The following is a 42,295-nucleotide window of genomic DNA, read 5'->3' as shown; positions in this document are numbered from 1 at the left end:
GCGGGGCAAGCCTTTTTGGTTCCTTTTGTGGCGTTTGACAAAAGGGACTCGCCCGAGGGGGCGAAACAAGAGACATCCGAACACTCGGAGCGGCGCGCTACACCCAAATCCAACGTCTTTTTGGGGTTCCGGCGTTCGCGGGAATGACGATGGGGAGATAGGAGCACAGGACCAAGGTTCGCGAGCAAGAACTAGGCGTCCCCCTCGATCCTACGAAGGACCTTCCAGCGCAGTCGGCAAGCGAATCGCATCGGCACAAAAGCTGGCTCTTGGCTATCGTAAGGGGAGGGCGGCGTTTCCGGCCGTGCTCCGGGGGCGAAGGCGTTAGAAACAATCCGATGTCTGCAAATCGAATCTGGAACTATATACTGCGCAGCGGTTCGAGGCCGCGGCGGCGGCCTCATGAGACTTTCAAAGGAGAAACCCGATGCGCCCACACGGCGTCAAATGGATGCAGCGCACCGCTCGCCTGCTGGCCGGAGCCGGCCTGGTCATGCTTCCCTTCCTGGCCCAGGCCGCGAGCGAAGACGACCCCTGGGAGAGCGTCAACCGCCCGATCTTCGTGTTCAACGACACCCTCGACACCTATGCGCTGAAACCGCTGGCGCAGGGCTACCAGAAGGTGACGCCGAACTTCGTGCAGGACGGCGTCCACAACTTCTTCAGCAACATCGGCGACGTGCGCAACCTGGTCAACGACCTGCTGCAGGGCAAGCTCGAGCACGCCGGGGTCGACACCAGCCGACTGCTGTTCAACACCACCTTCGGCCTGGCCGGCTTCATCGACGTGGCCACCCGCATGGGCCTGCAGCGCAACGACGAGGACTTCGGCCAGACCCTCGGCTACTGGGGCCTGGGCAGCGGCCCGTACGTGATGCTGCCGCTGCTGGGCCCGAGCACCCTGCGCGATGCGCCGTCGAAGATCCCGGACGCCTACACCGGCATGTACCCGTACATTGACGACGTGTCGGTGCGCAACAGCCTCCGCGCCGTGGACGTGGTGGACACCCGCGCCAACCTGCTGAAGTCCGAGAAGCTGATTTCCGGCGACAAGTACACCTTCATCCGCAACGCCTACCTGCAGAACCGCGAGTTCAAGGTCAAGGACGGCCAGGTCGAAGACGACTTCTGACACACTCGCCACCCATCCGCCCCGGGGCTGCTGCAAGCGTGCCGAGCCGCCGTCTTGAACCCTCGGGCGGATGGGAGTAGTGTCTGCGCCTTGTCGCACCCGACCCGCGCCGTTTTCATAGCCATGCGCGCCCACATCCACCACCTCCGGCGCCGTTTGCCTGGATAACCCATGCACAAACCCAGTGCCACGCTGCTGATCATCGACGACGACGAGGCCGTTCGCGAAAGCCTCGCCGCCTACCTGGAAGACAGCGGTTTCAAAGTCCTGCAGGCGACCAACGGCCAGCAGGGCCTGCAGGTCTTCCAGCACGAACTGCCCGACCTGGTCATCTGTGACCTGCGCATGCCGCAGATGGACGGCCTGGAGCTGATCCGCCGGGTCAGCGAGATGGCGGTGGAAACGCCGGTCATCGTGCTCTCCGGGGCCGGGGTGATGAGCGACGTGGTCGAGGCCCTGCGCCTGGGCGCCGCGGACTACCTGATCAAGCCCCTGGAAGACCTGGCGGTGCTGGAGCACTCGGTGCGCCGCGCCCTGGACCGCGCCTACCTGCGTTCGGAGAACCGCCGCTACCGGGAGAAGCTGGAAACCGCCAACCGCGAGCTGCAGGCCAGCCTGAACCTGCTGCAGGAAGACCAGAACGCCGGGCGCCAGGTGCAGATGAACATGCTGCCGGTGACGCCCTGGGAAGCCGAGGGCCTGAAGTTCGCCCACCAGATCATCCCGTCGCTGTACCTGTCCGGCGACTTCGTCGACTACTTCCGCGTCGACGAGCGGCGCATCGGCTTCTACCTCGCCGACGTCTCCGGCCATGGCGCGTCCTCGGCCTTCGTCACGGTGCTGCTGAAGTTCATGACCACCCGCCTGCTCTACGAGTCGCGGCGGGCGGGCACGCTGCCCGAGTTCAAGCCTTCGGAGGTGCTCGGGCACATCAATCGCGGGCTGATCAACACCAGGCTGGGCAAGCACGTGACCATGCTCGGCGGGGTGATCGACCTGGAAACCGATCGCCTGACCTACAGCATCGGCGGCCACCTGCCGCTGCCGGTACTCTATGTCGACGGCGAAGCACGCTACCTCGAGGGCCGCGGCCTGCCCGTGGGCCTGTTCGAGGACGCCACCTACGACGACCGGACCATGGACCTGCCCAGGTCCTTCAGCCTGTCGTTGTTCTCCGACGGCATACTGGACGTGCTGCCCGGGGCTACATTGAAAGAAAAGGAGACGGCCCTGCCCGAGCAGGTCGTCGCCGCCGGCGGGACGCTGGACGGCCTGCGCCAGGTCTTCGGGCTGGCCAAGTTGTCCGAGATGCCGGATGATATCGCCTTGCTGGTGTTGAGCAGGAACCTTGCATGAGTACCGGTAAAATCCAGTTCGCCGAGCAGGATGGCTCATTCGTCCTGAAGTTCGTGGGCGAAGTCCGACTGACCCTGTGTTCGGCGCTGGATGCCACCATTGAAAAAATCTTCGCCGCGTTGAATTTCACGGCGATCATCATCGATCTCACGGAAACCCAGAGCATCGACAGCACCACCCTGGGCCTGCTGGCCAAGCTGTCCATCCTCTCGCGGCAGAAGGTGGGGCTGTTGCCGACCCTGGTGACCACCAACCCGGACATCACCCGGTTGCTGCAGTCCATGGGCTTCGACCAGGTGTTCAACATCGTCGACCGGCCCATCCCCTGCACGGACTGCCTCACCGACCTGCCGCCCCAGGACCAGTCCGAGGAAGTGGTGCGCAGCAAGGTGCTGGAGGCCCACCGCATCCTCATGGGCCTGAACGAGTCCAACCGTGAAGCCTTCCACGACCTGGTGAGTGCCCTCGAGCACCACTGATCCGCCGGAGCCCGTCGATACAACGCAAACCGGCGCCCTGGGGCGCCGGTTGGTCTTGCTGCGCGCCGTTTCTAGCGGCCGCCCAGCAGGGCTTCCAGCTTTTCCTGGTCGCGGGCGAACAGGCGGATGCCTTCGGCCAGCTTCTCGGTGGCCATGGCGTCCTCGTTCAGCTGCCAGCGGAAGGCGCTCTCGTCGAGCACCTGGCGCGCCTCGCCCTCGCCGGGCTGCAGCGCGCGGGGCAGCTCGCCCTGGGCGTCGGCCAGCTGCTGCAGCAGTTCCGGGCTGATGGTCAGGCGGTCGCAGCCGGCCAGTTGCTCGATCTGCCCCAGGTTGCGGAAGCTCGCGCCCATCACCACGGTGCGGTAGCCGTTGGCCTTGTAGTAGCGGTAGATGCGCGACACCGACTGCACGCCCGGATCCTCGGCGCCGACGTAGTCGCGGGCGTTGGCCTTCTTGTACCAGTCGTAGATGCGGCCGACGAAGGGCGAGATGAGGAATACCCCGGCGTCGGCGCAGGCGGCGGCCTGGGCGAAGGAGAACAGCAGCGTCAGGTTGGTCTGGATGCCGTCGCGTTCCAGCTGCTCGGCGGCGCGGATGCCTTCCCAGGTGGCGGCGATCTTGATCAGCACGCGGTCCTTGCCGATGCCCTGTTCGTCGTACAGGTCGATCAGCCGGCGGGCGCGGGCCAGGGTGTCCTCGGTGGCGAAGGACAGGCGGGCGTCGACCTCGGTGGAGATCCGCCCGGGGATCACCCCGAGGATGTCCTTGCCCACCGCCACGGCGAAGCGGTCGCAGGCCAGGCCGGCGTCACCGCCGCTGGCCGCGGTGGCGCGGGCCAGGTGCTCGGCGTAGCGGGGCAGGGCGGCGGCCTTGAGCAGCAGGGAAGGATTGGTGGTGGCATCCACCGGCTTCAGGCGGGCAATGGCGTCGAAATCGCCAGTATCGGCGACGACAGTGGTGTACTGCTTCAGTTGTTCCAGCTTGGAGGTCATGGCAACTCTTCCGGTGGCGATGCCATGACCTTACCCGAGGCCCGGACGGCGCTCAACGGGACCTAGCGGCCATCCAGAAGTTCGATGGTCTGGTCGAGCACCCGAAGCGGATCGGCAGCCTTGTGCACGTCCACCGAAAGCAGCTGGCGGAAGCGCCGCGCGCCGGGGAAGCCCTGGCCGAGGCCGAGCACGTGGCGCGTCACATGGTGCATGGCGCCGCCCTCGGCGATGTGCCGCTCGATGTACGGGCGCATCCGCGACAGCGCCTCGGCGCGGCTGATGGCCGGAGCCGCGGCGCCGTACAGCGCGGCATCCACCTGGGCCAGCAGGTAGGGGTTGTGGTAGGCCTCGCGGCCGAGCATCACGCCGTCGAAGGTGCGCAGGTGCGCCTGGCATTCCTCCAGGGTCTTGATGCCGCCGTTGAGGACGATCTCCAGGTCCGGGAAATCCCGCTTGAGCTGCGCCGCCACCTCGTAGCGCAGCGGCGGGACCTCGCGGTTCTCCTTGGGCGACAGGCCTTCGAGAATGGCGATGCGCGCATGCACGGTGAAGCTGTGGCAGCCGGCCTCGCGCACCTGGCCGACGAAGTCGCACAGCTCGGCGTAGCTGTCGCGGCCGTTGATGCCGATGCGGTGCTTGACCGTGACCGGGATCGAAACGGCCTCGCGCATGGCCCGGACGCACTCGGCAACCAGCGCCGGGTGGGCCATCAGGCAGGCGCCGATCATGTTGTGCTGCACCCGGTCGCTGGGGCAGCCGACGTTCAGGTTCACCTCGTCGTAGCCGGCCGCCTCGGCCAGCCGCGCGGCCGCCGCCAGCTCCGCCGGCACGCTGCCGCCCAGTTGCAGGGCCAGCGGGTGCTCGCATTGGTCGTGGCGCAGGAAGCGCGCGGCATCGCCGTGCAGCAGGGCCCCGGTGGTGACCATTTCGGTATAGAGCAGGGCATGGCTCGACAGTTGGCGCAGGAAGAATCTGCAATGACGGTCAGTCCAGTCCATCATCGGCGCCACGGAGAAGCGGCGGGAGGGCTCGGGGCGTTGCGGGCGGGCGTCTTGCGGCATGCTGGGTACGGGCTTCGGCCACGGCGGCGGGGGCCGGCACGGCGCGGGATCGGTGAAGGGGCGGGTATTCTAGCAGAAAGGGCGAAGATGCCGGGATGTGGGTTGTTCCTGGCGATACGGTTAGGATTTCGTGTATCGGTCCTGGAACTTTTGCCGGGGCGGCGGTCTGAGGTGTCAATCTGCCACTGATCAGCCAGGGAGGCTGTATGAAGGGTGTTCTCGTTGCGGTTCCGCTGTTGTTCTGCGCCGCCTGGGCGCAGGCGGATACGATCTACAAGTGCGTCGATGCGCAGGGCAAGGTGACTTTCACCAAGCAGGCCTGCCCCAACGGCGGCAACGCCGGTGTCGAGTTGAACGTGGAGAACCGCCGGCCCAGCGGCAGCGGCGAGGGGGCGGTGATGGCGCAGCCGGCGCTTCAGGCGCCACCTGCGGACTATGCCCCGGCGGGGGCTTATCCGGCGCAGCCACCGGCCAACCCGGCGCCGGTCGGCGGCACACGGGTGACCGTGGTGGGTGGCTCCGAGGAGCGGCCGGGTTGCTCCACCGGGCTTTCCGAGCGCGACCTGCGGACCGCCATGGTGCGCAAGGAAATCGTCCCGGGCATGAGCCGCAAGGAAATCGAGGACATGTTCGGCACCCCGAGCGACCAGGCCAGCGCCCACGGCGCCGGCAGCAGCACCTACTGGAACGACAAGTACCTGAACTTCTTCAGCATCAACTACGACGCCAATGGCTGCGTGGTGAACACCTACCAGTCCGGTTCGAGCAACTGAGCGCCACCTCGCGCGACCCACGGGCCGCGCGTTCTCAGTCCGCGGCGGCTTCGGCCGGCACCCGCACCTTCAGCCACAGGCCGAACTCCGTCCTCGTTCGGGCGCTATTCCACCTTGCGGGTAGACCGTGCCTGCTTCTGAATCAGATGACACCTACTGTGCCATGAGCCGAATCGCAGCAGTGCGCCAACCCGGAATGACGGCCACACTACCGACTAAGGGACGATAGCCGCGGCTGACAAATGGTCGCCTAATGGCCCTGACAACAATAATTCAGGGCCTGCGCCAACCCGGGTGTTCCACGGGGCGGGCGGTGGCTGGAGAGGTGCCCTCATGGACCCGACACGTTCGCGTATCTTCCTCGTTCTTTCCCTGCAGACTGCCGGTCTTCTCGCGCTGTTCATCGCCCAGTCGCTGGGCGGCTGGCCGCTGTCGCTGTGCCTGCTGCTCGGTTTCGGGCTGCTCTGGCTGCCCTGGTTCGTCGGCCAGCGCCGCAGCTTGCCCGGCGTATCGTCCGCGGCGCCGGAGCTGGCCGCGCTGACCCGCGACCTGTCCCACAGCACCAGCCACAATGCGTTGTCCGCCGCTGGCGTGTCCTATTCCGTGCAGCGCCTGGTGGAGCGCCTGGCGTCGCAGCTGGCGGCGGCCGAGCAGATCGTCGGCAGCGCCGAGGTGATGATCCACACCGAGCGCGCCACCTCCAGCCTGGCGCGCCAGGCCATGGAGGCCGCCACCCAGGCCCGCGCCGGCAGTGACGCCGGGCGTGCCGAGCTGCAGCAGGCGATCGCCCGCATGCACCAGCTCAGCGGCCGCGCCGGCGAGAGCCGGGCGCTGATCGAGGCGCTGAGCCAGCGCAGCGAGGACATCCAGCGCGTCACCCAGGTGATCCAGTCCATCGCCAGCCAGACCAACCTGCTGGCGCTCAACGCCGCCATCGAGGCGGCCCGCGCCGGCGAGCACGGCCGCGGCTTCGCGGTGGTCGCCGACGAGGTGCGCGGGCTGGCCGCGCGCACCGCCGAGGCCACCGAGGAAGTCGGGCAGATGGTCGAGGACATCCAGCAGCGCACCGCCCAGGTCGCCGAGCAGATCCTCCAGCTGGCCGCCGACCTCGACGAGGGCCTGGCCCAGGTGGAAAGCACCGGTGGGCAGCTGGAAGGCATCGCCGGGCTGGCCGCCGGCGTCGAGCGGCAGATCACCGAGATCGCCGAGGGCGCCGAGATCAACCGCCACCAGTTGGACAACCTGTTCGCCGCGGTGGAGAGCATGCGCGGCGACATCCGCGTCAGCGACGAGCAGACCCACCGCCTGGCCGACGCCGCCGTGCACCTGGAGGCGCAGGCCGAGGCCATCAGCGAGCGCCTGGCCGAGGTCGGCCTGGACGACTACCACCAGCGCGTCTACGACCTGGCCCGCGAAGGGGCGTCGAGCATAGGGGCGCGCTTCGCCGCCGACCTCGACGACGGCCGGATCACCGTCGAGGACCTGTTCGACCGCCACTATCAGCCGATTCCCGGCACCGAGCCGCAGAAGTACGGCACGCGCTTCGACCGCTATACCGACGAGGTGCTGCCGAAGATCCAGGAAGACCTGCTGCAGCGCCACGAAGGCCTGGTGTTCGCCATCGCCTGCACCGCCGAGGGCTACGTGCCGACGCACAACCGCGCCTTCGCCCAGCCGCCCACTGGCAACCCCGAGGTGGACCGCCTGAAGAGCCGCAGCAAGCGCCTGTTCGACGACCGCACCGGGATCCGCTGCGGCAGCCACCAGCAGGCGCTGTTGCTGCAGACCTACTGCCGCGATACCGGCGAGCTGATGCACGACCTGTCGGTGCCGATCTTCGTCAACGGCCGCCACTGGGGCGGCCTGCGCCTGGGCTACCGGCCCGAGAGCATGCCGCTGAGCGAGACGTCGGCGCTGCGCAGTCCCATGCGGCGGGAGGCTGCAGCGGCCCGGTGAAAGCCGGGTGAAGGAAGGTGAGGCCGTGCATCGCAGGATGCGCGGCCTTTTCGTTTGCGGCCGGCCGTTTGGCGTAGGGCGAATAACCGTTCGCGGTTATCCGCCGTTGGCCGTGCCACCGGGGCGTCCGGCGTGGCCGGTGAGTCCAATCGCGGACGGAGTCCGCTCCTACGACCGTGCCATGCCATTCCCCTGTAGGAGCGCGCCCTGCGCGCGAATCGCGGGCAGGGCCCGCTCCTACGCCCGTGCTTCCTGGAACCGTAGGAGCAACTGTCTTGCGGCCCGTGCCGAAATGCTCTTCGTAGGAGCGAGCTTGCTCGCGAATAAACCCCGCTGCGGAGTCCGTTCGCGAGCAAGCTCGCTCCTACAAGTTGCCGGAAGGCGTGGCATTTCCCTGTAGGAGACTCTGTCCGCGATCATGGCTACGAACCGTGCCTGCGGATGGTTTCGTGCGGCGGGGAATGAAAAAAGCCGCGCAGGAGTGAGGCGCGGCTGGAAGCGGCAGGCGTCGGGAGGGGCCCGCCGAAAGCGTCGGCTTCAGTGGTGCCCGCAGAGGGCGTCGCGGCCACGTTCGCCGAGGATGTTGAACAGCAGGTTGAGCAGCACGGCCCAGATCGCGGTCATGGCGATGCCGCTGTGGGTGATCGGCTCCATCCAGGCGGGCAGGGCGGCGAAGAAGTCCGGGCGCACCACCGGGACCATGCCCATGCCGATGCTCACCGCCACCAGCAGCTGGTTGCGCCGGTCGACGATGTCCACCTCGTGGAGGATGCGGATGCCGCTGGCGGCGACCATGCCGAACATGGCGATGCCGGCCCCGCCCAGCACCGCCGGCGGGATCGAGGCGACCACGTAGGCGGCCTTGGGCATCAGGCTCAGGAGGATCAGGAAGCCGCCGGCAGCGACGGTGACGAAGCGACTGCGCACCCCGGTCATCTGCACCAGGCCGATGTTCTGGGCGAAGGAGGAGTGGGTGAAGGTGTTCATGAAGCCGGCGAAGAAGGACGCCGTGGCGTCGCACAGCAGGCCGCGGCGCAGGCGGCGCGGGCAGATTTCGTCGCCGGTGATCTTGCCCAGGGCGAGGAACATGCCGGTGGACTCGACGAAGATGATCAGCACCACCAGGCACATGGACAGCACCGGCGCCAGGTGGAAGCTGGGCGCGCCGAAGTGCAGCGGGGTGACCACCTCGAAGGCCGGGCGGGCGTCGATGCCGGACAGGTCGACCATGCCCATGCCGCTGGCGACGACGTAGCCCAGCAGCATGCCGATGAGCACCGAGACGTTGGTCCAGAAGCCCTTGAGGAAGCGGTTGACCAGCAGGATGGCGGCCAGCACCAGGCTGGACAGGAACAGGTACTCCAGGGCGCCGAAGTTGGCCGCGCCCTTGCCGCCGCCAGCCCAGTTGATGGCCACGGGGAACAGGCACATGCCGATGGAGGTGATCACGGTGCCGGTCACCAGCGGCGGGAAGAAGCGCACGATGCGGCTCATGAAGGGCGCCACGAGCATGCCGAACAGGCCGGCGGCGATGGTGGCGCCGAAGATGCCGTTGATGCCCACGCCGGGCATCCCGGCCATGGCCACCATGCTGCCGACGGCGGCGAAGCTGGCGCCCATCATCACCGGCATGCGGATGCCGACGGGGCCGATGCCCAGCGACTGCACCACGGTGGCGATGCCGGCGACCAGCAGGTCGGCGTTGATCAGGAAGGCGATTTCCTCGCGGGACAGGCCGGCGGCCTGGCCGACGATCAGCGGGACGGCCACGGCGCCGCCGTACATCAGGAGCACGTGCTGGAATCCCACCAGCAGCAGTTGCAGCAACGGCAGACGCTGGTCGGCGGACGAGCCGGCAGCGTGGCGCTCAGTTACCTCGGACATGCAACACCTCGATTTTTATTGTTGTGTCACTGGTGGGCGCCGATCAGGCTCGGCGACCGGGTAGTACTGGCTCGCCACACCCCCGGGGCCGTGCGGGTGAAGCGGTGCGGGACTTTATAACGTTGATGTGTATTCGCTTCAATATGTTTTTGTATACAACTCGTCGGTCGGCTTGTGAATGATGGGTTTCGGATCGCTCTAGGTCGCGTGTTTCGTGGCTTCGGCGGGATGTAGCCGTAGGTCGGGTGGGACTACATTTTTATTTCGTGGAGTCGGTGTTCCTGTAGGAGCGGACTCTGTCCGCGATTCGCGCGCAGGGCGCGCTCCTACATGGCTTGGGCGGTGCAGGCGAAACATCGGGCGCCGGCCTTGCCGGAGGAATCGCGGACGGAGTCCGCTCCTACGAAAAGCCTGCGGGCATAAAAAAACCGCACCCGAAGGTGCGGTTTTCCTGGTTCCGGCGAACCGCGGTGGCTCAGTTGGTCTGGGCGCCCCTGGCGATCCAGGAGCCGATCAGGTTGCGCTCTTCCTGGGTCATCTGGGTGATGTTGCCCAGCGGCATGACCTGGGAGGCCACGGCCAGCGCCTGGATCTTCGCGGTCTGCGCCTGGATCTGCTGCGGCGTGTCGAACATCACGCCGGCCGGGGCGGCGCTGAACAGCGGGCTGGTCGGCTTGGCCGAGTGGCACACGGTGCAGCGTTCCTGGATGACGTGATGAACCTTCTCGAAGTCGCCATTGCCGCCGGCGCTGCTGGCCTGCGCCTGGGCCGGGGCTTGCGCCGGGGCGGCGGCCTTCTCGCTGTCTTCCTTGGCGCGTTCGGCGGCGGTCTTGCCGCCGATGGCGGTTTCCGGCAGCGGCTGGTACTCGACCTTCGCCGGGGCGCTGGCACTGGTCGGTGCGGCGCTCTGCAGCGTCGGGCCGGTGACGAAGGCGAGGGCGATCATGCCCACGGCGCCGGCGGGCAGGGCCCAGGCCATGCCGTTGCCGTTGTGGCGGGTGTTGAAGTAGTGCCGCACTATCACCGCCAGCGCCGCGATGCACGCCAGGATCAGCCAGTTGTAGTGGCTGCCGTAGGTGCTCGGGAAGTGGTTGCTGATCATGATGAACAGCACCGGCAGGGTGAAGTAGTTGTTGTGCCGTGAACGCAGCAGGCCCTTGGCCGGCAGCACCGGGTCGGGCTCGCGGCCTTCCTCGATGGCCTTCACCAGCGCGCGCTGGGCCGGCATGATCACCCGGAACACGTTGCCGACCATGATGGTGCCGATGATCGCGCCGACGTGCAGGTAGGCGCCGCGGCCGCTGAACACCTGGCTCAGCAGGTAGGCGGCGAGCACCAGCAGGGCGAACAGGATGGCGCCGAGCAGGGCGGGGGCCTTGCCCAGCGGCGAGTCGCACAGGGTGGAGTAGATGAACCAGCCGGCGATCAGCGAGCCGATGCCGATGGCCACGGCCGCGGCGGGCGCCAGGTCGCTGCCCGGGGCCACCAGGTACAGGCTGGGGTTCAGGTAGAACACGATGGTCAGCAGGCACACGCCCGAGAGCCAGGTGGAGTAGGCCTCCCATTTGAACCAGTGGAGGTTGTCCGGCATCTTCGGCGGTGCCAGCTTGTATTTCTCCAGGTGGTAGATGCCGCCGCCGTGGATCGCCCAGAGGTCTCCGGAGAGCCCTTCGCGCGGGTTGGCGCGGTTGAGGTTGTTTTCCAGCCAGACGAAGTAGAACGAGGCACCGATCCAGGCGATGCCGACGATCATGTGAATCCAGCGAACCAGCAGGTTCGCCCATTCGATGAGATGTGCTTCCACAGTCATTACCTCTTGCCCGGCCACCGGCGTCGCGGCGGACGGGCCTCTCTTATTAGTTTAGTTGGGGGTCGAGGAGCAGTTGCTCGTCCTCGGTGAAGAAATGCTCGTCGCAGTTGTTGCCGGAACCGCTGCGATCGACCACCAGGAAGTCATCCCGCTTTTCGATCGTCAGCACCGGGTGGTGCCAGACGCCGCGGTGGTAATTGATGCCCTGCCTTCCGTTGCTCAGGAAGGCGCGGACAAGGCCCGGTACAGGTACGTCGCCAAGTGGCGCGACCACGACCAGAAAGGGGTTGCCGAGCAGCGGGATGAAAGCCTGGCTGCCCAGCGGATGACGCTCCAGCATGCGGATGCGCAGGGGCATCTCCAGTGCTTCGGCGCTGAAGATGCTGATGATCGCCTTATCCTCGGCCTGCGCGGTCTCCACCGTGGCGAGCTTGTGGTAACGGCGGGTAGAACCGTTGTTGATCATGAAGTAGTCGCTGCCTTCGGTTTCGATGACATCACCGAACGGGGCGAAGGCTTCCTTGGTCAACGGTTCGATCTTCAGGGTACGCATGGCTGGTCACTTGTGTTCGTTGTTCTGTGCCCGGGCGAGCCCGGGGACCGCTTTCCCTTGCGTCACTCCCGCGAACGCGGGAGCCCGGTGTCTCTGGATCCCCGCGTTCGCGGGGATGACGGGGGAGGTGTTGCGCTTACCTGGCCACCTTGCCGAACAGGCGCAGACGGCTGACGCCACCGTCCGGGAAGATGTTCAGGCGCACGTGGGTGATCGGGCCCAGTTCCCTGATCTGCTCGATGAAGGTGTGCTCGTTGTGCATCTGCAGCTTCTGGCTCGGCAGCAGTTCGCGCCAGTACAGGCTCTGGGTGGCGATCTGGCTGTCGGTGCCGCCCTTCACGAAGGCCGCCTGGATGTTGCAGCTTTCCGGGTAGTTGCCCTTGAAGTGCAGGGTGTCGACGACGATCTTCTCGACGATGCCGGCGTGGCCCAGCGCGACTATCACCCAGTCGTTGCCGGGGGTGCGGCGGCGCCCGGTTTCCCAGCCGTCGCCCATGTTCACGCCGCGGCCGGGGTTCAGGATGTTGCTCATGCGGCCGAAGTGTTCGTCGGAGCAGGCCAGGGCGCGGCCGCCGTTCAGCGCGGCGACGAGGTCGACCTGCTCGTTCGGGTTCTGGTTGGCCCAGTCGCGGAACGGAATGCCGTACACGCGCAGGCGCGCCACGCCGCCGTCCGGGTAGATGTTCAGGCGCAGGTGGGTGTAGGGGCGTTCGTCGCTGATCTCGTGGTAGTGGTGGCTGTTGCCCTGCAGCTCGACGGAGGGCAGCACCTCGGTCCACTGGGTGTCGTCGCTGGGGTCGCCCTCGGCCACGAAGCAGCCTTCCAGGGACGCCGACGGCGGGAAGTTGCCGGTGAAGAAGCTGGTGTCGATGTCCACGCCCTTGATCGAGCCCGGCACGCCCAGGCGGATCACCGCGTGGTCGTAGCCCTCGAAGCGCTTGCGGCGGGATTCCCAGCCGTCCATCCACTTGCCGTTGTCGTCGAAGACGCCTTCCTTCCACACCGCGGGGGTGGGCTGCAGCATGCGGCTGGCGGCGGCGAACCATTCGTCGGTGACGCTGATCACCTTGCTCCCCAGGCGCTCGTCGGCCAGGTTGACGAATTTCTCGAAGGGAGCGTTGTAGGTTCTCATCTTGTTCTCCTTGGTGACGTGAATTTCCAGCCGCGGGCTCAGAGCTGCTGCAGGCGGAACATCGCGATCTTGTTGATTTCGGCCAGGGCGGTCTGGAACTCCTGCTCCGGCGTGTTGTGGATGCGTTCCTCGAAGGCCGCGAGGATCTGGTGGCGGTCGCTGCCCTTCACCGCCTTGATGAAGGGGAAGCCGAACTTCGCCTTGTAGGCGTCGTTGAGTTCGTTGAAGCGGGCGAACTCCTCGGCGGTGCATTCGTGGATGCCGGCGCCGGCCTGCTCGGAGGTGCTGGAGGCGGTCAGCTCGCCGCGCACGGCGGCCTTGCCGGCCAGGTCCGGGTGGGCGTTGATCAGCGCCAACTGGGCGTCGTGGCTAGCCGACAGGAGGATGTCGGCCATGCGCTGCTGCAGGCTCTCGATGTCGTTGAGGCTCTCGTCCACGCCCAGGTCGTAGGCCTTCTCGGCCACCCAGGGGGAGTGTTCGTAGATGTCGGCGAAGGCGGCGACGAAGGCGGCGCGGTCGAGGCTGGCCGGGGTCAGGGTCTGGAAGCGGCTCATGCCTGTTTCTCCTGGGCCTGGAACGGGTGCTTCTCGTACCAGTGGCGGGCGATGTCGACGCGGCGGGCGACCCACACCTTCTCATGGCCCTTCACGTACTGGATGAAGCGTTCCAGCGCGGCCAGGCGCGCCGGGCGGCCCAGCAGGCGGCAGTGCATGCCGATGGAAAGCATCTTCGGCGCGCCCTCGGCGCCTTCGGCGTAGAGCACGTCGAAGGCGTCCTTGAGGTACTCGAAGAAGTCGTCGCCCTTGTTGAAGCCCTGCACCTGGGTGAAGCGCATGTCGTTGGTGTCCAGGGTGTAGGGGATCACCAGGTGCGGCTTGGCGGCGGTGCTGGCCGGGTCCCAGTAGGGCAGGTCGTCGTCGTAGGTGTCGGAGTCGTAGAGGAAGCCGCCTTCCTCGCGCACCAGACGCCGGGTGTTCGGGCCGGTGCGGCCGGTGTACCAGCCCTGCGGGCGCTCGCCGGTCAGCTCGGTGAGGATGCGGATGGCTTCCAGCAGGTGCTCGCGCTCCTGGGCCTCGTCCATGTACTGGTAGTCGATCCAGCGGTAGCCGTGGCTGCAGATCTCGTGGCCGGCGGCGACCATCGCCCTGATCACGTCCGGGTGGCGCTGGGCGGCCATGGCCACGGCGAAGATGGTCAGCGGCAGGTCGTACTTGCGGAACAGCTTGAGCAGGCGCCAGACGCCGGCGCGGCTGCCGTATTCGTAGAGGGACTCCATGCTCATGTTGCGCGCGCCCTGCAGCGGCTGGGCGGCGACCATCTCGGAGAGGAAGGCCTCGGATTCCTTGTCGCCATGAAGGATGCAGCGCTCGCCGCCTTCCTCGTAGTTGAGCACGAAGGACAGCGCGATGCGCGCGTCGCCCGGCCAGTGCGGGTGGGGAGGGTTGTCGGCGTAACCGATCAGGTCGCGTGGGTAGTCAGCGCTCACTGCAGTGTTCCTTCTTGTTGGGGGCGGCGCGGGGCGGTAGGGCGTGCGCCACCGTGTTGCGAGATATTGTATACAAGTTGTGTGGCCGAATGTAAATACAATCCCGCACCCCAGTTTCGCCATCCGTCGTCATCCGCATCCGTAGGCAGAGCAAGCAAATTACCTGCCCAACTGGTCAGCTCGGCGGCCTCCGGCCTCAAGCGTGCCGGCAGCGGATCGGAATGCCGCATGCTGGGGCGGTGGCGCCGTTTCGGGGCGTGGAAGCAAGTTTTTTGTATACAATATTTATGTGATGGCGTATTTTCGTCCCATCCAACCCACCCGGCCGGCCGCCGCCTGCGGGGTGCAACCCACACCACACCGAGAAGGAGGACGGCGTCCGCCGGCCGCGCCGGGGATGCCCAGAGCCCATGGGACGTTTGACGACGCACGTACTGGATTCCGCCCACGGCTGCCCCGGCCATGGCATCAAGGTCGAGCTCTACCGCGTGGAAGGCCAGCAGCTGGAACTGGTCGCCACCCGCGTGACCAACGACGACGGCCGCTGCGACGAGCCGCTGCTGCAGGGCGAGGACTTCCGCCCCGGCGTCTACCAGCTGCTGTTCAACGCCGGCGACTACTACCGCGCCCGTGGCCTGCAACTGCCGCAACCGGCCTTCCTCGACCAGGTGGTGCTGCGCTTCGGCATCGCCTCGGAAAGCGACCACTACCACGTGCCGCTGCTGATCTCGCCGTACAGCTATTCGACCTACCGCGGCAGCTAGCCCGCCACCCGGCTTCCCACCCCGACTCTTCGTGGAGTCCCATCGGCCCGCCCTCGGCGGGTCTTTTTTTGCCTGTACCATGGGGCCGGTTGCCTTGCGCCGAGGTGCTTTTCGTAGGATGGGTTGAGCTTCGTTCCACCCATCCTACGCCGCCTCACCTACACCGCGTTCCCATGTAGGAGCGCGCCCTGCGCGCGAAATCGCGGGCAGGGCCCGCTCCTACAGGTTGATGCCGAACCTCTCGTTCGCGCCGGACAGCCCCCTCTCCCAAGGAGAGGGGGCGGAGTTAACCCTAAACATCATTGCTGCCGGTAAATACCGTTCGCGAGCAAGCTCGCTCCTACAGGTGCCAGTGCTTTTCGTAGGCGCGGGCTTGCTCGCGAACGGTTCTATGGGCCTCAGCGGCTGAGCAACGAAGCCCCGCCAGCGGTGGCGAAGAGGGCGGCGCTGCCGCGGTTGAACCAGGCCTGGCCCTTGCCCGAGCGCAGGAAGCGCGCGGCGCCGCGGGCGCTGAGGCCGTAGAACAGCTTGCAGGCGAAGTCGAGCACCGCCCAGGTGAGGATCATCACCAGCAACTGCTGCCACAGCGGGTGGTCGGCCCTGAGGAACTGCGGCAGGAAGGCGGCGAAGAACAGGATGTCCTTCGGGTTGCTGGCGCCCAGGCCGAAGGCCTTCCAGTACAGGCTGCGGAAGCCCGGGTTGACCGGCAGTTCCTCGGCGGCGCGCGGCTGGCCGGCGATGCGGGATTCCTGCCAGCTCTGCCAGGCCAGGTAGAACAGGTAGAGCGCGCCCAGCACCTTGAGCACGCTGAACAGCTTCTCCGAGGCCAGCAGCAGCGCGCCCAGGCCCAGGGCCGAGGCGCTGAGCAGGCAGATGGAGGCGCTGACCCCGCCGAGGAAGGCCGGCAGCGAACGGCGCAGCCCGTAGTTGAGGCTGTTGCTGACCATCAGCAGCGACAGCGGGCCGGGAATCAGGATCACGATCAGGGCGGCGCTGCTGTAGAGCAGCCAGGTTTCCAGGTTCATCGCGGACTCTCGAATGCAAAGGCCCCGGCGTATGTGCGCCGGGGCCGTGGCGGGGCTCGTCCAGATTACAGGAAGATGAATTTGGCTACAAATATAAGGCAGAGTGCATACAGGCTGACGGTCACGTCCTTGTGGCGGCCGGTGAAGACCTTCATCGCCACGTAGGTCACGAAGCCCAGGGCAATGCCGTCCGCCACCGAGAAGGTCAGCGGCATCATGATCACGGTGACGATGGCCGGGATGGTCTCGGTGTGCTCCTGCCAGTCGATGTGGGCCAGGCCGCCCATCATCAGCATGGCCACGTAGATCAGCGCGCCGGCGGTGGCGTAGGCGGGGATCATGCCGGCCAGCGGGGCGAAGAACATGGCGGCGACGAAGAGCGCGCCGACGGTCACCGCGGTCAGCCCGGTGCGGCCGCCGGCGGCCACGCCCGCGGCGCTTTCCACGTAGCTGGTCACCGGCGGCACGCCGAGCACGGCGCCGACCACGCTGGAGGCGCTGTCGGCCTTCATCGCCTTGGACAGGTTCTCGATGCGGCCGTCCTCGCGCACCAGGTGGGCGCGCTGGGCCACGCCCATCAGGGTGCCGGCGGTGTCGAACATGTGCACGAAGAGGAAGGCCAGGATCACGCTGATCATGGTCACGTTGAAGGCACCGGCGATGTCCATGGCCAGGAAGGTCGGCGCCAGGCTCGGCGGCATGGAGAACACCCCGCCGAACTGCACCAGGCCCAGGGCGATACCGGCCACGGTGACGGTGAGGATGCTGATGAGGATGCCGCCGAACACCCGGCGGTACTCCAGCACGGCGATCATCAGGAAGCAGATCGCCGCCAGCAGCGGGCCGGGCTTGGTCAGGTCGCCCAGGTGCACCAGGGTGGCGGGGCTGGCGACCACGATGCCGGCGGTCTTCAGGCCGATCAGCCCGAGGAACAGCCCGACCCCCGCGCCCATGGCGAAGCGCAGGCTCGGCGGGATGCTGTTGAGCAGCCATTCGCGGATGCGCGAGAAGGTCAGCACCATGAACAGCACGCCGGAGATGAACACCGCGCCCAGGGCGATTTCCCAGCTGTAGCCCATGGTCTTGACCACGGTGTAGGTGAAGAAGGCGTTGAGGCCCATGCCCGGCGCCAGGCCCACCGGCCAGTTGGCGTACAGCCCCATGAGGAAGCAGCCCAGCGCGGCGGCCAGGCAGGTGGCGACGAAGGCCGCGCCGTGGTCGACGCCGGCGTCGGCCATGATGTTGGGGTTGACGAAGATGATGTAGGCCATGGTGATGAAGGTGGTCAGGCCGGCGGCCAGTTCCGTCTTCACCGTGGTGCCGTGCTGGCTGAGCTTGAACAGGCGTTCGAGCAGGCCGGTGGCGGGTGGGCTGGAGGCGACAGCGGTTTGTTGTTCTTGTTTGGTGCTTTCCACAGCGGGTACTCCTCAACGCTCTTGTTGTTGGTCCTTGCCGTCGGCTGGTTCACCTGCGTCCCTGGCTCGGCGGAAGGCTGTGAGGGCGTGTTCTTGACTTGCGAGTCAGGAAGTCACGCCGGCGATTATGAGGTTGTATACAAAAAAATCAAATAATGTTTCGTACCTATCGCTCGGCTTCTTCCAAACAATTCATCGGAAAATTCGTCCCGACATTGCGCAGAATTTGTACAGCGGGGACGGCCGAATGCCGCAGGGCAAGGGGGATGCGCCGGGTGCGCGGCGCTGGGCATTTTGTGTACACTGGTGGCCATCATTTCGTCGCGCCCGCGTACCTGGCAGCGGATTGCCCAGGCCGCCGGTCCGCCCAACAAGGTTGAGGATCCATGACCGACCCGCTGCAACAGATCAAGAAGCCGGCGCGCAACGGCAAGAGCCGTACCGGCACGCAGGACGAGATCGTCTACGCGCACATCTTCGACGCCATTCTCGAACAGCGCCTGGCGCCCGGCACCAAGCTGAGCGAGGAGGCGCTGGGCGAAATCTTCGGCGTCAGCCGCACCATCATCCGCCGCGCCCTGTCGCGCCTGGCCCACGAGCAGGTGGTGCTGCTGCGCCCCAACCGCGGCGCGGTGGTGGCCAGCCCGAGCATCGACGAGGCCCGGCAGATCCTCTTCGCCCGGCGCACCGTCGAGCGCGCCATCACCGAGCTGGCGGTGGACAACGCCAACGCCGAGCTGCTCGCCGAGCTGCGCGAGATGGTGGTGCAGGAGCAGGCCAGCTTCGCCCGTGGCGACCGTGGCGCGGGTATCCGCCTGTCCGGCGAGTTCCACCTCAAGCTGGCGGAGATGGCCAGGAACGCCCCGCTGGTCAGCTTCCAGCGCAGCCTGGTGTCGCAGACCTCGCTGATCATCGCCCAGTACGAGGCGGGCGGCCGCTCGCACTGCTCGTTCGACGAGCACAACGAAATCCTCGACGCCATCGAGAAAGGCGAGAAGGAAAAGGCCGTGACCCTGATGATGCACCACATGGCGCACATCGACGACAAGCTGAACCTGGAAGGCGACAGCGCCTCGGGCGACCTGCACGCGGTGTTCTCGCACCTGCTCGGCGGCAAGAAGAAGGGCGGCCGCACCGCGGCGCGCTGAGGCTTGCCCCATGAAAGAAAGCCCCGCCTGAGTCAGGCTGTGTGAAAACCTCAGGATCGGTCCCGCTGGTTAAAAAACAACCTGGATTTCGCGTTTCTACGCGGATTCTGGATTGGCTGAATAGCCAAGCCTCTTCAGATTTCACGTAGGAACGCTCTCTTCGAAGAGCCGCTCGGGTTTTCACACAGCCTGCTGAGTGCGGGGCTTTTTCGTGGACGTGCACGTAGGGCGAATAACCGTTCGCGGTTATCCGCCGCCATCCGTGCCACAGGGATGTCCGGCGCGGCTGGTGAGTCCAATCGCGGACGGAGTCCGCTCCTACGCCCGTGCTACCTGGAACCGTAGGAGCGGACTCTGTCCGCGATTTGGCGCGCCCTACGTGGGAACCCGGGAGCTTCGCGGTTTCGCATCACGCCGAACGGTCCCCTCTCCCGCTTGCGGGGGAGGGTTAGGGAGGGGGAGCGGAGTCAGGGTTTGGCAGAGGTGCCAGAGCGAAGTCCGTCCCCTCTCCCCAGCCCTCTCCCTGAAGGGAGAGGGGGCTGTCCCGAGCAAGCGGATAACGTAGCGTCAGCCGGCAAACTCGTAGGGCGAATAACCGTTCGCGGTTATCCGCCGTTGGCCCAAACACCGATGCCCGACGACGATGGCGGATAACGCCGTAGGCGTTATGCGCCCTACGGGTTTCCAGAGAAATATCCGAGCGCACCGGAACGCCCCTTCAGAAGGCCGAGCGAAACCGGCGCTCAGGAGGTCATGCGACATGGATGTCGCTAGAGCCCCGATCAGCACAGGGACGTGCTGTCGGGGGGGGCCTCCGTGGCGGGGGAATTCGGGAGGGTAGCCCGGCTCCATCGGGCCCGTATGTCGGGGCAAGCCTTCTTGGTTACTTCTTTGGCGTTTGAAAGAAGTGACTCGCCCGAGGGGGCGAAACGAGAGATCTCAGCGCACTCGGAGCGGCGCGCTACACCAAGCCCCCAAGCCACTGGGTTACCGCGTTCGCGGGAATGACAAGGTTAAGGGAGGTGCGGGGGGCCAAGGTTCTCGAGCAAGCTCGCTCCTACAGCGCGTCGCGCGACCTCAGTCCCCGCGATACTCACACCCACTGGTGCAGGTCTCATGCACCCGCACCCGCGACAGCTCCGGCAACAGCGGCTTGACCTGCTGCCAGATCCAGCGCGAGAGATTCTCGCTGGTGGGGTTCTCCAGGCCGGGGATGTCGTTCAGGTAGTTGTGGTCGAGCTGCTCGTAGATCGGCTTGAAGATCTGCTTGATCTCGGAGAAGTCGCGGATCCAGCCGGTATACGGGTCGACCTCGCCCTCGATGTACAGCGCCACGCGGAACGAATGGCCGTGCAGGCGGCCGCACTTGTGGCCCTCCGGGACATGGGGCAGGCGGTGGGCGGACTCGAAAGTGAATTCCTTGAACAGTTCCAAGAGGTGGCCTTCAGATCATCAGTGGGCAATTGCAACCGCCTATTGTACCCACTTTGCCGAGCGGCCGGGCATACCCCCGTCGGCAGGTCAGCGCGTCAGCTCGACCTGGACTTCCTCGCCCTCGCGCAGGGTCAGCGGCGCCATGACGGTCGCGCCCACCGTGGTTGGGCCATTGGCGCCGCTGGTTTCCCAGGTCACCTCGCAGCTCAGGTAATAGCGCCCCGCCGGCACCTGGCCGAAGCTGAAGCGGCCCTCGGCATCGGCGCGCACCGTGCGGGTGTAAATTTTTGCCCGGGCATCGGGCTCGCCTAGCGGCCGCCGCTCCTGGTAGGCCTTGTACAGCGGCGCCATGTAGCGCGTCGCCGGGATCAGCGCCACGTCCTTGCCGGCCGCCGGCTTCAGGGTGCCAGCGCGGGTGCGGAGGAAGGCGCGGCCATCGATCCTGCCATTGCCGTGGACCGGCAGCGCCTGGTACTCGGCACTGGGGAACTCGTCGAAATGCAGCGGCCGGCCCTGGTTGGGCGAGATGCAGCCGGCCAGGACGAGGCCGAGCAGGGCGACGAGCAGGTGGCGCATGGCGGGGCTCCTCGAAGCGGGACTATGCGCCTGGAAAGATAGTTCAGGCGCGGCTCACTTGAGATCCAGCCGCCGCGCCAGGCGGTTCAGGTTGGCCCGGTCCACCCCCAGTTCGCGGGCCACCGCCGCCCAGTTGCCGGCGTGGCGCTGCAGGCTGGCGGCGACCAGCTGGCGCTGGAAGTCGTCCAGGGCGGTGCGCAGTTCGACGCCGGGTTTCGGCAGTTCGCGGGTGGGCGTGGCCTTGTCGGCTCCGGGGAGCGGCAGGCCCTGGTCGAGGCCGAGGTCGTCGAGCTCCAGGGTGAGGATGCGCGGGCGCTCGGGGCTTGCGGCCAGGGCCTTGAGCGAGGCGCGGCCGATCAGGTGTTCCAGTTCGCGCACGTTGCCCGGCCAGGGGTAGCCGAGCAGGGCGGCCTGGGCCTCGGCGCTCAGGCGCAGGCTGCGCAGGCCCAGGCGCGGGCGGTTCTGCTCGAGGAAGTAGCCGGCCAGCAGCAGGATGTCGTTGCCGCGCTCGCGTAGCGGCGGAACGTGCAGTGGGTAGACGCTCATTCGGTGGTAGAGGTCGGCGCGGAAGCGCCCGGCGCGCACTTCCGCGGCCAGGTCGCGGTTGGTGGCGGCGATCAGGCGCACGTCCACCCGGTGCTCGCGGTCCGAGCCCAGGCGCTGCAGCTGGCCGCTCTGCAGCACGCGCAGCAGCTTGGCCTGGATCGCCAGGGGCAGCTCGCCCACTTCGTCGAGGAACAGGGTGCCGCCGTCGGCCAGCTCGAATTTGCCGCGGCGCTCGCCCACGGCGCCGGAGAAGGCCCCGCGCACGTGGCCGAAGAGTTCGCTCTCCACCAGGGTTTCCGGCAGCGCCGCGCAGTTCAGGCTGACCAGCGGCTGGGTGTGGCGCAGCGAGCGCTGGTGGATGGCCTGGGCCACCAGTTCCTTGCCCACGCCGGTCTCGCCGGTGACCAGCACGCTGAGGTCGCTGCCGGCCACCAGCTTGATTTCGTCCACCAGCTGGCGGTGCGCCGGGCTCTGCCCGACCAGCTCGCGCGGGGCCTCGCCGGCGGCGCGCTGGTAGGCGTCGGCGCGCTGCTGCTCGTGCTCGGCGCGCAGGGCCAGGTCGAGCATGCGCTGGCTGGCCTTCACCGTGGCGGCCGCCAGGCTGGCGAAGGCCTGCAGGTTGTCCAGGTCGCCGCTGGAGAAGCGCCCGGGCTCGAGGGCGTCGAGGGTCAGCAGGCCCCAGGGCTGCTCGTCCAGGTACAGCGGACAGCCCATGCAGTCGTGCACTTCCAGGTGCACGCCTTCCACCAGGCCGTCGTAGGGGTCGGGCAGGCCGCAGTTGGCGTCGAACAGGGTGGGCCCCGGGCGTTCCAGCAGGGCCCGCAGGCGCGGGTGTTCGGCGATCTTGAAGCGGCGGCCGAGGGTGTCCGGGCTCAGGCCGTCCACCGCCAGCGGCACCAGTTGCTCGCCTTCCAGGCGCAGCAGGGCGCTGGCATCGCAGGGCAGCAGTTCGCGCAGGGCTTCCAGCAGGCGGCGGTAACGTTCCTCGTCGGGCAACTCGCGGGACAGGTCGTCGACCAGGGGGAGCAGGGTGGCAAGCAAGGGGTTTCTGGTCATTTTGACCTCTAGGCAGTCCATATGACTCGAATGAATGCTGGTCATTATGACTTCTGTTGCGGCGAAAGTCCCGGGAATACTGGGCTGCGACCTTGGCATGCTTCCTGAAATATCCCAGGCAGATCCCACCCTGTCTTGCGTTCCAAGGAGATCCGCATGCTGTCCAACGAACACCGCACCCTGATCAAGGCGACCGTCCCGCTGCTGGAAACCGGTGGCGAAGCCCTGACCCGGCACTTCTACCAGCTGATGCTGACCGAGTACCCGCAGGTGCGCCCGCTCTTCAACCAGGCCCACCAGGCGTCCGGCGACCAGCAACGGGCCCTGGCCAACGGCGTGCTGATGTACGCCCGCCACATCGACGAGCTCGAGCGCCTCGGCCCGCTGGTGGGGCAGATCGTCAACAAGCACGTGTCGCTGCAGATTCTCCCGGAACATTATCCCATCGTCGGCTCCTGCCTGCTGCGGGCCATCCGCGAGGTGCTCGGCGAGGAAATCGCCACCGACGAGGTGATCGCCGCCTGGGCCGCGGCCTACCAGCAACTGGCCGACATCCTGATCGGCGCCGAGGAGTCGGTGTACGCCCGCAATGCCGCCGAAGAGGGCGGCTGGCGCGGTGCGCGGCGCTTCCGCGTGGCGCGCAAGGTGGCCGAGAGCGAGGAGATCGTCTCCTTCTACCTGCAACCGGTGGACGGCGGCGCGCTGCTGGACTTCGAGCCGGGCCAGTACATCGGCCTGCGCCTGGAGCTGGATGGCGAGGAAGTGCGCCGCAACTATTCGCTGTCGGCCCCGGCCAACGGCCGCGAGTACCGCATCAGCGTCAAGCGCGAGCCCGAAGGCAGGGTTTCCAGCTACCTGCATGACCAGGTCCAGGAGGGCGACGAGATCGACCTGTTCCCGCCGGCCGGGGACTTCGTCCTGGGCGACAGCGACAAGCCGCTGGCGCTGATCACCGCGGGCGTCGGCATCACCCCGTCGCTGGCCATGCTGCAGCGGGCGCTGGACGCCGGCCGCGTGGTGCACTTCATCCACTGTGCGCGCCACGGCGGCGTGCACGCCTTCCGCGAGTTCATCGAGAACCAGGCGCGCAAGCACCCGACGCTGCTGCACTTCTTCTGCTACAGCGAGCCGCGCGAGCAGGACCAGGCCGATGCCGAGGGCTTCATCAGCCAGCAGCTGCTGAGCAACTGGCTGCCGGCGCAGCGCGACCTGGACGCCTACTTCCTCGGGCCCAAGCCGTTCATGGCCCAGGTGAAGCGCCACCTGCGCGAGCTGGGCGTGCCCGAAAAGCAGTGCCACTACGAGTTCTTCGGCCCCGCCAGCGCGCTGGAGGCCTGACGCAAGACCGGCCGGCCCCCGCGGGCCGGCCACCCTGTACTACCGGAGGTGTGTGATGAAAGGTTTCTTCTCCTGTCCGCAACGCAATCTCGGCCATTCCAACGCCCTGCTCAGCGCAGGTGCCGCTATGCTGCTGGGAGGCATCTTCGGCGCCTATTTCATCGACGCCTTCCTCAACCTGCCGCAACTGGTGGCCGCCCACGCCCTGACCGTCCTCGGGCCGACCGCCATCAAGCTGGGCTACGTGCTGCGCCTGATCGCCCAGCGGCAGATGCGCCAACCGGGCTGGGAGGTCTGTTGTGCTGTTGGTTGATCGCAAGGTTCTTTTGGCGATCCCGCCGCTGTGGCGGCTGGGTTTCCGTCCGTTCTTCCTCGGCGGGGCGCTGTTCGCGGCGCTCGCCATCTTCCTCTGGCTCGCCGCGCTGGCCGGCTGGCTGCCCGGGTGGCAGCCGCTGGGCGGCTGGCTGGGCTGGCACCGCCACGAGATGGTGTTCGGCTTCGCCCTGGCGATCATCGCCGGCTTCCTGCTCACCGCGGTGCAGACCTGGACCGGCCGCCCGGGCCTCAGCGGCGCGCCGCTGCGCAACCTGGCGTTGCTCTGGCTGGCGGCGCGGCTGGCCTGGCTGCTGGGCGCGCCCTGGTGGCTGGCGGCCGTGCTGGAGCTGGCCTTCCCGCCGGCGCTGGCCTGGTTCGTCGGCCGCAGCCTCTACCAGGTGCGGCAGACGCGCAATTACCCGGTGCTGATGGTGCTGGTCCTGCTGACCCTGGCCGATGCCCAGGTCATGGCCGGTCAGGCGCTGGGCAACGAGGCCTGGCAGCGTGGCGGCGTCCTGGCCGCGCTGTGGCTGGTGGTGGCGCTGATGAGCCTGATCGGCGGGCGGGTGATTCCCTTCTTCACCCAGCGCGGCCTGGGGCGTACCGCCCAGGTGCCGGCCTGGCCGTGGCTGGACTGGGCGCTGCTGCTGGGCGGCGCGCTGCTGGCGGTGCTCAGCGCCACTGGCCCGGCCCTGCAACCGGGGCCGCTGCTGGCGGTGCTGTTCGGCCTGCTCGGCCTGGGCCACCTGGTGCGCCTGTGGCGCTGGTACGACCGCGACCTGTGGAGCGTGCCGCTGCTGTGGTCGCTGCACCTGGCGTATGCCTGGATGACCCTGGCGCTGTTCGGCCTGGCGGCGTCCGCGGCCGGCGCGGCGCTGCCGTCCAGCCTGCCGCTGCACGCGCTGACCGTGGGCGGCGTCGGCGGGCTGATCCTGGCGATGATCGCCCGCGTCAGCCTGGGCCACACCGGCCGCGCGCTGCAGCCGCCGAAGGCGATGGCCTGGGGCTTCGCCCTGCTCAACCTGGGCGTGCTGGCGCGGGTGGTGGTGGTGTGGTGGCTGCCGCTGGGCGGCCTGCAGCTGGCAGCGCTGTGCTGGTCGCTGGCGTTCCTGATCTTCGCCGGGTACTACGGGCCGATGCTGTGGAAGGCTCGGATCGACGGGCAGCCGGGGTAGGGGAGTCATCCTGTGGGGTGTGGGCGCGGTCCATCGCGGACGGAGTCCGCTCCTACGCTGCCCGAGCCATGCCATTCCCCTGTAGGAGCGCGCCCTGCGCGCGAATCGCGGGCAGGGCCCGCTCCTACAATGGGGCGACATGGGAGACGCGAATTTTGATCCAGTCACCCCCGTGAACGAGGGAGCCCAGAAGATAGTTGCTCCTACGTACGTGCTTCCCTGTTGAGCCTGGCGCGGCTTGGACAGCGGCTCCGTGCTCGGCAGCGAGCGGGATGGGGCCGCGGTCAAACGGCGGATAACGCTTCGCGTTATTCGCCCTACGCCAAGCCCACCATGGACGTAGGGCGAATAACCGTTCGCGGTTATCCGCCGCTACACCTCCTTGCCAGCCACTCCATGGTTGAACCTGACGGCGGCTCCTTGCCCGGCGTATGGCCAAGGCCGAACGGCGGATAACGCCGTAGGCGTTATGCGCCCTACAGGGGGACCAGCCTTTCTCCCAGGCGGCCGCCGTCGGCCAGTTCGAGGAATTCGTCGCCCAGCCGGCGGCTCTCGTCCATGGCCTTGTTCCAGTAACGCTCGCGGCCGGCGTCGTCGCCCAGGTAGCGCTTGAAGTCCTTGCGGTCCGGCAGCTTGTCGTGGGGCAGGCGGGCCAGGTACTCGCGGGACGGGGCGAGCAGCAGCACGTCCTGCAGGCGGGTGGCGTCGCCGCGGCGCCAGGGCAGGCCCTTGTCGAACCAGCCGGGGATGACCTTGTCGGTGAAGTGTGGGTAGAGCACCACGCCGTCGGTCTCGTAGGGCAGGTCCAGGTGGTAGTCGAGCAGGCCGCCGTCGCGGTAGGTGCCTGGGCCCGCGCCGGGGATGTCGCGCACGCCCTGCATGACCATGGGGATGGAGCCGGAGGCGAGCAGGGCATGGCGCAGGTTACCCTGGTCCAGCGGCAGGCAGCGCGAGGGGAAGTCCTGCAGCGGCGCCAGCGGCGGGGCCAGGCGCGCGTCGTGGAGGATCACCCGTTCGAAGTGGCGGTGCAGGTGGCGGCGGCCGAGCAGGTTGTCGCGGATCACCGCGCCCAGGCCCAGGCCGAGGGTGCGCTTGCCGTCGTCGGCCAGGCGCCCGTGGCTCTTCACCACCACCACGTTGAGGCGGTAGTGCGGGTTGGCCAGCACGCTGGCGTCCTGCCCGGCGAGCAGGTCGTCGAGCATCCGCGTGCAGCTGGCCGAGACTTCGGCGATGTCGGCGTTGCGCGAGAAGCGCTGCTGCGTGTACAGCTCGCCCAGGCGGCGGATGCCGGCGGCGGCGTCCGGCAGGCAGGCGCTGGCGAAGCGCCAGGAGCCGATCGAGGCGCCGATCAGCGAGCGCTCGCGCGGCGCGCGCGGCAGCCATTCGCCGAACAGCGCCAGGTCCAGCCCCTGGATGCCCAGCGCCTTCGGCCCGCCGGCGGCGCCGGGGAGGATGCCGACGTCGGCGGGCGCCAGGCCGCGTTCGCGGATGCGCCGCAGGGCGCGGGCACCGGCCTTGAGGACGAGGGCAGGGGACTTGATGTGGATGGCGGTCATGGGGCTCTCTCCGGCGAGGCGGCGATTATAAGCGCTGTATTTTCCTAGGCAGCATCCTTCATCCGGTGAATGATCCATCCCGCACCCATTCAGCTTGGATTAATGGCTATTCGATAGCCTGCGGACATTGGCAATTCGCAGGAGTCTTCCCCATGCACACCCTTACCCGCCTGATCGCCGCCGCCGGCCTGCTCGGCGTCTCCAGCCTGGCGCTGGCCCACGACATCGGCCCCGACGAGGCCCTGCGCCTGCGCGACGCCGGCACCATCCAGGACTTCCAGCGCCTCAACCAGGCCGCGCTGGGCAAGCACCCCGGCGGAACCGTGTACGATAGCGAGCTTGAACTGGAGCACGGCCGCTACCTGTACAAGGTCGACGTCAAGGACGCCCAGGGGGTGAAATGGGACGTCGAGCTGGACGCGGTGAGCGGCGAAGTGCTCAAGGACCGCCAGGACCACTGATGACCTATCCTCTGCGTTACGCCCTGCTCGCCGCACTGTGCGTCGCCGGGCCGGCGCTGGCCCACGACCTCAGCCAGGACGAGGCCCTGCGCCTGACCCGCGAAGGGGTGATCCGCCCCTTCGAGTCGATACTGCCGGCGGCGCTGCAGCGCTACCCCGGCTCGCGCCTGCTCGAGGCGGAGCTTGAGAAGGAGCACGACACCTACATCTACGAGATAGAGCTGCTCACCCCCGGTGGCGTGGTCCGCGAACTGGAACTGGATGCCCGTGACGGGCGCATCCTCAAGGATAAGGAAGACGACTGATGCGTCTGCTGCTGGTGGAGGACCACGTCCCCCTCGCCGACGAACTGCTGGCCGGCCTGGCCCGCCAGGGCTACGCCGTGGACTGGCTGGCCGACGGCCGCGATGCCGCGGTGCAGGGGGCCAGCGAGCCCTACGACCTGATCATCCTCGACCTCGGCCTGCCGGGCCGCCCCGGCCTGGACGTGCTGCGCGAATGGCGCGGCCTGGGCCTGGCCACCCCGGTGCTGATCCTCACCGCGCGCGGTTCCTGGGCCGAGCGCATCGACGGGCTGAAGGCCGGCGCCGACGACTACCTGACCAAGCCCTTCCACCCTGAGGAGCTCTTCCTGCGCATCCAGGCCCTGCTGCGCCGCGCCCACGGCGTGGCCAACCAGGCCCAGCTGGAGGCCGGCGGCCTGCGCCTGGACGAGGCGCGCCAGTGCGTGCTGCAGGGCGACAGGGAGGTCGACCTGACTTCCGCCGAGTTCCGCCTGCTGCGCTACTTCATGCTGCACCCGGGCCAGCTGCTGTCCAAGTCGCACCTGGCCGAGCACCTCTACGACGGCGAGACCGAGCGCGACTCCAACGTCATCGAGGTGCACATCAACCACCTGCGCCGCAAGCTCGGCCGCGAGATCATCGAAACCCGCCGCGGCCAGGGCTACCGCTTCGCCGGCAGCGCCGGGGGCGCGGCTTGATCTCGATCCAGCGGCGCCTGGGCTTCGGCCTCGCTGCTGTGCTGCTGGTGATCGGCCTGGCGCTGGCCCAGGCCGGGCTCTGGCTGTTCGACCAGGGCCTGCGCCGCTACCTCGCCAGCGGCCTGCAGGACGAGGCGGAAAGCCTGCTGGTGGCGATCATCCGCGGCCCGGCCGGGCTGCAGCTGGACCCGCAGCGCGTCGACGGCGCCTACGAGCGGCTGTTCTCCGGACGCTACTTCCAGATCCACTTCGAGCAGACCGACTGGCGCTCCCGCTCGCTGTGGGACCACGAGCTGAAGGTGCCGGACCACCCGGGCCTGCGCGAAGGCCTGGCCAAGGGCCCGGAAGGCCAGCGCCTGCTGGTCTTCCGCGGCGACTACAAGCGCTACGGCCGCACCCTGCGGATCAGCGTGGCGCAGGACTACACGCCGATCCTCAAGAGCTTCAACCGCCTGCGCAACATCGGCCTGGGCGCCGGGGTGCTGGCGCTGCTGCTGATCCTGTTCTTCCAGCGCCTGACGGTGCGCCGCGCGCTGCGCCCGCTGGAGCGGGTGCGCCAGCAGATCGCCCAGCTGCAGGACGGCCAGCGCAGCCAACTGGACACCCAGGTGCCGCAGGAGCTGGAGCCGCTGGTGGAGCAGGTCAACCACCTGCTGCAGCACACCGAGGAAACCCTGCGCCGCTCGCGCAACGCCCTGGGCAACCTCGGCCATGCGCTGAAGACGCCGCTGGCGGTGCTGATCAGCCTGGCCGAGCGCGAGGAACTGCAGCAGCACCCGGAGCTGAAGCGGGTGCTGCAGGAGCAGCTGGAGCAGATCGACCAGCGCCTGGCCCGCGAGCTGGGCCGCGCGCGCCTGGTGGGCGAGGCGCTGCCCGGCGCGCACTTCGACTGCGACGCCGAGCTGCCCAGCCTGCGCGAGATGCTCCAGCTGATCCACGGCCAGCACCTGCGCATCACCTGCGCGGCGGAGCCCGGCCTGCGCCTGCCGTTCGACCGCGAGGACCTGCTGGAACTGCTCGGCAACCTGCTGGACAACGCCTGCAAGTGGGCGGCCGGCGAGGTGCGCCTGCAGGTGGAGAAGGGCGAGGACGGCTACCGCCTGCTGGTGGACGACGACGGCCCGGGCATCGCCGAGGAACTGCGCGACAGCGTGCTCGAACGCGGCACCCGCCTGGACGAGCAGGTGGCCGGCCACGGCCTGGGCCTGGGCATCGCCCGCGACATCGCCGAGGCCTGCGGCGGCAGCCTGGCGCTGGAGGGCAGCGAGCTGGGCGGGCTGCGGGTGCGGGTGGCCTTGCCGAGGCGGGCCGCGGCCTAGGGCACGCCGCCCGGCGCTCAGTCGCCGAGGCGCTCCAGGGTGCGCAGCAGCACGTCCACCTTGGTCAGCGACTCGGCGTACTCTGCCTCCCAGTCCGAATCGGCGACGATGCCGCCGCCGCCCCAGCAGCTGACCTGGCCGTCCTTCACCAGCAGGGTGCGGATGGTGATGGAGCTGTCCAGCTCGCCGCGCACGTCCAGGTAGAACAGGCTGCCGCAGTAGATGCCGCGGCGGCTCGGCTCCAGCTCGTCGATGATCTGCATGGCGCGGACCTTGGGCGCGCCGGTGATGGAGCCGCCGGGGAAGCTGCCCAGCAGCAGGTCGAGGGCGTCCTTGCCGGCGGCCAGCTCGCCGGTCACGCTGCTGACCAGGTGGTGCACGTTGGGGTAGCTCTCCAGCGCGAACAGCTCCGGCACCCGCACCGTGCCGGGCGTGCAGCTGCGCCCCAGGTCGTTGCGCAGCAGGTCGACGATCATCAGGTTCTCGGCGCGGTCCTTGGGGCTGGCCAGCAGCTCCTCGGCGTTGGCCGCGTCCTCCGCGGGCGTGCGGCCGCGCGGGCGGGTGCCCTTGATCGGGCGCGTCTCCACCTGGCGCCGGTGCATGCGGATGAAGCGCTCGGGCGACAGGCTGAGGATGGCGCCCTCGCCCAGGCCCAGGTAGCCGGCGAAGGGCGTCGGGCAGGCCGCGCGCAGGGCCAGGTAGGCCTGCCAGGGCGCGCCGCTGCAGGGCGCGCGGAAGCGCTGGGTGTAGTTCACCTGGTAGCAGTCGCCGGCGAGGATGTAGCTTTGCACCCGCTCCAGGGCCTGGCGGTACTGCTCGCGGCTCAGGTCCGGGCGGAAGCCGGCGTGCAGGCGGAAGGGCGGCAGCGGCGCCGGCGCCTCGTCGGCCTCGAACAGCGCCAGCAGGCGCTGGCGCTCGGCGGCTTCCAGGTGCGGGTGGAACACCAGCTGGCTGCTGCCGAGCTGGTGGTCGGTGACCAGCGCCCAGGCGTACAGGCCGACCCGCGCGTCGGGCAGGCCGATGTCGTCCCGGCTGTGCTGCGGCAGGCGTTCGATGCGCCGCCCCAGGTCGTAGCCCAGGTAGCCGATCAGCCCGCCGACGAATGGCAGGTCCGGCACTTCCGCCGCTTCGGCCTGTCCGAGGCTCTGCAGCGCCGTTCGCAGGCGGGCGAAGAACGCCTTGGCCGATTCGTCGGCGGCCGGTGCCAGTTCTGCCAATGGCCAGGCGCTCATAAGGTCATAGCGTCCACGGCTGGCGCCAGGCCTGCCGGCGTCCAGGAGCACGGCGCCGGGCGCGCCGGCGATACGGGCGAAGCGCGCCGTCGGGTCTTCCCGGTAGGGGAGCGGGTGTACGAAGTAGCGGGACATAGGTAGGAACAGGAACCCTGGGCTAGGCTGAGAGCCATTCTTGCGCACGCCCGAAGAGTCGATGCTAGAGCCCTTCTCTTCGGTTTACGCAAGGTAAGCATTCTGATAAGAATTGGATTATCCCGCGGAAGCCATGCTCCGTACCACAACGATAATGAAACAGGGATAGAGGCCGTGGACGTAGTGCTAAAAACCGCAGCCGGCAGCCTTCTGCGTACCAGATCGACATCCTCCGGGGTGCCTGCCGAATACCAGTACCGCCCCCAGCTCCAGGCTGCCCTGGAGCGTTCCACCCAGCATCGCGTCCTGCTCTTCAGCGCCCCCGCCGGGTTCGGCAAGAGCGCCGCGCTGGCCCTGCTCGCCGAGCGCCGCGAAGCGCAGGGGCAGAAGGTGGTATGGCTTTCCCTTGAGGGCTCCGACGACGACCCCGGGCGCTTCTGCGGCAAGCTCACCGAGGCGCTGGCCGCCAGCCTGCCGGACGTCGGCGCAGATGCCGCCGCCTACCTGCACAATACGCTGCGGGTGCCGGCCGTGGCGGTCATGGAAAGCCTGCTCTGCGACCTGCTGCGGGTCGACGTGCCGCTGCTGCTGGTGCTCGACGACCTGGACCGGATCACCCACCCGGACATCTTCGCCGGCCTCAACCGCCTGGTGCAGTACGCCCCGCCGGGCCTGACCCTGGCCATCGGCAGCCGCTCGCAGCCGCCGCTGAACCTCGCCACCTGGCGGGCCAAGGGCCTGCTGCTGGAAGTGGGGGTGGAAGAGCTGCGGCTTTCCGAGGCGCAGACCCGCGAATACCTGAGCGGTGGCGGCGTGGAGCTCGACGAGGCCTGCCTGAAGGCCGTGTACGCCCGGACCGAGGGCTGGGTGATGGGCGTGCAACTGTTCGGCCTGTGGCTGCGCCAGCCACCCGCCGGCGCCCAGCGCGACCTGGCCGGGCTCGGCGGCGGCCCCGCCGAGGTCGGCGACTACCTGCTGCGCAGCGTCTTCGAACGCCTGCCCCAGGACATCCGCGACAGCCTGCTGACGCTCAGCGTGGCGAGCCGCTTCAATGGCGAGCTGGCCAACGCCCTGACCGGACGCCAGGACGGCCAGGCCCTGCTGGAGCGCCTGGACAGCCTGCAGCTGTTCCTCATGCCGCTGGACCGCGAGCGCCACTGGTACCGCTTCCACCAGTTGTTCGCCGACTTCCTCCGCGCGCACCTGCGCGAACGCGAGCCGGAGCGCTTCAAGCAACTGCACTTCAACGCCAGCCTGTGGTTCACCAACCACCACATGCCGACCCTGGCCATCGAGCACGCCTGCCTGGCCGAGGACCCGGAGATGCTCGCCGCGCTGGTGGACGGCTACGGCCTGGAGCTGATCAACCGTGGCCAGCTGTACCTGATCTCGCGCTGGCGTCGGCAGGTGCCCGACGAGATCGCCGCGCGCTACCCCATCCTGGTGCTCAGCGACGTCTGGACCCGCGCCAGCGAGCTGAGCCTGCCCGAGGCCAACCGCATGCTCGACGAGCTGCTGGCGCGCTGGAGCGACGGCAAGCCGCAGACGCCGATGGGCGACCAGTACCTCTCGGCGCTGGCGGTCAAGGCCGTGCTGGCGCTGCAGAAGGACGACCTCGAGCAGTGCATCGCCCTGGCCCGCCGGGTGGAGAGCCAGCTGGGGCAGAACTCGGCCTTCCTCGAATGCGCCGTGCTGCTGGTCGCCGCCTTCGCCCAGGTCATGCACGGCCAGCCCGAGCAGGCGCGCCGCCTGATGGGCCTGGCGCAGCAGCGCAACCACTTCCTCGACGGCCGCTACCTGCACATGCAGCTGTCCACCATCGAGGTGATGCTGGCCCTGGAGCAGGGCCAGGTGAAGCAGGCGCAGCTGCTGGTGGAGCGCGTCAAGCAGCAGGCCGTGCCGCTGTTCGACCGGCGTTCCCAGGCGCTGGCCCTGCCGGCCATCACCGAGGGCCTGACCGCCTACTACCGCATGGACGTCGACGGCCTGGAAGAACGCCTGCGCTGGGCGCTGGGGCGCGTCGACGTGATCAACCCCATCGACCTCTATGCCCAGGGCATGCAGTGCCTGGCGCGGGTGCAGCGCCTGCAGGGGCGCGGCAAGGAGGCCCAGGCGACTCTCGGGCTGATGCAGAGCCTGGCCTCGCGCAACCATTCCTGGCGCATCTTCGCCATGGCAGTGGGCGAAGAGATCAACCTGATCCTCCAGGAGCCGGCGGCGGACCGTTGCAAGCGCGCCGAACAGCGCCTGAACGGCATCGACTGGCAGAAGCTCGCCGCCTCCTACCGCCAGGGGCCGTTCAACCCGGTGCTCTGGGTGCGCGGCCTGAGCCGCGTGCGCCTGCTGCAGGCGCGCGGCCACTTCAGCGAGGCGCTGCACGAGATCACCCAGCTGCGCGGCCTGCTGCAGCCCAACTGGCACGGCCTGCAGCGCCTGCGCCTGGACCTGCTGGCGGCGCTCAGCTACCAGCGCCTGGGCTACCAGGAACGCGCCAACAGCCTGCTCGGGCAGTGCCTGGTGGGCGCCGAGCGCGAAGGCGTGCGCAGCCTGTTCATCGAAGAGGGCGAGGGCATCCGCCTGATGCTCCAGCAACTGGAGGCCACCGAGCGCCAGCCGGCGCTGCAGGTGTTCATCCGCAGCCTGCTGGGGCTCTGGCCCGGCCAGGAAACGCGCAAGGCACAGGACGTGCTCGAGGAAGGGCTGACCGACCGCGAGCGGGAAGTGGTGTGCCTGGCGGCCCAGGGCCTCTCCAACGAGGAGATCGGCCAGCAGCTGTCGCTGGCCCTGGGCACCGTCAAATGGCACCTGCACAACATCTACGAGAAACTCAAGGTGCGCAATCGGACCCAAGCGATTCGCCGTGCCCGCGAACTGAGCCTGCTCTGACATGACCACACTCAATTCCCAGCAGCCGCCCCTGCCGCTGTTGCGCACCAAGCTGTTCCCGCCGCGCACCGAGGGTACGCTGCTGTTGCCGCGGCGCGCGCTCATCGACCGCCTGTTCGCGGCGCGCAAGCAGCGCGCGCTGATCCTCAGCGCGCCGGCCGGCTTCGGCAAGAGCACCGTGCTCAGCCTGTTCCGCGAGCGCCTGCTGGCCAGCGGCGCGCTGGTCGCCTGGCTGTCGTGCGACGAGGGCGACAGCGAGCCGCAGCGCCTGCTGCAGTACCTGGTGGAGAGCATCCGCAGCGTCGCCCCCGGCTTCGGCGCCAACACCTCGAACCTGCTGCAGTCGGACATGACCCTGCCGCTGGAAGGGCTGCTGGATGCCTTCCTCGCCGACCTCAAGCGTATCGACGGGGCGATCTACCTGTTCCTCGACGACTTCCACCAGATCCGCCACCCGGCCCTGCAGCCGGGGGCGCGCTACCTGATCGAGCACCTGCCGGACAATGTCCGCCTGGTCACCAGCACCCGCTATCGCCCGCGCTTCCTGGTGGACGAGCCGGCGCTGGCGCCCTGGGCCTTCTGCCTCAACGGCGCCGACCTGCGCCTGACCCGCGAGGAAGCCGACACCTACCTGCTGGAACTCAAGGGCCTGCAGCTGGACGACGCCGAGCTGGGCCTGCTGTACAAGCGCACCGAGGGCTGGATCACCGCGCTGCACCTGGCCGCCCTGGCGCTGGCCCGGCACAGCGACCGCGAAGGCTTCCTGCGCAGCCTGTCGGGCACCGAGCGGGACATCGCCGACTACCTCGCCGAGGACGTGCTGGCCAGCCTGCCGCCGGCGCTGCAGCAGTTCCTCGACCAGACCTCGGTGCTCGACGAGTTCTGCGCCGAGCTGTGCAACGCCCTGACCGGGCGCCGCGACGGCCTGGACATGCTCATGCGCCTGCAGAACGAGCAGCTGTTCATCATCCCCCTGGACGATGCGCGCGAGTGGTTCCGCTACCACCACCTGTTCGCCGACTTCCTCCAGGGCCGCCTGACCCGCAGCGCCGACCCCACGCCGCTGCTCAACGCCGCCGCGCGCTGGTGCGAAAGCCGCGACATGGCCGACCGCGCCGTGCGCTACGCCCTGCGCGCCCGCGACTACGCCTTCGCCGCCGACCTGCTGGAGCGCCAGGGCGCCCGGCTGATCGCCGGCAACCGGGTGTACAGCATCCTCGGCATGCTCGGCGGCATTCCCGCCGAGGTGATCCGCGAGCACCCGGTGTTCCAGATCTTCTACGCCTGGCAGCTGGCCTTCGAGCAGAAGTTCGCCGAGGCCGAGGCGCTCATCGAGGAACTCAGCGCCCGCCTGCTGATGGGGCAGGGCAAGGCGCGCAACTTCGGCCTGGCCGAGCTGCTGGCCGTGGCCCAGGTGCTCAAGGCCCTGGTGCTGCTGTACCAGGACAAGCTGGAGGCCAGCCTCAAGGTGTCGCGCCAGTGGCTGGCGCTGGTGCCGGCCAACCAGCCGGTGTTCCGCGCCAGCCTGGCCTGCATCCTCGCCGCCGCCCACGCGTTGCTGGGCGACTACGCCGAGGCCGCCGGCGCCATCGGCGTGGCCCGCGAGTGCCTGCGCATGGCCGACAGCGAGTACCTGCAGGTGGTGGCAAGCATGATCGAGGCGCTGATCTGCAAGGAGAGCGGCGAGCTGGAGCGCGGCCGGACCATCGCCGAGGGCGCGCGCAGCCGCGTCGAGCGCGTCTTCGGCCGGCGCAGCCGGGTGGGCGGGCCGCTGGCCCTGGCCTATGCCGACATCCTCTACGAGCAGGACCGCCATGCCGCCATCCTCGCTGAACTGCCGCTGGCCACCACCTGGCGCGACGTCGCCACGCCCATGGAGCTGATCAGCCGCGGCCAGTTGGTGATGGCCAAGGCGCGGTTCTTCGCCGGCGAGGCCGAACAGGGCCTGGCGCAGCTCGACGAATGGCTGGCCGGCCTGCAGTCGCCGGGCTACGAACGCGTCTATGCGCTGGCCATGGGCTGCAAGGTGCAGCTGCTGCTGTGGCTGCGCCGGCCGAACGAGGCCGAGCGCGTCTGCCTGCAGTTGGCGCGGCACCTGTCGGGCCTCTCCACCGAACGCTATGCCGACGCCCAGGCCGCGCTGGCCCTGGCCGAGGCGCGGGTGGCGCTGTCGGAACGGCGCGCCGAGCGCGCCCAGCAGCGTCTGGAATCGGCGCTGGCGGCGAACGCCTCGCCCTACCAGCGCGACCGGCGGTTGCGCCTGGCCTTGTTACTTTCTGTGGCGTATTGGCAGAAAGGTAACAGCGAAAAGGCCTTCGCCCTGTTCGCCCCCACCCTCGAGGAAGCCTGGAACCTGGGCTACCGCCGGCTGTTCCAGGACGACGCCGTCTGGCTGCTGCCGTTCTGGGATGCCTGGCGCGAGGCCGAGCCCAAGCGCGCGGCGGCCTGGCAGGGGGTGGCCGAACTGCTCCGCGAACAGTGCCGCAGGCTGTCCGTGGACCCTGCAGGTTTCGAGGAAAATCAGGATGTTAGCCATCGCGAGCGGGAAATCCTGCGGCTGGTGGCGGCAGGGCTTTCGAACCGCGATATCGCCCAGGCGGTGCACCTGTCGGAGGCCACCATCAAGTGGCACCTGCACAACCTGTTCGCCAAGCTGGGGGTGCGCAGCCGCACCCAGGCGGTACTCAAGGGCAAGAGCCTGGGATTGCTCAGCGAAGCCTGATGCGCGGGGATCGTCCGGCTCCATCCCTTGGATGGGCTGGCAGGTGGGGGGTTGGCCAGTAGCTTGGAAAACAGGACGCGAAGCCTGGTGCTTCACGAATCCATGCCCGCGGCACCTAGGGAAGACGGCGCGGGTCTGGAGGGTCGGCTTGGCCGGCCAACCTGCAGCGGGGCAGGACGCCTCCTGCAGTGCCCTGGGGCAATCCCACCTGAACACTGGAGAGAAACAAGAATGAAAAAAATCAAACAACTGGTTCTTGCAAGCGCTGTTCTGGCCGCTCCCTTCCTGGCCCATGCCGATCTCAAATCCATGGACGACTCCGCACTCGCCGGCGTGACCGGCCAGGACGGCATCAGCATCGCCGGTGACTTCAAGGCGAGCATCGGGGCGGTGGTCTACACCGACAAGATCGACGACACCAAGTCCGGTTCCCTGCGCCTGGAGAACATCACCCTGACCGGCCCGGGCGGCACCGCCCTGAAGATCGACGACGCCAACCCGCTGACCGTCGACGTGGTCACCACCAAGATCGGTACCGCCGACACCCAGCAGCTGGCCCTGGGCCTGCCGGGCATGACCGGCGACGTCTCGGTGGGCGCCATCAAGGTGGGCGACACCAGCGCCGCCAGCATCGGTTCGCTGACCGTTTCCAACCTGAACATGGCCGGTTCCCAGGTCCGCATCTGGGGCCACTGATCCATCGGTCGTGTGACGCGTATCCCCTTGCCGGCCCGTGCCGGCAAGGGTTTTTCCAGGAGAGAGGAGAGGGGATGTTCGAGATACTGCTGGGAAGCCTGCTCGGCCTGTTCGGTTTCACCCAGACGGTGGACACCAAACCGCAATCCCAGGGCACGGTGAACATCACCCAGCAGCTCACGCCCAACGGCCCCTTCCGCGAGTCCGTGCAGCTCGAACCCATGAGCCAGGTGCAGTTCCGCAATGTCATCCGCCAGGCCTACGACTACAGCTGCGGATCGGCGGCGCTGACCACCCTGCTGGACTACTACCTGGGCCGCAACCTGCAGGAACGCCAGGTGATGGAAGGCCTGCTGAAGTACGGCGAGGCCGACAAGATCGTCCAGCGCCGCGGCTTCTCGCTGCTGGACATGAAGCGCTACGCGGCCGCGCTGGGCTACAAGAGCGGCGGCTTCCGCGCCGAGTTCGCCGACCTGGACTCGCTGGAGCACCCGGCGCTGGTGCCCATCCACTACGGCGGCTTCAAGCATTTCGTGGTGGTGCGCGACGTCTACAACGACCACGTCTTCGTCGCCGATCCCGCCCTGGGCAACATCAGCTTCACCCGCAGCCGCTTCGAGGCCATCTGGGACCAGAACGTGCTCTTCGTCATCTACCCCGGCGGCCAGGAACCGCACAACGCCCTGGCCCTGAAGGAGCAGGACCTGCGCCTGGTGGACGACCGCACCGTGAGCCTGCTGGCCTTCCGCGAGTTCCCGGAGATGAGCAAGTTCACCAGCAACCAGATGATCGAGGCCGCGTCCAAGGGCGACGTGCAATTCATACGCAGCAAGTGAGCGGCGTTTCCATCCTTCCATAAGAACAAGACCAGGGGATTGCATCATGAGATTCAGGGGGTATGCGTGCGCCGCCATACTGGCCTTGCTGGCTTCGGGCCCGGCGCCTGCCGAGGAAGGCTCGGTCGACCAGGCGCGTGACGCGCTGGCCAAGAAGGCCGACGATGCCGACAGCGCCAAGGCCCTGGAAGAGGTGTTCCAGGCGGCGGAGAAGAGCTACACCCTGCTGAAGAAGGGCGAGCGGACCCTCACCTACGGCCTGGACTATTCGATGATGCGCGACACCCGCATCCAGCAGGTGCGCACCGGCGAGAGCGTCTACAGCGTGCTGGCGACCAGCGAGGCGCAGCACACCTTCACCAACTCCTTCACCTTCGACTACGGCGTCTGGGACAACCTGACCTTCAGCCTGCGCCTGCCCTTCGTGGCCAAGTACGACACCGAGCGCGACATCCACGCCTACAGCCTCGGCGACATCTCCGCCACCCTGCGCTGGCAGCCCTGGGCGGCGATGCGCGGGCGCCCGGTCACCACCTTCTACGCCACCCTCGGCCTGCCCACCGGCGACAGCCCGTTCGACATGAACCCGGACAACGACGTCTCCACCGGCAACGGCTACTACAGCCTGGGCGTGGGCGCCAACATGTCCTACGTGATCGACCCCGTCGTGCTCTATGGCTCGCTCGGCTACACCTACAACCTGAAGGTGGACAACATCCACCAGAACCAGTATGGCGAGGAGCTGAACAAGGTCACCCCGGGCGACACCCTGAACTTCGCCATGGGCATGGCCTACGCGCTGTCCTACGACGTGTCCCTGGCCACCTCCTACCAGATGGCCTACCAGATGAAGAGCCGCTACCACTTCGACACCCGCACGGTAGAGGCTCCCGAGCAGACCAGCGCGGTCATGAACTTCTCGCTCGGCCTGCGAACCTCGCCTGACTACATCGTCAACGTGAACGCCGGCTTCGGCTTGACCGAAGACTCACCGGATATCTTGCTGGGGGTTTCCCTGCCCCTGGATATCAAGGGCCTGAAGCCCGACTAAACGGCGAGCGGAGTTCCCATGACGAAGCGCATTTCGCCACTGTTGCTGGCGATGGCAGGGGCGGGGCTTGGCTGGATTCTGCCGGCCCAGGCCCAACTGGCCAACGACATCACCATCGGCAACCCCAAGGCGATGGCCCTGGGCAACGCGGTCACCGCCGATTCCACCGGCATCGACGCGGTGCACTACAACCCCGCCGCCCTGACCAAGCTCAAGGGCCGGCAGACCACGGTGAAGCTGGTCAGCGGGGTGATGGACATCCGCGCCGGCTTCCACGCGCCGCCGAACTACGGCGAGAGCACCTTCGGCGTCAGCGACGACCCGGTGGCCAACTCCCACAGCCGCACCATGACGCCGACCATGTACCTGCCCGGCCTGGGCGGCATGACCGACGTGCCCATGCTGGTGGCGCCCCTGGCGGGCCTGTCGATCAACCCGCCGGGCTCCAAGTTCACCTTCGCCACCAACGTCTACACGCCGCAGGCGCTGGGCTACTCGCGTGACTCGGACAGCGACCCGGGACGCTACGACGGCCGCCGTGTGTCGCTGCAGCGGCTGACCTACTTCTCGCCCTCGGTGGGCTACCAGATGAACGACAGCCTGTCGTTCGGCCTGTCCATCGGCTTCTCGCACCAGGCCATGGCCCTGGACACCGACTTCCGCAACCCGGGCCTGCTCACCGGCCTGCTGCAGACCCTCCACGACACCACCTGCGTGCCCGGCGCGCAGGAGATCGTCGAGCTGGTGTTCAACGTCTGCGGCGGCCGCATCGGCCCCTACGACACCCTGGCCAACCTCAAGCTGGACATGCAGCAGACCCTCTCGCCCAGCTACAACCTCGGCGTGCTCTGGGAGCCCAACGACTGGTTCGCCTGGGGCGCGGTGTACCAGAGCGAGTCGCGCATGAAGCTCAAGGGCAAGTACCGGGTGGACTACACCAAGGACTGGCAGGGCTTCTGGTCCGGCCTGCAGAACTCGGTGTTCGGCGCTTTCCTCAGCCCCCTGTTCCCCTACGGCAACGCCGACGAGGAGCACGGCGTGGCCACGCTGAAGATGACCAACCCGGACAACTTCTCCACCGGCATCAAGCTGCGCCCGTTCGACGACTGGCAGTTCAACTTCGATCTGAAGTGGAGCGGCTACAGCGACTGGAACAACCTGGAGATCGAGTTCGACAAGGAACTGGACCTGCTGCGCATCGCCAAGAACTTCGCGCCCAACGGCGCCACCGACCACAGCATCATCCTCGACCGTGGCTACCGCGACACCTGGAGCTACGCCATGGGCGTGCAGTACGACGTCAACGACCGCCTGCAGCTGCGCGCCGGCTACGAGTACCGGCCCTCGGCGATCCCCAAGAGCAAGGCCGACGCCCTGGTGCCCATCGGCGACGCCGACCTGTACGGCCTGGGCCTGGGCTACCGCTGGGACAAGGACACCAACATCGACCTGGGCTTCAACTACTTCGTCTCCAAGCAGAGCATCAAGAACGGGCAGAGCTGCAACCTGACCTGCACCGGCATCGACAACCTGGTCTACAACCCCTATGCCGGCATGGATGTACACACCACGGTGAAGGCCTATATCTTCGCACTGACCTACAACACCACCTTCTGAGGACCGGACGGATGCAGCGTTCCCGCCACCTGCTCCTCTGCCTGCTGGCCACGGCGGCCGCGCCGCTGCCGGCGCTGGCCGACGCCGGGCGCTACCTGTCGTGGATCGACGACAGCGGCCAGGTGCACAACACCTTCGTCGACGCCGGCTACGGCCAGCAGCAGCGCCAGGCGGCCAAGCGCATCGACCAGAGCGACCGCGCCCGCCAGCGCGACGACGGCGGCACCCTCTGGCCCGGCAGCGCGCCGGCGGGGGAGAGCAAGCGCCGCTACTTCACCTGGGTGGATGGCCAGGGCAACCTGCAGAACAGCTTCTACGCCGGCAACCAGGTGCCCGCCGGGCGCGGCGACTACGTGCTGCCCAACGGCGACCACTCCTCCGAGTACATCGACGCCGAGGCCTACGAGGACAAGGGCTTCGTCCGCAGCGAGAACGGCAACCCGTACTACACCTGGGTCGACGAGCAGGGCCGCATGCACAACTCGCCGATCACCGCCCAGGACCGCGCCGACGGCATCCGCCGCAGCCAGATCGCCTTCACCGAAGGCCGCGAGGTGCAGTTCAAGCAGCGCCCGCAGGCCCTGCCCGGGCTGGATGGCAGCGGCGAGCAGACGGACGCCATGAAGGCCCTGCTCAAGGGCAGCGGCAAGACCCTCGACGACCTCTACCAGGACCTGCAGCGGCGCTGCTGCGAGCAGATAGCCGACGGCGAGTTCACCGAACTGAACGCCGACGAGCCGCGCTACGAGGAGCTCAACAAGTTCTCCCCCAGCTTCGACTTCCCCATGGGCAAGAGCTACTACGTGGCCATGAAGCTGCCGGCCTCGCAGCAGGTCTACGGCCTGCGCGTGCGCAGTTTCTCCAACCACCAGGTGGTCTACCCGTCGCTGCTGTTCCTCGACGAACGCAAGCGCCCGACGCGCCTGGTCAGCGACGCGGTGTACAAGCTCAACCCGGAAACCTGGTACCGCTACGCCTTCATCGAAGGCACGGTGCCGGTGCGCGCCAACCAGGGCGAGCGCTACGTGCTGCTGCTGACCACCGACGAGGACCGCGCCCTGCAGACCCTGGACAACAAGCCCTACAAGCGGCCGCTGGAAAACCTGGCGGTGAACGGGGAAGGCATGAAGGTGCGCGAGCACGCGGACCAGGGTGGGTTCGAGCTGGCGGTGGTGCGGTGAGGGGCGCCGCGGCTGGCCCGGGACTGTAGGAGCGAGCTTGGGGTCCCGCGTTCGCGATAGTTCGTAGGGCGCATAACGCCTACGGCGTTATCCGCCAAATCGCGGACAGAGTCCGCTCCTACGCCGTCCCACCGACAGCATTCCCATGTAGGAGCGCGCCCTGCGCGCGATTTCGCGGGCAGGGCCCGCTCCTACAGATTGCCGGGAAACACGGT

General features: G+C 68.0%; 36 protein-coding genes. 21 read left to right on the top strand and 15 right to left on the bottom strand.

Annotated features, from left to right (window positions below; translation table 11 throughout):
- Positions 1-427 precede the first annotated feature (427 nt).
- The 3 genes from VV867_RS26750 (at position 428) to rssC (ending at position 2,967) form a co-directional block, all read left to right on the top strand.
- Positions 428-1,132 (top strand): MlaA family lipoprotein, encoded by a 705-nt coding sequence (locus VV867_RS26750; protein WP_109935017.1) that lies wholly within the window; start codon positions 428-430, stop codon positions 1,130-1,132.
- A 171-nt stretch (positions 1,133-1,303) separates the two neighbouring features.
- On the top strand, positions 1,304-2,488 hold the full coding sequence (rssB, locus tag VV867_RS26745; protein WP_328568005.1) for a two-component system response regulator RssB: 1,185 nt from the start codon (positions 1,304-1,306) through the stop codon (positions 2,486-2,488).
- The gene (gene rssC, locus VV867_RS26740) at positions 2,485-2,967 is read left to right on the top strand and encodes an anti-sigma factor antagonist RssC (RefSeq protein ID WP_043266908.1); all 483 of its coding nucleotides are present in this window, start codon (positions 2,485-2,487) and stop codon (positions 2,965-2,967) included. Before rssB ends, rssC begins: the two co-directional genes overlap by 4 nt.
- A 71-nt stretch (positions 2,968-3,038) precedes the next feature.
- Here rssC and tal read toward each other — a convergent pair whose 3' ends face one another.
- Together tal and dusA are read right to left on the bottom strand one after the other, a co-directional pair.
- Complete coding sequence (gene tal / locus VV867_RS26735) at positions 3,039-3,959, bottom strand: transaldolase (RefSeq protein ID WP_275627010.1); 921 nt, start codon at positions 3,957-3,959, stop codon at positions 3,039-3,041.
- Positions 3,960-4,021: 62 nt separating this feature from the next.
- The gene (dusA, locus tag VV867_RS26730; RefSeq protein ID WP_328568004.1) at positions 4,022-5,020 is read right to left on the bottom strand and encodes a tRNA dihydrouridine(20/20a) synthase DusA; all 999 of its coding nucleotides are present in this window, start codon (positions 5,018-5,020) and stop codon (positions 4,022-4,024) included.
- A 206-nt stretch (positions 5,021-5,226) separates the two neighbouring features.
- Here dusA and VV867_RS26725 point away from each other — a divergent pair, with 206 nt between their 5' ends.
- Positions 5,227-5,793, top strand: a complete 567-nt coding sequence (locus VV867_RS26725; protein ID WP_109935403.1) for a DUF4124 domain-containing protein — start codon at positions 5,227-5,229, stop codon at positions 5,791-5,793.
- 333 nt (positions 5,794-6,126) lie between these two features.
- Positions 6,127-7,749 carry a methyl-accepting chemotaxis protein gene (locus VV867_RS26720; RefSeq protein ID WP_328568003.1) on the top strand — a complete coding sequence of 541 codons (1,623 nt, stop codon included), beginning with the start codon at positions 6,127-6,129 and terminating at the stop codon, positions 7,747-7,749.
- A gap of 537 nt (positions 7,750-8,286) precedes the next feature.
- Here the strand turns inward: VV867_RS26720 and VV867_RS26715 are convergent.
- The 6 genes from VV867_RS26715 to puuE all read right to left on the bottom strand — a co-directional run bounded on the left by VV867_RS26715 (position 8,287) and on the right by puuE (position 14,614).
- Positions 8,287-9,633: a nucleobase:cation symporter-2 family protein gene (locus VV867_RS26715; protein WP_275627007.1), complete on the bottom strand. Its 1,347-nt coding sequence runs from the start codon at positions 9,631-9,633 to the stop codon at positions 8,287-8,289.
- 475 nt (positions 9,634-10,108) lie between these two features.
- On the bottom strand, positions 10,109-11,437 hold the full coding sequence (locus VV867_RS26710; RefSeq protein ID WP_328568002.1) for a urate hydroxylase PuuD: 1,329 nt from the start codon (positions 11,435-11,437) through the stop codon (positions 10,109-10,111).
- A gap of 52 nt (positions 11,438-11,489) precedes the next feature.
- Positions 11,490-11,996, bottom strand: coding sequence for an ureidoglycolate lyase (locus tag VV867_RS26705; protein WP_328568001.1), 507 nt, complete (start codon positions 11,994-11,996; stop codon positions 11,490-11,492).
- A 136-nt stretch (positions 11,997-12,132) separates the two neighbouring features.
- The gene (gene alc / locus VV867_RS26700) at positions 12,133-13,128 is read right to left on the bottom strand and encodes an allantoicase (protein WP_328568000.1); all 996 of its coding nucleotides are present in this window, start codon (positions 13,126-13,128) and stop codon (positions 12,133-12,135) included.
- A 38-nt stretch (positions 13,129-13,166) separates the two neighbouring features.
- Complete coding sequence (gene uraD / locus VV867_RS26695; RefSeq protein WP_328567999.1) at positions 13,167-13,682, bottom strand: 2-oxo-4-hydroxy-4-carboxy-5-ureidoimidazoline decarboxylase; 516 nt, start codon at positions 13,680-13,682, stop codon at positions 13,167-13,169.
- A complete protein-coding gene (gene puuE / locus VV867_RS26690) occupies positions 13,679-14,614 on the bottom strand; it encodes an allantoinase PuuE (RefSeq protein WP_328567998.1) in 936 nt (311 codons plus the stop codon). The genes uraD and puuE overlap by 4 nt, the downstream gene beginning before the upstream one ends.
- Before the next feature lie 410 nt (positions 14,615-15,024).
- Here puuE and uraH point away from each other — a divergent pair, with 410 nt between their 5' ends.
- Positions 15,025-15,378, top strand: coding sequence for a hydroxyisourate hydrolase (uraH, locus tag VV867_RS26685; RefSeq protein ID WP_275627002.1), 354 nt, complete (start codon positions 15,025-15,027; stop codon positions 15,376-15,378).
- 398 nt (positions 15,379-15,776) lie between these two features.
- Here uraH and VV867_RS26680 read toward each other — a convergent pair whose 3' ends face one another.
- Together VV867_RS26680 and VV867_RS26675 are read right to left on the bottom strand one after the other, a co-directional pair.
- Positions 15,777-16,403: a LysE family translocator gene (locus tag VV867_RS26680; RefSeq protein ID WP_328567997.1), complete on the bottom strand. Its 627-nt coding sequence runs from the start codon at positions 16,401-16,403 to the stop codon at positions 15,777-15,779.
- A 65-nt stretch (positions 16,404-16,468) separates the two neighbouring features.
- Positions 16,469-17,818, bottom strand: coding sequence for an NCS2 family permease (locus tag VV867_RS26675; RefSeq protein WP_275627000.1), 1,350 nt, complete (start codon positions 17,816-17,818; stop codon positions 16,469-16,471).
- 386 nt (positions 17,819-18,204) lie between these two features.
- Here VV867_RS26675 and VV867_RS26670 point away from each other — a divergent pair, with 386 nt between their 5' ends.
- On the top strand, positions 18,205-18,966 hold the full coding sequence (locus VV867_RS26670; RefSeq protein ID WP_328567996.1) for a GntR family transcriptional regulator: 762 nt from the start codon (positions 18,205-18,207) through the stop codon (positions 18,964-18,966).
- 1,077 nt (positions 18,967-20,043) lie between these two features.
- Here the strand turns inward: VV867_RS26670 and queD are convergent.
- The 3 genes from queD to norR all read right to left on the bottom strand — a co-directional run bounded on the left by queD (position 20,044) and on the right by norR (position 22,578).
- The gene (queD, locus tag VV867_RS26665) at positions 20,044-20,400 is read right to left on the bottom strand and encodes a 6-carboxytetrahydropterin synthase QueD (protein WP_089391973.1); all 357 of its coding nucleotides are present in this window, start codon (positions 20,398-20,400) and stop codon (positions 20,044-20,046) included.
- Between the two features lie 87 nt (positions 20,401-20,487).
- A complete protein-coding gene (locus VV867_RS26660) occupies positions 20,488-20,976 on the bottom strand; it encodes a carboxypeptidase-like regulatory domain-containing protein (protein WP_275626998.1) in 489 nt (162 codons plus the stop codon).
- 54 nt (positions 20,977-21,030) lie between these two features.
- Positions 21,031-22,578 (bottom strand): nitric oxide reductase transcriptional regulator NorR, encoded by a 1,548-nt coding sequence (gene norR, locus VV867_RS26655; RefSeq protein WP_109937249.1) that lies wholly within the window; start codon positions 22,576-22,578, stop codon positions 21,031-21,033.
- Between the two features lie 156 nt (positions 22,579-22,734).
- Here norR and hmpA point away from each other — a divergent pair, with 156 nt between their 5' ends.
- The 3 genes from hmpA to VV867_RS26640 are packed head-to-tail and all read left to right on the top strand — an operon-like array spanning position 22,735 to position 25,406.
- Positions 22,735-23,916: an NO-inducible flavohemoprotein gene (gene hmpA, locus VV867_RS26650; RefSeq protein ID WP_275626997.1), complete on the top strand. Its 1,182-nt coding sequence runs from the start codon at positions 22,735-22,737 to the stop codon at positions 23,914-23,916.
- Between the two features lie 55 nt (positions 23,917-23,971).
- Entirely contained in the window at positions 23,972-24,229 is a 258-nt protein-coding gene (locus tag VV867_RS26645) for a transmembrane sensor/regulator PpyR (protein WP_089391967.1), read from the top strand.
- Positions 24,216-25,406: an NnrS family protein gene (locus VV867_RS26640; protein ID WP_275626996.1), complete on the top strand. Its 1,191-nt coding sequence runs from the start codon at positions 24,216-24,218 to the stop codon at positions 25,404-25,406. The genes VV867_RS26645 and VV867_RS26640 overlap by 14 nt, the downstream gene beginning before the upstream one ends.
- Before the next feature lie 476 nt (positions 25,407-25,882).
- Here VV867_RS26640 and VV867_RS26635 read toward each other — a convergent pair whose 3' ends face one another.
- Positions 25,883-26,962 (bottom strand): patatin-like phospholipase family protein, encoded by a 1,080-nt coding sequence (locus VV867_RS26635; protein WP_275626995.1) that lies wholly within the window; start codon positions 26,960-26,962, stop codon positions 25,883-25,885.
- Positions 26,963-27,114: 152 nt separating this feature from the next.
- On the opposite strand from VV867_RS26635, the gene VV867_RS26630 reads away from it, so the two are divergent.
- From VV867_RS26630 to VV867_RS26615, 4 genes are read left to right on the top strand one after another with little or no spacing between them, the layout of a single operon-like run.
- Entirely contained in the window at positions 27,115-27,423 is a 309-nt protein-coding gene (locus VV867_RS26630; protein WP_275626994.1) for a PepSY domain-containing protein, read from the top strand.
- Entirely contained in the window at positions 27,423-27,728 is a 306-nt protein-coding gene (locus VV867_RS26625) for a PepSY domain-containing protein (RefSeq protein ID WP_089391963.1), read from the top strand. The genes VV867_RS26630 and VV867_RS26625 overlap by 1 nt, the downstream gene beginning before the upstream one ends.
- Positions 27,728-28,405, top strand: a complete 678-nt coding sequence (locus VV867_RS26620) for a response regulator transcription factor (protein WP_109933339.1) — start codon at positions 27,728-27,730, stop codon at positions 28,403-28,405. Before VV867_RS26625 ends, VV867_RS26620 begins: the two co-directional genes overlap by 1 nt.
- On the top strand, positions 28,402-29,724 hold the full coding sequence (locus tag VV867_RS26615) for a sensor histidine kinase (RefSeq protein ID WP_275626993.1): 1,323 nt from the start codon (positions 28,402-28,404) through the stop codon (positions 29,722-29,724). Before VV867_RS26620 ends, VV867_RS26615 begins: the two co-directional genes overlap by 4 nt.
- A 17-nt stretch (positions 29,725-29,741) precedes the next feature.
- Here VV867_RS26615 and pabB read toward each other — a convergent pair whose 3' ends face one another.
- Positions 29,742-31,091 carry an aminodeoxychorismate synthase component I gene (gene pabB, locus VV867_RS26610; RefSeq protein ID WP_275626992.1) on the bottom strand — a complete coding sequence of 450 codons (1,350 nt, stop codon included), beginning with the start codon at positions 31,089-31,091 and terminating at the stop codon, positions 29,742-29,744.
- 174 nt (positions 31,092-31,265) lie between these two features.
- Between pabB and VV867_RS26605 the strand changes: the two genes are divergently transcribed.
- From VV867_RS26605 to VV867_RS26575, 7 genes are all read left to right on the top strand, one after another.
- The gene (locus VV867_RS26605) at positions 31,266-33,977 is read left to right on the top strand and encodes a LuxR C-terminal-related transcriptional regulator (protein WP_275626991.1); all 2,712 of its coding nucleotides are present in this window, start codon (positions 31,266-31,268) and stop codon (positions 33,975-33,977) included.
- A 1-nt stretch (position 33,978) separates the two neighbouring features.
- Complete coding sequence (locus tag VV867_RS26600) at positions 33,979-36,699, top strand: helix-turn-helix transcriptional regulator (protein WP_275626990.1); 2,721 nt, start codon at positions 33,979-33,981, stop codon at positions 36,697-36,699.
- Between the two features lie 231 nt (positions 36,700-36,930).
- Complete coding sequence (locus tag VV867_RS26595) at positions 36,931-37,395, top strand: DUF6160 family protein (RefSeq protein WP_009618705.1); 465 nt, start codon at positions 36,931-36,933, stop codon at positions 37,393-37,395.
- 74 nt (positions 37,396-37,469) lie between these two features.
- Complete coding sequence (locus VV867_RS26590) at positions 37,470-38,231, top strand: C39 family peptidase (RefSeq protein ID WP_109933334.1); 762 nt, start codon at positions 37,470-37,472, stop codon at positions 38,229-38,231.
- A gap of 46 nt (positions 38,232-38,277) precedes the next feature.
- A complete protein-coding gene (locus tag VV867_RS26585; protein ID WP_275626989.1) occupies positions 38,278-39,282 on the top strand; it encodes a transporter in 1,005 nt (334 codons plus the stop codon).
- An 18-nt stretch (positions 39,283-39,300) separates the two neighbouring features.
- Positions 39,301-40,899, top strand: coding sequence for an outer membrane protein transport protein (locus tag VV867_RS26580; RefSeq protein WP_109933332.1), 1,599 nt, complete (start codon positions 39,301-39,303; stop codon positions 40,897-40,899).
- Positions 40,900-40,910: 11 nt separating this feature from the next.
- Complete coding sequence (locus VV867_RS26575; RefSeq protein ID WP_275626988.1) at positions 40,911-42,080, top strand: MalM family protein; 1,170 nt, start codon at positions 40,911-40,913, stop codon at positions 42,078-42,080.
- Positions 42,081-42,295: the final 215 nt, after the last annotated feature.

The sequence above is a fragment of the Pseudomonas sp. JH-2 genome (assembly GCF_036231725.1).
GTDB classification, from domain to species: domain Bacteria; phylum Pseudomonadota; class Gammaproteobacteria; order Pseudomonadales; family Pseudomonadaceae; genus Pseudomonas; species Pseudomonas delhiensis.
The sequence above is the reverse complement of the archived record's forward strand: the minus strand, read 5'-3'. Positions and strand labels throughout refer to the sequence as shown.

What these genes read in the sequence shown, in the direction of transcription:
- VV867_RS26750 (WP_109935017.1), top strand. Translation starts at nt 428, where the DNA reads ATGCGCCCACACGGCGTCAAATGGATGCAGCGCACCGCTCGCCTGCTG.
- rssB (WP_328568005.1), top strand. Translation starts at nt 1,304, where the DNA reads ATGCACAAACCCAGTGCCACGCTGCTGATCATCGACGACGACGAGGCC.
- rssC (WP_043266908.1), top strand. Translation starts at nt 2,485, where the DNA reads ATGAGTACCGGTAAAATCCAGTTCGCCGAGCAGGATGGCTCATTCGTC.
- tal (WP_275627010.1), bottom strand. Translation starts at nt 3,959, where the DNA reads ATGACCTCCAAGCTGGAACAACTGAAGCAGTACACCACTGTCGTCGCC.
- dusA (WP_328568004.1), bottom strand. Translation starts at nt 5,020, where the DNA reads ATGCCGCAAGACGCCCGCCCGCAACGCCCCGAGCCCTCCCGCCGCTTC.
- VV867_RS26725 (WP_109935403.1), top strand. Translation starts at nt 5,227, where the DNA reads ATGAAGGGTGTTCTCGTTGCGGTTCCGCTGTTGTTCTGCGCCGCCTGG.
- VV867_RS26720 (WP_328568003.1), top strand. Translation starts at nt 6,127, where the DNA reads ATGGACCCGACACGTTCGCGTATCTTCCTCGTTCTTTCCCTGCAGACT.
- VV867_RS26715 (WP_275627007.1), bottom strand. Translation starts at nt 9,633, where the DNA reads ATGTCCGAGGTAACTGAGCGCCACGCTGCCGGCTCGTCCGCCGACCAG.
- VV867_RS26705 (WP_328568001.1), bottom strand. Translation starts at nt 11,996, where the DNA reads ATGCGTACCCTGAAGATCGAACCGTTGACCAAGGAAGCCTTCGCCCCG.
- alc (WP_328568000.1), bottom strand. Translation starts at nt 13,128, where the DNA reads ATGAGAACCTACAACGCTCCCTTCGAGAAATTCGTCAACCTGGCCGAC.
- uraD (WP_328567999.1), bottom strand. Translation starts at nt 13,682, where the DNA reads ATGAGCCGCTTCCAGACCCTGACCCCGGCCAGCCTCGACCGCGCCGCC.
- uraH (WP_275627002.1), top strand. Translation starts at nt 15,025, where the DNA reads ATGGGACGTTTGACGACGCACGTACTGGATTCCGCCCACGGCTGCCCC.
- VV867_RS26680 (WP_328567997.1), bottom strand. Translation starts at nt 16,403, where the DNA reads ATGAACCTGGAAACCTGGCTGCTCTACAGCAGCGCCGCCCTGATCGTG.
- VV867_RS26670 (WP_328567996.1), top strand. Translation starts at nt 18,205, where the DNA reads ATGACCGACCCGCTGCAACAGATCAAGAAGCCGGCGCGCAACGGCAAG.
- VV867_RS26660 (WP_275626998.1), bottom strand. Translation starts at nt 20,976, where the DNA reads ATGCGCCACCTGCTCGTCGCCCTGCTCGGCCTCGTCCTGGCCGGCTGC.
- norR (WP_109937249.1), bottom strand. Translation starts at nt 22,578, where the DNA reads ATGACCAGAAACCCCTTGCTTGCCACCCTGCTCCCCCTGGTCGACGAC.
- hmpA (WP_275626997.1), top strand. Translation starts at nt 22,735, where the DNA reads ATGCTGTCCAACGAACACCGCACCCTGATCAAGGCGACCGTCCCGCTG.
- VV867_RS26645 (WP_089391967.1), top strand. Translation starts at nt 23,972, where the DNA reads ATGAAAGGTTTCTTCTCCTGTCCGCAACGCAATCTCGGCCATTCCAAC.
- VV867_RS26635 (WP_275626995.1), bottom strand. Translation starts at nt 26,962, where the DNA reads ATGACCGCCATCCACATCAAGTCCCCTGCCCTCGTCCTCAAGGCCGGT.
- VV867_RS26630 (WP_275626994.1), top strand. Translation starts at nt 27,115, where the DNA reads ATGCACACCCTTACCCGCCTGATCGCCGCCGCCGGCCTGCTCGGCGTC.
- VV867_RS26625 (WP_089391963.1), top strand. Translation starts at nt 27,423, where the DNA reads ATGACCTATCCTCTGCGTTACGCCCTGCTCGCCGCACTGTGCGTCGCC.
- VV867_RS26620 (WP_109933339.1), top strand. Translation starts at nt 27,728, where the DNA reads ATGCGTCTGCTGCTGGTGGAGGACCACGTCCCCCTCGCCGACGAACTG.
- pabB (WP_275626992.1), bottom strand. Translation starts at nt 31,091, where the DNA reads ATGTCCCGCTACTTCGTACACCCGCTCCCCTACCGGGAAGACCCGACG.
- VV867_RS26600 (WP_275626990.1), top strand. Translation starts at nt 33,979, where the DNA reads ATGACCACACTCAATTCCCAGCAGCCGCCCCTGCCGCTGTTGCGCACC.
- VV867_RS26595 (WP_009618705.1), top strand. Translation starts at nt 36,931, where the DNA reads ATGAAAAAAATCAAACAACTGGTTCTTGCAAGCGCTGTTCTGGCCGCT.
- VV867_RS26590 (WP_109933334.1), top strand. Translation starts at nt 37,470, where the DNA reads ATGTTCGAGATACTGCTGGGAAGCCTGCTCGGCCTGTTCGGTTTCACC.
- VV867_RS26585 (WP_275626989.1), top strand. Translation starts at nt 38,278, where the DNA reads ATGAGATTCAGGGGGTATGCGTGCGCCGCCATACTGGCCTTGCTGGCT.
- VV867_RS26580 (WP_109933332.1), top strand. Translation starts at nt 39,301, where the DNA reads ATGACGAAGCGCATTTCGCCACTGTTGCTGGCGATGGCAGGGGCGGGG.
- VV867_RS26575 (WP_275626988.1), top strand. Translation starts at nt 40,911, where the DNA reads ATGCAGCGTTCCCGCCACCTGCTCCTCTGCCTGCTGGCCACGGCGGCC.